This is a genomic window from Cellulosimicrobium sp. CUA-896, from assembly GCF_001942335.1.
Lineage (GTDB): Bacteria > Actinomycetota > Actinomycetes > Actinomycetales > Cellulomonadaceae > Cellulosimicrobium.
Genome location: NZ_MKKH01000079.1, coordinates 1 through 57671 on the forward strand (window position 1 = coordinate 1; position 57671 = coordinate 57671).

General features: G+C 73.4%; 38 protein-coding genes and 15 pseudogenes (1 of these 53 running past the window's edge). 44 read left to right on the forward strand and 9 right to left on the reverse strand.

Annotated features, from left to right (window positions below):
* The 32 genes and pseudogenes from rho to nrdF all read left to right on the forward strand — a co-directional run.
* Nucleotides 1–1811, forward strand: a pseudogene (gene rho / locus BJF88_RS17430) (transcription termination factor Rho); the annotation flags it as partial.
* Between the two features lie 181 nt (nt 1812–1992).
* Entirely contained in the window at nt 1993–2211 is a 219-nt protein-coding gene (gene rpmE, locus BJF88_RS17435; protein WP_075829727.1) for a 50S ribosomal protein L31, read from the forward strand.
* A 170-nt stretch (nt 2212–2381) separates the two neighbouring features.
* A pseudogene (gene prfA, locus BJF88_RS17440) lies at nt 2382–3472 on the forward strand (peptide chain release factor 1).
* A 160-nt stretch (nt 3473–3632) separates the two neighbouring features.
* Nucleotides 3633–4601, forward strand: a pseudogene (prmC, locus tag BJF88_RS17445) (peptide chain release factor N(5)-glutamine methyltransferase); the annotation flags it as partial.
* A complete protein-coding gene (locus BJF88_RS17450; protein WP_075829728.1) occupies nt 4598–5305 on the forward strand; it encodes an L-threonylcarbamoyladenylate synthase in 708 nt (235 codons plus the stop codon). The pseudogene prmC and the gene BJF88_RS17450, both read left to right, overlap by 4 nt.
* Nucleotides 5302–6570, forward strand: a complete 1269-nt coding sequence (locus BJF88_RS17455) for a glycosyltransferase family 4 protein (protein WP_075829729.1) — start codon at nt 5302–5304, stop codon at nt 6568–6570. The genes BJF88_RS17450 and BJF88_RS17455 overlap by 4 nt, the downstream gene beginning before the upstream one ends.
* Nucleotide 6571: 1 nt before the next feature.
* Entirely contained in the window at nt 6572–7051 is a 480-nt protein-coding gene (locus BJF88_RS17460) for a hypothetical protein (RefSeq protein ID WP_075829730.1), read from the forward strand.
* Between the two features lie 204 nt (nt 7052–7255).
* Nucleotides 7256–8050 (forward strand): F0F1 ATP synthase subunit A, encoded by a 795-nt coding sequence (atpB, locus tag BJF88_RS17465; RefSeq protein WP_255372152.1) that lies wholly within the window; start codon nt 7256–7258, stop codon nt 8048–8050.
* A 113-nt stretch (nt 8051–8163) separates the two neighbouring features.
* Entirely contained in the window at nt 8164–8397 is a 234-nt protein-coding gene (locus BJF88_RS17470) for an ATP synthase F0 subunit C (RefSeq protein ID WP_075829731.1), read from the forward strand.
* The gene (locus tag BJF88_RS17475; RefSeq protein ID WP_075829771.1) at nt 8397–8999 is read left to right on the forward strand and encodes a F0F1 ATP synthase subunit B; all 603 of its coding nucleotides are present in this window, start codon (nt 8397–8399) and stop codon (nt 8997–8999) included. Before BJF88_RS17470 ends, BJF88_RS17475 begins: the two co-directional genes overlap by 1 nt.
* Nucleotides 8999–9814, forward strand: a complete 816-nt coding sequence (locus tag BJF88_RS17480; RefSeq protein WP_075829732.1) for a F0F1 ATP synthase subunit delta — start codon at nt 8999–9001, stop codon at nt 9812–9814. The genes BJF88_RS17475 and BJF88_RS17480 overlap by 1 nt, the downstream gene beginning before the upstream one ends.
* A 107-nt stretch (nt 9815–9921) precedes the next feature.
* Entirely contained in the window at nt 9922–11553 is a 1632-nt protein-coding gene (atpA, locus tag BJF88_RS17485) for a F0F1 ATP synthase subunit alpha (RefSeq protein WP_075829733.1), read from the forward strand.
* Between the two features lie 2 nt (nt 11554–11555).
* Nucleotides 11556–12451, forward strand: a pseudogene (locus BJF88_RS17490) (F0F1 ATP synthase subunit gamma).
* A 100-nt stretch (nt 12452–12551) separates the two neighbouring features.
* Nucleotides 12552–14033 (forward strand): annotated as a pseudogene (atpD, locus tag BJF88_RS17495) (F0F1 ATP synthase subunit beta).
* A gap of 165 nt (nt 14034–14198) precedes the next feature.
* On the forward strand, nt 14199–14468 hold the full coding sequence (locus tag BJF88_RS17500; protein WP_075829734.1) for a F0F1 ATP synthase subunit epsilon: 270 nt from the start codon (nt 14199–14201) through the stop codon (nt 14466–14468).
* A gap of 13 nt (nt 14469–14481) precedes the next feature.
* Nucleotides 14482–14904 carry a DUF2550 domain-containing protein gene (locus BJF88_RS17505; RefSeq protein WP_075829735.1) on the forward strand — a complete coding sequence of 141 codons (423 nt, stop codon included), beginning with the start codon at nt 14482–14484 and terminating at the stop codon, nt 14902–14904.
* 63 nt (nt 14905–14967) lie between these two features.
* Nucleotides 14968–15663 (forward strand): endonuclease NucS, encoded by a 696-nt coding sequence (gene nucS / locus BJF88_RS17510; RefSeq protein WP_075829736.1) that lies wholly within the window; start codon nt 14968–14970, stop codon nt 15661–15663.
* A gap of 116 nt (nt 15664–15779) precedes the next feature.
* Nucleotides 15780–16463: a TetR/AcrR family transcriptional regulator gene (locus tag BJF88_RS17515; RefSeq protein ID WP_075829737.1), complete on the forward strand. Its 684-nt coding sequence runs from the start codon at nt 15780–15782 to the stop codon at nt 16461–16463.
* Nucleotides 16460–17044, forward strand: a pseudogene (locus tag BJF88_RS23975) (YndJ family transporter); the annotation flags it as partial. The gene BJF88_RS17515 and the pseudogene BJF88_RS23975, both read left to right, overlap by 4 nt.
* 31 nt (nt 17045–17075) lie before the next feature.
* Complete coding sequence (locus tag BJF88_RS23980; RefSeq protein ID WP_369824678.1) at nt 17076–17414, forward strand: YndJ family transporter; 339 nt, start codon at nt 17076–17078, stop codon at nt 17412–17414.
* Nucleotides 17411–17932, forward strand: coding sequence for a DUF1990 family protein (locus tag BJF88_RS23985; protein ID WP_075829772.1), 522 nt, complete (start codon nt 17411–17413; stop codon nt 17930–17932). The genes BJF88_RS23980 and BJF88_RS23985 overlap by 4 nt, the downstream gene beginning before the upstream one ends.
* A 60-nt stretch (nt 17933–17992) precedes the next feature.
* Nucleotides 17993–19300 (forward strand): N-acetylglucosamine-6-phosphate deacetylase, encoded by a 1308-nt coding sequence (locus BJF88_RS17530; RefSeq protein WP_075829738.1) that lies wholly within the window; start codon nt 17993–17995, stop codon nt 19298–19300.
* 227 nt (nt 19301–19527) lie between these two features.
* Nucleotides 19528–20580: a LacI family DNA-binding transcriptional regulator gene (locus tag BJF88_RS17535; protein WP_083649252.1), complete on the forward strand. Its 1053-nt coding sequence runs from the start codon at nt 19528–19530 to the stop codon at nt 20578–20580.
* Nucleotides 20581–20720: 140 nt separating this feature from the next.
* A complete protein-coding gene (locus BJF88_RS17540) occupies nt 20721–21953 on the forward strand; it encodes an ABC transporter substrate-binding protein (protein ID WP_255372153.1) in 1233 nt (410 codons plus the stop codon).
* 203 nt (nt 21954–22156) lie between these two features.
* Nucleotides 22157–23125, forward strand: coding sequence for a carbohydrate ABC transporter permease (locus BJF88_RS17545; protein ID WP_083649253.1), 969 nt, complete (start codon nt 22157–22159; stop codon nt 23123–23125).
* Nucleotides 23125–24038 (forward strand): annotated as a pseudogene (locus BJF88_RS17550) (carbohydrate ABC transporter permease). The gene BJF88_RS17545 and the pseudogene BJF88_RS17550 overlap by 1 nt, the downstream one beginning before the upstream one ends.
* Nucleotides 24039–24105: 67 nt before the next feature.
* Nucleotides 24106–26424: an alpha-xylosidase gene (yicI, locus tag BJF88_RS17555; protein ID WP_075829739.1), complete on the forward strand. Its 2319-nt coding sequence runs from the start codon at nt 24106–24108 to the stop codon at nt 26422–26424.
* 105 nt (nt 26425–26529) lie between these two features.
* Nucleotides 26530–28018, forward strand: a pseudogene (locus tag BJF88_RS17560) (GH1 family beta-glucosidase).
* Between the two features lie 817 nt (nt 28019–28835).
* Nucleotides 28836–29081, forward strand: coding sequence for a glutaredoxin-like protein NrdH (nrdH, locus tag BJF88_RS17565; RefSeq protein WP_075829740.1), 246 nt, complete (start codon nt 28836–28838; stop codon nt 29079–29081).
* A 115-nt stretch (nt 29082–29196) separates the two neighbouring features.
* Complete coding sequence (nrdI, locus tag BJF88_RS17570; protein WP_075829741.1) at nt 29197–29628, forward strand: class Ib ribonucleoside-diphosphate reductase assembly flavoprotein NrdI; 432 nt, start codon at nt 29197–29199, stop codon at nt 29626–29628.
* 47 nt (nt 29629–29675) lie between these two features.
* Nucleotides 29676–31802 (forward strand): class 1b ribonucleoside-diphosphate reductase subunit alpha, encoded by a 2127-nt coding sequence (nrdE, locus tag BJF88_RS17575; RefSeq protein WP_075829775.1) that lies wholly within the window; start codon nt 29676–29678, stop codon nt 31800–31802.
* Between the two features lie 256 nt (nt 31803–32058).
* A pseudogene (gene nrdF / locus BJF88_RS17580) lies at nt 32059–33038 on the forward strand (class 1b ribonucleoside-diphosphate reductase subunit beta).
* A 75-nt stretch (nt 33039–33113) separates the two neighbouring features.
* Here the strand turns inward: nrdF and BJF88_RS17585 are convergent.
* Nucleotides 33114–33686 (reverse strand): phosphoribosyltransferase, encoded by a 573-nt coding sequence (locus BJF88_RS17585; protein ID WP_083649254.1) that lies wholly within the window; start codon nt 33684–33686, stop codon nt 33114–33116.
* Nucleotides 33687–33826: 140 nt separating this feature from the next.
* A complete protein-coding gene (locus BJF88_RS17590) occupies nt 33827–34810 on the reverse strand; it encodes an FKBP-type peptidyl-prolyl cis-trans isomerase (protein ID WP_083649255.1) in 984 nt (327 codons plus the stop codon).
* A 186-nt stretch (nt 34811–34996) separates the two neighbouring features.
* Between BJF88_RS17590 and BJF88_RS17595 the strand changes: the two genes are divergently transcribed.
* The 4 genes and pseudogenes from BJF88_RS17595 to BJF88_RS23990 all read left to right on the forward strand — a co-directional run bounded on the left by BJF88_RS17595 (nt 34997) and on the right by BJF88_RS23990 (nt 37147).
* Complete coding sequence (locus tag BJF88_RS17595) at nt 34997–35302, forward strand: hypothetical protein (protein ID WP_075829742.1); 306 nt, start codon at nt 34997–34999, stop codon at nt 35300–35302.
* 64 nt (nt 35303–35366) lie between these two features.
* A pseudogene (locus tag BJF88_RS17600) lies at nt 35367–36247 on the forward strand (alpha/beta hydrolase).
* 205 nt (nt 36248–36452) lie between these two features.
* On the forward strand, nt 36453–37001 hold the full coding sequence (locus tag BJF88_RS17605) for an alpha/beta fold hydrolase (RefSeq protein ID WP_369824679.1): 549 nt from the start codon (nt 36453–36455) through the stop codon (nt 36999–37001).
* Nucleotides 36998–37147, forward strand: coding sequence for an alpha/beta hydrolase (locus BJF88_RS23990; protein ID WP_369824675.1), 150 nt, complete (start codon nt 36998–37000; stop codon nt 37145–37147). The genes BJF88_RS17605 and BJF88_RS23990 overlap by 4 nt, the downstream gene beginning before the upstream one ends.
* A gap of 39 nt (nt 37148–37186) precedes the next feature.
* On the opposite strand, the gene BJF88_RS17610 is transcribed toward BJF88_RS23990, so the two are convergent.
* Together BJF88_RS17610 and BJF88_RS17615 are read right to left on the reverse strand one after the other, a co-directional pair.
* Nucleotides 37187–37627: a hypothetical protein gene (locus tag BJF88_RS17610; RefSeq protein ID WP_075829743.1), complete on the reverse strand. Its 441-nt coding sequence runs from the start codon at nt 37625–37627 to the stop codon at nt 37187–37189.
* A 31-nt stretch (nt 37628–37658) separates the two neighbouring features.
* Nucleotides 37659–39107 carry a hypothetical protein gene (locus tag BJF88_RS17615; RefSeq protein WP_075829744.1) on the reverse strand — a complete coding sequence of 483 codons (1449 nt, stop codon included), beginning with the start codon at nt 39105–39107 and terminating at the stop codon, nt 37659–37661.
* 748 nt (nt 39108–39855) lie between these two features.
* Here BJF88_RS17615 and BJF88_RS17620 point away from each other — a divergent pair.
* From BJF88_RS17620 to BJF88_RS17645, 6 genes and pseudogenes are all read left to right on the forward strand, one after another.
* Nucleotides 39856–40068: a hypothetical protein gene (locus BJF88_RS17620; RefSeq protein ID WP_075829745.1), complete on the forward strand. Its 213-nt coding sequence runs from the start codon at nt 39856–39858 to the stop codon at nt 40066–40068.
* Between the two features lie 91 nt (nt 40069–40159).
* Complete coding sequence (locus tag BJF88_RS19350; RefSeq protein ID WP_075829746.1) at nt 40160–40567, forward strand: hypothetical protein; 408 nt, start codon at nt 40160–40162, stop codon at nt 40565–40567.
* On the forward strand, nt 40564–41592 hold the full coding sequence (locus BJF88_RS17630) for a hypothetical protein (protein ID WP_075829747.1): 1029 nt from the start codon (nt 40564–40566) through the stop codon (nt 41590–41592). Before BJF88_RS19350 ends, BJF88_RS17630 begins: the two co-directional genes overlap by 4 nt.
* 19 nt (nt 41593–41611) lie before the next feature.
* Nucleotides 41612–42563: pseudogene (locus BJF88_RS17635) on the forward strand (co-chaperone YbbN).
* A 146-nt stretch (nt 42564–42709) separates the two neighbouring features.
* Nucleotides 42710–43633 (forward strand): ABC transporter ATP-binding protein, encoded by a 924-nt coding sequence (locus tag BJF88_RS17640; protein ID WP_075829748.1) that lies wholly within the window; start codon nt 42710–42712, stop codon nt 43631–43633.
* A 367-nt stretch (nt 43634–44000) separates the two neighbouring features.
* Nucleotides 44001–44297, forward strand: a complete 297-nt coding sequence (locus tag BJF88_RS17645) for a hypothetical protein (protein ID WP_158068971.1) — start codon at nt 44001–44003, stop codon at nt 44295–44297.
* 37 nt (nt 44298–44334) lie between these two features.
* Here the strand turns inward: BJF88_RS17645 and glgB are convergent.
* From glgB to BJF88_RS17665, 4 genes and pseudogenes are all read right to left on the reverse strand, one after another.
* Nucleotides 44335–46559: pseudogene (gene glgB / locus BJF88_RS17650) on the reverse strand (1,4-alpha-glucan branching protein GlgB).
* 66 nt (nt 46560–46625) lie between these two features.
* A complete protein-coding gene (locus BJF88_RS19355; RefSeq protein ID WP_255372154.1) occupies nt 46626–48050 on the reverse strand; it encodes a hypothetical protein in 1425 nt (474 codons plus the stop codon).
* A 35-nt stretch (nt 48051–48085) separates the two neighbouring features.
* Nucleotides 48086–49874 (reverse strand): annotated as a pseudogene (gene treS / locus BJF88_RS17660) (maltose alpha-D-glucosyltransferase).
* Nucleotides 49871–51932, reverse strand: a pseudogene (locus BJF88_RS17665) (maltotransferase domain-containing protein). Before BJF88_RS17665 ends, treS begins: the two co-directional pseudogenes overlap by 4 nt.
* 160 nt (nt 51933–52092) lie before the next feature.
* Here BJF88_RS17665 and glgP point away from each other — a divergent pair.
* Both glgP and BJF88_RS17680 read left to right on the forward strand, forming a co-directional pair.
* Nucleotides 52093–54695 (forward strand): annotated as a pseudogene (gene glgP / locus BJF88_RS17670) (alpha-glucan family phosphorylase).
* Between the two features lie 444 nt (nt 54696–55139).
* Nucleotides 55140–55916 carry a hypothetical protein gene (locus tag BJF88_RS17680; RefSeq protein WP_075829751.1) on the forward strand — a complete coding sequence of 259 codons (777 nt, stop codon included), beginning with the start codon at nt 55140–55142 and terminating at the stop codon, nt 55914–55916.
* Between the two features lie 127 nt (nt 55917–56043).
* On the opposite strand, the gene BJF88_RS17685 is transcribed toward BJF88_RS17680, so the two are convergent.
* Nucleotides 56044–57671 carry the 3' portion of an FAD-binding dehydrogenase gene (locus BJF88_RS17685; RefSeq protein WP_075829752.1) on the reverse strand. Its footprint extends 127 nt past the window's final position, so the window shows 1628 of its 1755 coding nt (coding positions 128–1755); its start codon lies off the right edge, out of view — the gene reads right to left on this strand; it ends in the stop codon at nt 56044–56046.

The following is a 57671-nucleotide window of genomic DNA, read 5'->3' on the forward strand; positions in this document are numbered from 1 at the left end:
CGCGCAGCAGGCCTCCGGCGCGACCGACGCCCCCGGACGCGGCCGCAGCCGCCGCGCCGACCGGCCCGCGAGCGCCGCGGCCGAGACGACGACGGCCCCGGCGAGCGGCGACGAGCGCGGCGCGACGCCGCTGCTCGACCTCCCGGTCCGCGCCGCGACCAGCGGTGCCGAGCCCCGTGCCGACCGCTCCCGCGACGCACGCTCCGAGGCGGCCGCCGCGGTCGCGAGGCGCTCGGCGAGGGCGTGCGCCCGCGCGACGCGGGCGAGTCCCAGGACGACCGTGCCGCCCGCGCCGCCGCCGCCGTCGGCCTCGTCGCAGGCGAGCGGGGCTCGCGCCGTGCGGGCCGCGCCGCCGGAGCCGCCCGGCAGGTCGACGAGGACGAGACCGACACCTCGCGCACGGAGCGCACGGGCGAGCGCCCGGCGGACCGTCAGGACGAGCGGCAGGGCGAGCGCACGTCCGGCCAGCGTCAGCCCGAGCGCCAGTCCGACCGCCCGTCCGACCGGGACGAGGAGCGGGGCGGGCGCCGCCGTCGCGGGCGGGACCGCGGCCGCGACCGTGACCGCAAGCGCGGGCGGGGCCGCCAGGGCCCGGACGTCGCCGGCCTCGACGACGTCGAGCTGAGCGACGACGACGTGCTGCTGCCCGTCGCCGGCATCCTGGACATCCTCGACAACTACGCGTTCGTCCGCACGAGCGGGTACCTGCCGGGCGCGAACGACGTCTACGTCTCCCTCGGCCAGGTGAAGAAGTCGGGGCTGCGCCGCGGCGACGCGATCGTCGGCGCCGTGCGCCAGCCGCGCGAGGGCGAGGGGCAGGGCGGCAACGCGCGGCAGAAGTTCAACGCGCTCGTGCGCCTGGACTCGGTCAACGGCATGTCGCCCGAGGAGGCGCGCGAGCGGGCCGACTTCACCAAGCTGACCCCGCTGTACCCGCAGGAGCGCCTGCGCCTGGAGAACCCGGAGGCCACGCGCCTCACGCCGCGCGTGATCGACATCGTCGCGCCGATCGGCAAGGGCCAGCGCGGCCTCATCGTCGCGCCGCCCAAGGCCGGCAAGACGATCATCATGCAGCAGATCGCCAACGCGATCACGACCAACAACCCCGAGGTCCACCTCATGGTCGTGCTCGTCGACGAGCGGCCCGAAGAGGTCACCGACATGGAGCGGACGGTCAAGGGCGAGGTCATCGCCTCGACGTTCGACCGCCCGGCCTCCGACCACACGATCGTCGCCGAGCTCGCCATCGAGCGCGCGAAGCGCCTCGTGGAGCTCGGCCAGGACGTCGTCGTGCTGCTCGACTCGCTCACCCGGCTCTCGCGCGCGTACAACCTCGCGGCGCCGGCGTCGGGGCGCATCCTCTCGGGCGGTGTCGACGCGTCGGCGCTCTACCCGCCGAAGCGGTTCTTCGGCGCGGCGCGCAACATCGAGAACGGCGGCTCGCTGACGATCCTCGCCTCCGCCCTCGTCGAGACGGGGTCAAGATGGACGAGGTCATCTTCGAGGAGTTCAAGGGCACGGGGAACATGGAGCTCCGGCTGTCGCGCAACCTCGCCGACAAGCGCATCTTCCCGGCGGTGGACGTCAACGCGTCCGGGACGCGACGCGAGGAGATCCTCATGTCGCAGGACGAGCTGAAGATCATCTACAAGCTCCGCCGCGTCATGGGGGCGCTCGACCAGCAGCAGGCGATCGAGCTGCTGCTGGGCAAGCTCAAGGACACCCGCTCGAACGTCGAGTTCCTCCTGCAGGTCCAGAAGACGACGCCGCAGAGCTTCGCCGACGAGGAGAACGTGGGCCGCACGATCTGACGCCGTCGCGGACGCCGCCGCGCCCCGGGGTCTCCCACGCCGTCCGGCGCCGGGATGATTTCGGGGCGCGACCGCGTTCTGGCACAATGGCTCGTCGGCCCGCGTCGCGCGGGCCCGTCTGCGGTTCACAGGCCCGGGGTCTCCCGGCCTGACCCGGAGACATCGCACCCAAGGAGAATCCGTGAAGTCTGGAATCCACCCCGAGTACGTCGCCACCGAGGTCACCTGCACCTGTGGCAACACTTTCGTGACGCGCAGCACCGAGACGTCCGGCAAGATCAGCGCCGACGTGTGCAGCGCCTGCCACCCGTTCTACACGGGCAAGCAGAAGATCCTCGACACCGGTGGCCGCGTGGCCCGCTTCGAGGCCCGCTACGGCAAGAAGGCCTCCGGCAAGTAGCACCTCCGCAGCGCCGGCGGTCCGAGCCCGACAACCTCTCCAGGGGCAGTCGGCGAGCTCGGACCGCCGGCGCTGTCGCTGTACCCGGGGGCGCGCGTCGCGCGGGCCCCGGCGCCGCAGACACGCACCCGTCCCGCGCCGCGGGCCGTGCCCTTCCGGAGGAGCCTTCCGTGACCGACCCGTTCGACGCCGCCCGGCCTCTCCTCGCCGAGCACGCGGACATCGAGGCGCAGCTCGCCGACCCGTCGGTGCACGCCGACGCCGCCCGCGCGCGCACGCTCGGGCGCCGGTACGCCGAGCTCAACCAGGTCGTCGGCGCGTACCGCGCGTGGCGCGACGCCGCGGAGGACGCGGGCGCCGCGGAGGAGCTGGCCCGCGAGGACGACGCGTTCGCCGCCGAGCTCCCGGCGCTGCGCGAGGCCGCCGACGCCGCGTCCGAGCGCCTGCGCCGCGTCCTGGTGCCGCGCGACCCGGACGACGGGCGCGACGTCATCCTCGAGATCAAGGCGGGGGAGGGCGGCGAGGAGTCCGCCCTGTTCGCGGGCGACCTCCTGCGCATGTACCTGCGGTTCGCCGAGCGGCGGGGCTGGCGGACCGAGGTGCTGGAGGCGACCGAGTCCGACCTCGGGGGGTACAAGGACGTCCAGGTCGCCGTGAAGGCGAAGGGCACGCCCGCCGACCCCGCCGACGGCGTCTGGGCCAACCTCAAGTACGAGGGCGGCGTGCACCGCGTGCAGCGCGTCCCGGTGACCGAGTCGCAGGGCCGCATCCACACGTCGGCCGCCGGCGTGCTCGTCTTCCCCGAGGTCGAGGACCCGGGCGAGGTCGAGATCGACCCGAACGACCTGCGCGTCGACGTGTACCGCTCGTCCGGGCCGGGCGGGCAGTCGGTCAACACCACCGACTCGGCGGTGCGGATCACGCACGTGCCACGGGGATCGTCGTCTCGATGCAGAACGAGAAGTCGCAGCTGCAGAACCGCGAGCAGGCGATGCGCGTCCTGCGCGCCCGGCTGCTCGCCGCGCAGCAGGAGGCCGCGGCCGCCGAGGCGGCGGACCTGCGCCGCTCCCAGGTACGCACGGTCGACCGGTCCGAGCGGATCCGGACGTACAACTTCCCGGAGAACCGCATCGCCGACCACCGCACGGGCTACAAGGCCTACAACCTCGACCACGTGCTCGACGGCGACCTCGACCCCGTCGTGCGGTCCGCGGTCGAGGCGGACGAGGCGGCGCGGCTCGCCGCGGCGGGCGATGCCTGAGCATGCGGGCGGGCCGGGGCCCGATCGCCTCGCCGGTCCCGGCGGACGGGGGTCCGACGGCGGCGGCTCGCCTCGCTCACGCTCGCTGCGCTCGCTCCGCTACGGCGTGACGGCTTCGCCTCCGCCGTCGGACCCCCGTCCTTCTGCGTGGTCGCGCTGGGCGACGGCGACGCTCGCCGACGCGGGGGTGGCTTCCGCACGAGCAGATGCCGAGATCCTGCTCGCTCATGTGCTGGGCGTGGTGCGCGGCGAGGTCCGGCGGCTGGCGGTGCTGGACCGGCCGCTGCCCGACGACGCGGTGCGACGCTTCGCGGAGCTCGTCGCGCGGCGCGCGGAGCGGGTGCCGCTGCAGCACCTCACCGGGACGGCGCCGTTCCGGCACCTCGAGCTCGCCGTCGGGCCGGGCGTGTTCGTGCCGCGGCCGGAGACCGAGCAGGTCGCGCAGGTCGCGGTCGACGCGGCGCGCGCGGCCGTCGAGCGGGAGGGGCGGGCGGTCGTCGTCGACCTGTGCACCGGGTCGGGCGCGATCGCGCTCGCCGTCGCGACCGAGGTGCCGGGCGCCGCGGTGCACGCCGTGGAGCTCGACGCCGACGCGCACGGATGGGCCGCGCGCAACGTGAGCGCCGTGCGGGAGGCGACGGGCGCCGTCGTGCACCTCGTCCGGGGGGACGCGCGCCGGGCGCTGGCCGGCGGCCCGGGGGACGGCGGGCTCGACGGCGCGTGCGACGTCGTCGTCTCGAACCCTCCGTACGTGCCGCCGGACGCGGTCCCGCGCGACCCGGAGGTCGCCGAGCACGACCCGGCCGTCGCGCTCTACGGGCTCGGCAGCGACGGCCTCGAGGTCCCGCGCGGCGTCACCGCGGCGGCGGCGCGGCTGCTGCGGCGCGGCGGCGTGTACGTGATGGAGCACGCGGAGGTGCAGGCCGCGGACGCGCGCGCGATGGTCGAGGGCACCGGCGCCTTCACCGACGTGCGCACCGTCGCCGACCTCACCGGGCGCGACCGCATGGTCGTCGCGCGCCGCACGTCCGACGGCCCGCTCGGCTCTGTCGGCTCTGTCGGCCCGCTCGGCCCTGTCGGCCCTGTCGGCCCGGAGCGGTCCGACGGGCGTGGAAGGATGGGCCCGTGAGCTCCGTCCACCCCGTGACCGACCCGAACAGCTGGGGCGCCGGGATCGACGAGGCGGTGAACGCCGTGTCCCGCGGCGGCCTCGTGGTCCTGCCCACCGACACCGTCTACGGCATCGGCGCCGACGCGTTCGACCCCGACGCCGTCGCCGCCCTCCTCGCGGCGAAGGGCCGCGGGCGGCACATGCCGCCGCCGGTGCTCGTCCCGGACTCACGCACGCTCGACGGGCTCGCCACCGAGGTGCCCGACGACGCCCGCCGCCTCGTCGAGGCGCTGTGGCCCGGCGGGTTCACGATCATCCTGCGCGCCCAGCCGTCGCTGGCGTGGGACCTGGGCGAGACGCACGGCACGGTCGCGCTGCGCATGCCCGACCACGACGCCGCGCTCGCGCTCCTGCGCCGCACCGGTCCCCTCGCCGTGTCCTCCGCGAACGCGACCGGCCACCCGGCCGCGCTCGACGTCGAGGACGCCCGGGCCCAGCTCGGCGACGCCGTCTCCGTGTACCTCGACGGCGGGACGGCGCCGGGGGGAGTGGCCTCCACGATCGTCGACGCGACGTCCGCCACCCTGCGCGTGGTCCGCGCGGGCGCCGTCCCGCTCGAGCGGCTGCGCGAGATCGCCCCCGTGGACGGTCCGGACGACCGCGCGGACGCGCCCGAGGAGGAGGCGCCGGGGCCCGAGGAGCCGGGGGCGGGCGGCGGGTGAGGGTCTACCTGCTCGTCATGCTCGTCGCCGCCGCGGTGACGTTCCTGACGACGCCGTTCGCCCGGTGGCTCGCCACGCGCACGGGCGCGATCACCGCCGTGCGCGACCGCGACGTGCACACGATCCCGACCCCGCGCCTCGGCGGGGTCGCGATGCTGCTCGGCCTCACGGTCGCGATCGTGCTCGCGTCGCAGATGCCGTTCCTCGAGGGCGTGTTCGTCAGCGACGTCGACGGCGTGCCGATCGCGGACACGCGCGCGTGGGGCATCGTCGGCGCGGCCGCGATCGTGTGCGTGCTGGGGGTCGCGGACGACATCTGGGACCTCGACTGGATGACGAAGCTCGCCGGGCAGGTGCTCGCCGCCGGCCTCATGGCGTCGCAGGGCGTCGTGCTGTTCACGCTGCCCGTCGGCGGGTTCCAGGCGCTGCCGTCGTCGCGCGTGCAGCTCGCCGTGACGATCCTCGTCGTGGTGGTGGCGATGAACGCCGTCAACTTCGTCGACGGGCTGGACGGGCTCGCGGCGGGGCTCGTCGCCATCGGCGGGACCGCGTTCTTCCTCTACTCGTACGCCCTGACGCTGCGCACCACCCCGGACGACTACTCGAGCCTCGCGACGCTCGTCGTCGCCGCACTGGTGGGCGTGTGCGTCGGCTTCCTGCCGCACAACTTCAACCCGGCGCGCATCTTCATGGGCGACTCGGGCTCGATGGTGCTGGGGCTCGTCATCTCGGGCGCGGCGATCGTGGTGACGGGGAACATCGACCCGGGGGAGACGTCGGGCGCCGAGCGCCTCCCGGCGTTCATCCCGCTCCTGCTGCCCCTCGCGGTGATCCTCCTGCCGCTGCTCGACATGGGGATGGCCGTGGTGCGGCGCCTGCTCGCCGGGAAGTCGCCGTTCCACCCCGACCGCATGCACCTGCACCACCGCATGCTCGCCCTCGGGCACTCCCACCGCCGCGCGGTCCTCATCCTCTACGTGTGGACGGCGGTCTTCGCCTTCGGCGCCGTCGCGCTGGTGCGCTGGGACGCGCGGACGGTCGCGATCGGCCTCGGGATCGCCTCGGTCGTCGCGCTCGTGCTGACGCTCGGCCCGCTGCGCACGCGCGGCCGGTTCCTGGACGACCAGGACCCGCGGGCCGCGGAGCTCCCGGTGGCGACGGTGACGCCCGCGGCGCCGTCCGCCCCCACGACCGGTCCCGTGCCGGCGCCGGGGCGCGCCGCACGTCCGCACCCCTCCACCCCGACCTCCGCGAAGGAGTCCTGAGATGGCCTCGAACGTGCCCGAGCCCGCGCGACCCGACGACGGGCCGGCGGAGCAGACCGTCGGACCGCACGGCCGCGCGGTGCGCTCGGTGTTCCGGACCGCCCTGCGCGACGTGCTCGTGCTGCTCGGCGGGCTCCTCGTGCTCGGCGTCGCGGTGGGCGCGCTCGTCGCCGGCCTGCCGGGGGTCTGGGGCGCGCTGCTCGGCGTCGCGGTGGCGTTCGTCTTCTCCGCGACGACCGTGTGGGCGATGCTGCGGACCGTCGACGCCTCGCCCGCGACGACGGCCGCCGTCGTCATGGGCAGCTGGCTCGCGAAGATGGTCCTGCTGATCGTCGCGCTCGTGGTCCTGCGCGGCGCGGACTTCTACGACCGGTGGGTCTTCGCGGGCGTGCTGCTCGTCGGCGTGGTCGGGTCCGCGGTGATGGACTACCGCGCCGTCAACCGCGGCCGGATCCCGTACGTCGAGCCGGGCCCGCGCTGAGGCGCGGAGCGCCCCGGGACGGTTGCCCGGGGCGCATGAGCAGAATGTCACAAGCGGCCCGAGATCGGCGTGAGCACGCCGATCCATAGGTTAGGCTAGCCGCGAATCCATGACGCCAGGTCCGACGGCGTGCCCACGATCGCGTGAAGAGTGCCCGGGCCACACGACCATTGGGAGTCCACCCTGTCCACGCTTGCGACCCCCGTGCTCCTCGCTGCCTCCGAGGGCGAAGGTGGCTTCCACGCGCCGTCCATCGCCGACTTCTTTCCGCCGGCCATCCTCTTCGAGGGCACGCTCTTCCAGATCGACCGCATCTGGATCATCCGCGTCGTCGCGACCGTCGCCCTCCTGACGATCTTCGTCGTCGGCGCACGTCGCGCACGCCTGGTCCCCGGCCGGTTCCAGAACGCCCTCGAGATGCTCATCGACTTCGTGCGCGTGCAGATCGTCGAGGAGATCATGGGGAAGGAGAACGCGCGTCGCTTCGTCCCGATGATCGCGACCATCTTCTTCTCCGTCCTCGCGTTCAACCTCACGAGCGTCGTCCCGTTCCTCAACCTCGCGGGGTCGGCACGCATCGGGATCCCCCTCATCCTCGCGCTGTGGGTGCTCGTCACCTACTGGGCGGTGGGCATCCAGAAGCACGGCTTCGGCGGCTACCTGAAGAACAACCTCTTCCCGCCCGGGATCCCGTGGCCGATCTACCTCATCGTGACGCCCATCGAGCTGCTGCAGATCCTGGTGATCCGCCCCGCCTCGCTGGCGATCCGACTCGCGGCCAACATGATCGCCGGGCACATCATGCTCGTGCTGTGCTTCGCCGCGACCCAGTACTTCGTGTTCGAGGCCGTGCCGGCGATGAAGGCGTTCGGCGTGCTGACGTTCGCGGGCGGCTTCGCGATCACGCTGTTCGAGATCCTCGTGGCGTTCCTGCAGGCCTACATCTTCGCGCTGCTCGCCACGGTCTACGTCAACATGTCGCTCGAGGAGGAGCACTGACCTCCGGGTCGGGCACCGCGACCGAGCGCCGCACCACCAGTCTCACCATCAAGCGCACCACCCACGCGACGCCCGGCCGCCCGGCCGGCGCCCAACGGAAGGAACGAGCAATCGTGGACGTCACCACTCTCGCTGAGGTCTCCGGCAACATCGGGACCGTCGGGTACGGCCTCGCCGCGGTCGGCCCCGGCATCGGCCTCGGCATCCTCATCGGCAAGACCATCGAGGGCATCGCCCGTCAGCCCGAGGTCGCCGGCCAGCTCCGCGCCACCATGTTCATCGGTGTCGCGTTCGTCGAGGTGCTCGCGCTGCTCGGCCTGGTCGCCGGCTTCCTCTTCACCGCGTGATGTCCGCGCTGGCGCCCGCCGCGCTGGTCGTCGCGGCGGAGACGGAGGAGCCCGCGGGCATCGACCTGTTCCTGCCCGCCGGCTACGACATCCTGTGGTCGTCGGTCATCCTCGCCGTCATCGCGGTCGTCTTCTACCGCGCCGTCCTGCCCCGGTTCCAGGCGGTGCTCGACGAGCGCACCGCGAAGATCGAGGGCGGCCTCGCCAAGGCGGAGTCCGCCCAGGCGGAGGCCGCGGCGGCGCTGGCGGAGTACCACCAGCAGCTGCAGGAGGCCCGCACCGAGGCCGCGAAGATCCGCGAGGAGGCGCGCGCCGAGGGCTCCGCCATCGTCGCGGACCTGCGCGCGAAGGCGTCGGACGACGCCGCGCGCATCGTGGAGACGGCGCACCGCCAGATCGAGGCGGAGCGTCAGCAGGCGGCCGTGTCGCTGCGCAACGACGTCGGCGTGCTCGCGACCGAGCTCGCGTCGAAGATCGTCGGCGAGTCGCTCAGCGACTCCGCGCGGCAGAGCCGTGTGGTGGACCGCTTCCTCGACGAGCTCGAGGCCGCGGGTCCGGCTGCGGCGAGCGCCGCGGGCGGTCGGGCCGCCGAGGAGCGCTGATGCGGGGCACGAGCGGAGAGTCCCTGGCGCAGGCGCAGGAACGGTTCGAGCCGGTCCTGCGCTCCGCGGGAGCGGACGCCCTCACGCTGGGCGAGCAGCTCTTCGCGGTGACCGCGGCGCTCGACGAGTCGGCGCCGCTGCGGCGTTCGCTCGCCGACCCCGCGCGCTCGGGCGACGACAAGGCCGGTCTCGCGACCGCCGTCCTCGGGTCGGGCTTCGACGGTCGGGTCGTCGACCTCGTGGCCGGCCTCGTCCGGTCGCGCTGGTCGAACGACGACGACCTCGCGGACGCCGTCGAGCGCCTGGGCCTCGACGCGGTGCTCGCGTCGGCCGAGTCGCGCGGCGACCTCGAGAAGGTCGAGGACGAGCTCTTCCGCGTCTCGCGCTCGCTCGTCGGGCAGCGCGAGGCACGGCAGGTCCTGTCCGACGGCACGACCGACCCGGCACGCCGCGCGGAGTTCGTCCGCGCGCTGGTCGGCGGCAAGGTCGACCCCGTCACCGCGGTCCTCGCGGAGCACGCGACGCGTGCACTGCGCGGGCGCCGCTTCGTGGCGTCGCTCGGCTGGTTCGGCGAGGTCGCGGCGGAGCGCCGTCAGCGCCTCGTCGCCTCCGTGACGTCGGCCGTCGTGCTGGACCAGGCGCAGCTCGACCGTCTCGGCACCCTGCTGGAGCGCGCCTACGGGCGTGCCGTGCAGCTCAACGTCACGGTCGACCCGGCCGTGCTCGGTGGGCTGCGGGTCCAGGTCGGCGCCGACGTCGTGGACTCGACCGTGCTGTCCCGTCTCGCCGACGCCCGTCGACGCCTCGTGAGCTGACCCTCGCGGAGCGACGTCCCCCGACCGACCGCCGGCCACCGGCCGCACAACGACAACCGTTCGACCGCACCCGACCCACGAGGTGCGGCCACGACAGGAGAAGAGCAATGGCTGAGCTGACGATCCGGCCGGAGGAGATCCGGGCCGCTCTGGACAGCTTCGTGAAGTCCTACGAGCCCGAGGGCGCCGTGTCCGAGGAGGTGGGCCGGGTCACCCTGGCCGCCGACGGCATCGCCCAGGTCGAGGGTCTCCCGGGCGCGATGGCCAACGAGCTGCTGCGCTTCGAGGACGGGACCCTCGGTCTCGCCCTCAACCTCGACGTCCGCGAGATCGGTGTCGTCGTCCTCGGCGAGTTCACCGGCATCGAGGAGGGCCAGGAGGTGCGCCGCACCGGCGAGGTCCTCTCGGTCCCGGTCGGCGAGGGGTACCTCGGCCGCGTCGTCGACCCGCTGGGCAACCCCATCGACGGCCTCGGCGACATCGAGACCGAGGGCCGCCGCGCCCTCGAGCTCCAGGCGCCCGGCGTCATGGCCCGCAAGTCGGTCCACGAGCCGCTGCAGACCGGCCTCAAGGCGATCGACTCGATGATCCCGATCGGCCGCGGCCAGCGTCAGCTGATCATCGGTGACCGCCAGACGGGCAAGACGGCGATCGCGATCGACACGATCATCAACCAGAAGGCCAACTGGGAGTCCGGCGACCCGAGCAAGCAGGTCCGCTGCATCTACGTCGCCGTCGGCCAGAAGGGCTCCACGATCGCGTCCGTGCGCGGCGCGCTCGAGGAGGCCGGCGCCCTGGAGTACACGACGATCGTCGCGGCCCCGGCGTCCGACCCGGCGGGCTTCAAGTACCTCGCCCCGTACACCGGCTCGGCGATCGGCCAGCACTGGATGTACGCCGGCAAGCACGTGCTGGTGATCTTCGACGACCTGTCGAAGCAGGCCGAGGCCTACCGCGCCGTGTCGCTCCTGCTGCGCCGCCCGCCGGGCCGCGAGGCGTATCCCGGTGACGTCTTCTACCTGCACTCCCGTCTGCTCGAGCGTTGCGCGAAGCTGTCGGACGAGCTGGGCGCGGGCTCGATGACCGGTCTGCCGATCATCGAGACCAAGGCGAACGACGTCTCGGCGTACATCCCGACGAACGTCATCTCCATCACCGACGGCCAGATCTTCCTCCAGTCGGACCTCTTCAACGCCGACCAGCGTCCCGCCGTGGACGTCGGCATCTCGGTCTCCCGCGTGGGCGGCGACGCCCAGGTGAAGGCCATGAAGAAGGTCTCCGGCACGCTGAAGCTGGAGCTCGCGCAGTACCGCTCGCTCGAGGCGTTCGCGATGTTCGCGTCCGACCTCGACGCGGCGTCGCGCGGCCAGCTGCAGCGCGGCGCGGTGCTCATGGAGCTGCTCAAGCAGGGCCAGTACTCGCCGTTCCCGGTCGAGGAGCAGGTCGCGTCCATCTGGGCGGGCACCAAGGGCAAGATCGACGACGTCCCGGTCGAGGACGTGCGTCGCTTCGAGGCCGAGCTGCTCGAGCACCTGCGCCGCAACACCGACGTCCTGTCGACGCTCGCCGAGACCGGCAAGCTCGAGGAGGCGACCGAGGCGGAGCTCGCGTCGGCCGTGGACGCGTTCCGCAACGGCTTCCTCAAGGGCGACGGCTCGCCGCTCGTCGGCGGCGAGGACGAGCAGGGCGCGGACGTGGACGTCGAGCAGGAGCAGATCGTCCGCCAGAAGAGGGCCTGAGCATGGCTGGGTCCCAGCGCGTCTACAAGCAGCGGATCAAGTCGACGCAGTCGCTCAAGAAGATGTTCCGCGCGCAGGAGCTCATCGCGGCGTCCCGCATCGGCAAGGCGCGAGCGCGCACCGCGGCGGCCACGCCGTACGCCCGCGCGATCACGCGGGCGGTCTCGGCCGTGGCGACGCACTCGTCGACGCAGCACCCCCTGACGAGCGAGCGGACGGACACCAACAGGGTCGCGGTGCTCGTGGTCGCGTCCGACCGCGGCATGGCCGGCTCCTACTCGGCGTCGATCCTCCGCGAGGCCGAGCGCCTCGTGGAGCGGCTGACGGCGGAGGGCAAGGAGGTCGTCCTCTACGCGTCGGCGCCGCGCCATCTCGTTCTACACGTTCCGCGGGCGCGAGCTCGCGGGGACGGTGGTCCTACGGGTCGGACGCGCCGGACGCGGACGTGGCCGGGGAGATCGCGGACGCGCTCCTCGGGGCGTTCCTCGCCCCGGTGGCCGAGGGCGGCGTGAGCGAGCTGCACATCGTCCACACGCAGTTCGTCAACATGGTCACGCAGCGCCCGCGGGTGGTGCGCATGCTCCCGCTCGAGGTCGTCGAGGGCGTGGCGCCGGCCGGCAAGCACGACGTGCTGCCGCTCTACGAGTTCGAGCCGTCGCCGGAGGCCGTGCTGGACGAGCTGCTCCCGCGCTACGTGCGCAGCCGCATCTTCAGCTGCCTGCTCGAGGCCGCGGCGTCCGAGCTGGCGGCGCGTCAGCGGGCGATGCACACGGCCACGGACAACGCGGAGGACCTCATCCGCACCTACACCCGGCTCGCGAACCAGGCGCGCCAGGCGGACATCACCCAGGAGATCAGCGAGATCGTCTCGGGCGCCGACGCGCTGGCGGCCTCGTGACGCCCCGCCGGGTGGTCCGGGCCGCAGCGCCCGCCACCATCACCGACATCATGACCGACACCGCCGGGCAGCGATCCGGCACTGCGAAGCGAGGCAAGCAATGACCGCCACCACCGTGGAAGCAGCACACGGCGCGGCCCCGACCGAGCCGGGCATCGGCCGAGTCGCTCGCGTGATCGGCCCCGTCGTGGACATCGAGTTCCCGGCGGACGCATCCCCGACATCTACAACGCGCTCCAGGTCGACATCGACCTGTCGACGCAGGGCGAGGGCGAGAAGAGCTTCACGCTCATGCTCGAGGTCGCCCAGCACCTCGGCGACTCGCTCGTGCGCGCCATCGCCCTCAAGCCGACCGACGGCCTCGTCCGCGGCGCCCAGGTCACCGACACGGGCGCGCCCATCAGCGTCCCCGTCGGCGACGTGACCAAGGGTCGCGTGTTCAACGTGACGGGCGAGGTGCTCAACGCCGCGGAGGGGGAGCGCGTCGAGATCACCGAGCGCTGGCCCATCCACCGCAAGCCCCCGGCGTTCGACCAGCTCGAGTCGAAGACGCAGATGTTCGAGACGGGCATCAAGGTCATCGACCTGCTCACCCCGTACGTGCAGGGTGGCAAGATCGGCCTGTTCGGCGGTGCGGGCGTCGGCAAGACCGTCCTCATCCAGGAGATGATCCAGCGCGTCGCCCAGGACCACGGCGGTGTGTCGGTGTTCGCGGGCGTCGGTGAGCGCACGCGTGAGGGCAACGACCTCATCCACGAGATGGAGGACGCGGGGGTCTTCGACAAGACGGCGCTCGTGTTCGGCCAGATGGACGAGCCGCCGGGCACGCGTCTTCGCGTCGCGCTGTCCGCGCTGACGATGGCGGAGTACTTCCGCGACGTGAAGAAGCAGGACGTCCTGCTCTTCATCGACAACATCTTCCGCTTCACGCAGGCGGGCTCGGAGGTCTCGACCCTCCTCGGCCGCATGCGTCCGCGGTGGGCTACCAGCCGAACCTCGCGGAGAGATGGGTCTCCTCCAGGAGCGCATCACCTCGACGCGTGGCCACTCCATCACGTCGCTCCAGGCGATCTACGTCCCGGCCGACGACTACACCGACCCGGCGCCGGCGACGACGTTCGCGCACCTCGACGCGACGACGGAGCTCTCCCGCGAGATCGCCTCTCGCGGTCTGTACCCGGCGGTGGACCCGCTGGCGTCGACGTCGCGCATCCTCGACCCGCGGTACGTGGGCCAGGAGCACTACGACGTCGCCACCCGCGTGAAGTCGATCCTGCAGCGCAACAAGGAGCTGCAGGACATCATCGCGATCCTCGGTGTGGACGAGCTCTCGGAGGAGGACAAGACGGTCGTCGCGCGTGCGCGCCGCATCCAGCAGTTCCTCTCCCAGAACACCTACATGGCCGAGAAGTTCACCGGCGTCGTCGGCTCGACCGTCCCGCTCAGCGAGACGATCGAGGCGTTCAAGAAGATCGCCGACGGCGAGTTCGACCACATCGCCGAGCAGGCGTTCTACAACATCGGCGGCCTCGAGGACCTCGAGCGCAACTGGGCCCGCATCCAGGAGGAGTACGGCTCCTGACGCGTCGTCCGCGCGGGGCCGGGCCGTCCGGCACGGCCCCGCGCGTCGTCGTCCGCGGCCCGGTGACGGGCCGCCCCAGAACGTCCGCCGGACGAGGTCCCTGCGAGAGCAGAGGCCGTGGTCCGGCCCCTGATCCGGGCCAGCACCGGGAACGAAGGAGATGCAGTGGCTGAGCTGAACGTCGACCTGGTGGCGGCGGACCGCAAGATCTGGTCGGGTGCCGCCCTGCGGGTGAGCGCTCCCGCGGCGGACGGCGAGATCGGCATCCTCGCCGGGCACTCGCCGCTGCTGTCCGTGCTGCGGGAGGGCACGGTGCGCATCGCGCTCCCGGCGGGCTCGCCGGTCACCGTGCGCGTGTCCGGAGGGTTCCTCTCCGTGGACTCGAACCAGGTCACGATCGTCGCGGACTCCGTCGAGTCCGTCCCGTCCCGCTGATCCCGGGACCGCGATGACGCTCCCCGCCTGGATCGCGCTCGGCCTGCTCCTCGCAGCGCTGGTCGTGGCCGGGCTGGGCGCGCTGCGCCTGCGGGCGCTCTCGCGCCGCGTCGGCTCGTTCGAGTGCGGCCTGCGGACGGCGGGCGCGGAGAGCGCGTCGTGGACGCTCGGCATCGCCCACTACGGCGTCGGGCGCATCGACTGGTGGCGCTCGTGGTCGCTGTCCTGGCGTCCCGGGCGCACGTGGTCGCGCCACGACCTCGTGATCGTCGGGCGCGAGCCGTTCGGCGGGGCCGACGCCCGCCCCGACAGCTACCTCGTCCGGTGCCGCTACCGCGAGCAGGAGCTCGAGCTCACCATGGCGCGGGCCGCGTACGAGGGCCTCGCCTCGTGGCTCGAGGCGGCGCCGCCGGGTCGGCGGGACGTCGTCGTCTGACGCCGCTCCACCGGTCGCGCGCCCCGGAAGGCACCGCCCGGAAGACCCGACCCGGAAGGACCCATGCGTCTCGTCGTCGCCCGCTGCTCCGCCCGCTACACCGGCCGGCTGTCCGCGCACCTGCCGCTCGCGACCCGCGTGCTCCTCGTCAAGGCCGACGGGAGCGTCCTGCTCCACTCGGACGGCGGCTCGTACAAGCCGCTCAACTGGATGAGCCCGCCGTGCTCGCTCGCCGTGCGCGAGCCGTCGGAGGAGGCCGTTGGGCGCGGGGTGAGCGAGGTGTGGGCGGTCCAGCACGCCAAGAGCGACGACCGCCTCGAGATCGAGCTGCACGAGGTCCTGCACGACAGCTCGCACGACCTCGGTGTCGACCCGGGCCTCGTCAAGGACGGTGTGGAGGCGCACCTGCAGGAGATGCTCGCCGCGCAGATCGAGCTGCTCGGCACCGGGCACACGCTCGTGCGGCGGGAGTACCCGACGGCGATCGGCCCGGTGGACATCCTCGCCAAGGACGCGGCGGGGGCGACGGTCGCCGTCGAGATCAAGCGGCGCGGTGACATCGACGGCGTCGAGCAGCTCACGCGCTACCTCGAGCTGCTCAACCGCGACCCGTTGCTCGCGCCCGTCCGGGGCGTGTTCGCGGCCCAGGAGATCAAGCCGCAGGCGCGCGTGCTGGCGACCGACCGGGGCATCGGGTGCCTCGTGCTCGACTACGACGCGATGCGCGGCGTCGACGACGTGGAGTCGCGGCTCTTCTGAGCCACCCGCCCGCCGCCCGTCCCGCGGTCGGGGCGCTTCCCCTCTTCCCGGCCTGGCGAGCGGTCGCGTGTGCTAATTTTCGAACATGTTCAGAAACCCTCTCGCGGAACCGTGAGATGAGCGGCTCGACCCCCAAGTCCGAGCGCACCCGCGCGCGCGTGCGCGAGGTCGCGATCGGCCTGCTGCGCGACGTCGGCTACGAGCGCACCACCATGCGCGCGGTCGCGCAGGCCGCGGGCGTGAGCACCGGCACCGCGTACTACCACTTCGCGTCCAAGGACGAGCTCGTGCAGGAGCTGTACCTCGAGGTGCAGCGCGACCACGCGCGCCGCGCCGCGCCGGTCCTCGCCGCGGGCGGGACGCTGGGGGAGCGGCTGCGCGGCGTCTGGGGTGCGGCGGTCGACGCGTTCGGGCCGTTCCACGGGTTCGGCGGCGAGTTCGTGTCGGTCGCCGTCCGCCCGGGGTCGGCCGCGAGCCCGTTCTCCGCCGCGTCGGGCCCGGCGCGTGCGCTGTCGCGCTCGCTGTTCGACGAGGTGGTCGAGGGTGCGACGCCGGCCGTCCCGCCGCGGCTGCGTGCCGGGCTGCCGGAGCTGCTGTGGCTCGCCCAGCTCGGCATCACGCTGTTCTGGGTCCACGACACCTCGCCCGGGTTCGCGCGCACCCGTCGCCTCGTCGACCAGGGGTCCGCGCTCGTCGGCACCCTCGTGCGGCTCGCGCGGCTCCCCGTCGCGCGCGGGGTGGTCGACGACGCGCTGCGCCTGCTGCGGGCGGTGCACCCGGTGCCGGACGGACGCGCATGAGCGCCGCCGGATCGGTGCTGGTGACGGCGCTCGTCGCGCTGGGCATGGTCGTCGTCCTTCCGCTCGGTCTGCGGCTCCTCGACGACGTGGTCCCGGCACCGAGGTCGTTCGTGTGGCCCGCCGCGGGGCTCGCCGGCGCGGTCAGCCTCGTCGTGCCGCGCGGGTGGTTCGCCGTGGGGCTCGCGGCGTGCTTCGCCGCCGTGGCGGCCGTCCTCGTCGTGGCGGCGGTCCGGCTCGGCGTGCGGGCGCTCTCCCGGGGAGGGGCGACCGGCCCGGCGTCGTCGGCCCGTGCCGCGTCGACCGCGGCGACCGCCGTGGCGCTCGTCCTCCCCGCCGTCGGCGCGGCCGCGCTCGTCGCCGAGCGTGGCGGGTGGGGACTGCTCGGGTTCGGCGGCACGTACCTCGCGCTCACCGTGCCGCACATGCTGTACGCGGGGTTCGGCGCCGCGCTCGTCGCCGGCGCGGTGGCCGCGCTGGCGCGGCGGGCCGGCGGTCCGGACCCGCTCGCCGTCGCCGGCGCCTGGGGCGTCCCGGTGGGCACGGCGCTCGTGCTGGCGGGCTACTTCGTGGGCGACGCCGCCGAGCTCGTCGCGCGCTGGTGCTCGCCGGTGCCTGTGGGCGACGGCGTGGGCGACGACGCGGTCGCTCGTCCGGGGGAGGAGCACGCCGCCGGCCGCGCGCGTGCTGCTCGCGACGGGCGCGGTCGCCGTCGGCGCGTCGATGGTCCTCGCCGTGTGGTGGGCGGTGGGGGAGGCGACGGGTCTCCCGCACCCCGGGCTGGACGCGATGGCCGCGACGCACGGTGTCGCGAACGCCCTCGGCTTCGTGCTGTGCTCGCTCGTCGCGGTACGGCTGGTCCGGCGCGGGGCGAGGGACGACGGTGCGCCGGCGCTCGTGCCGCGCGCGCACGACGGCGGTGCCGTGCCGCCCGGAGCGGAGGAGGTCGCATGACGTTCACCTACCCCGAGGTCGGGGCGACGCGGTCGGGCACGCGCCCGGACGGGTACCGGCACCTGACCCTCCGGCGCCGGGTCTCGCGCCACGCCCACCCCGCCGAGGACCTGGCGTGGCTCGGCGAGCAGCTCCTCACGTGGCGCGTCCACGCCGCCGCACGGGTCCGTCTCGAGGCCGACGCGCCCGCCGCGGCGCCCGGCGTGCGCGTGACGACCCTCCTGGGCGCCGGACCGGTCGTGCTCCGCGAGGCGTGCGAGGTGGTGTGGGTCGAGCGCGGGGCGGACCGCGTCGCGTTCGGGTACGGCACGCTGCCGGGGCACGCGTTCGTGGGGGAGGAGATGTTCGCCGTCGAGCGGGACGCCGCCGGCGACCTGTGGTGGCGCATCGAGGTCTTCAGCCGGCCCGCGCCGTGGTGGCTCCGCCCGTTCGCCCGGGTCGTCCCGCTCGCCCAGCGGACGTTCGCGCACCGCCTGGGACGCGGGGCGGCGCGCCTCCTCGCCCGCCGGTCCGGCTGAGCGGGCACCGGGTGCGGCGAGTTTGTGCGCGAGGTATACGAAGTGCGCCAGAATGGCGTCATGGCCGACCGCGACCTGCGCCCCCCGCCCGCCCGTCGGACGCCTCGCCCCGACGTCCTCACCGGGCGCGTCGTGCTCCCGGCCGCGGTGCTCGACGACGGCGCGGTGGTGCTCGACGGTGAGCGCCTCGCCTGGGTGGGTGCGCGACGCGACCTCACCGCGGCCGGGTACCCGGATGCCGCGCCGGACGCCGGGCCCGGTGAAGGGCGCACCATCCTGCCCGGGCTGGTCGACCTGCACGACCACGGCGGCGGCGGGGCGAGCTTCCCGGACGCGACGAGCGCGCACGAGGCGCAGGTCGCGGCGCGCGAGCACCTGCGCCACGGCACGACGAGCCTGGTCGCCTCGCTCGTGACCGCCGCACCGGACGTCCTGCTCGCGCGCACCGCGACCCTCGCCGACCTCGCCGACGACGGCGAGCTCGCCGGCATCCACCTGGAGGGACCGTTCCTGTCGGCGGTGCGCTGTGGCGCGCAGAACCCCCACGACATGCGCGACGGCGACCCCGCCCTCGTGCGGGCTCTCGCCGCCGCCGCCCGCGGCCACCTGCGCACGATGACCGTCGCGCCCGAGGTGCCGGGCGTCGTCGGGCGCGGCGGCGTGATCGAGGCCCTCGCGGACGTCGGCGCCGTGCCCTCGATCGGGCACACCGACGCGACCACCGAGCAGACCGAGGCCGCGATCGAGGAGGCCCTGGCCGCGCTCGCGGCGGCGGGGCGGCCGGGTGCACGCCTGACCGCCACGCACCTGTTCAACGGGATGCGCCCGCTGCACCACCGCGAGCCCGGGCCCGTCGCGGCGTGCCTCGCGGCCGCGGCCCGTGGGCAGATGGTCGTCGAGCTCGTCGCGGACGGCGCGCACCTCGCGCCCGGCACGGTGCGCAGCGTCATGGAGCTGGTCGGACCCCGCGTCGCAGCAGCGGCCGGCCAGGTGGGCGGGGCGGACGCCGTCGCGCTGGTCACCGACGCCATGGCCGCCGCCGGCATGCCCGACGGCGCGTACGACCTCGGCCCGATGCACGTCACCGTCGCCGACGGCGTCGCGCGCCTGACCGACGGCGGCGCGATCGCCGGTGGGACGAGCCACCTGCTCGACGTCGTCCGCGCCACCGTGGCCGCCGGCGTCGCCCTCGTCGACGCCGTGCGCGCGGCCTCCTGGACCCCGGCCGAGGTCCTCGGACTCACTGACGTCGGCGGCCTCGTCGCGGGGCGCCGGGCCGACCTCGTCGTGACCGACGCCGACCTGCGCGTGCGCGAGGTCCGGCGGGCCGGGCGGCCCGTGCCCGCCGTCACGACGGCGCGCGGCTGACCCGCTCCTGACCCGCCGCCGACCGCCGCTGACCTGCGGCTGACCCGCCCAGCACCGCGCCCGCGCCGACCTCCGGGGTGCGGCGGGCTTGACGAACCCCATTTGTTCATCCAATACTCGTTTCAGCGAAGCGCTTCGACGATGCGTTTCGACGAAGCGCTTCGACGGCGCTTCCGCCCGACGGCGACGCCGGGCACGACCGAGGCCGACCACAGGGGAGTGGCGAGATGGCGACGATGCAGGACGTGGCGCGACGCGCCCAGGTCTCGCTGAGCACGGTCTCCTACGCACTGTCCGGCACGCGCCCGGTGTCCGACGCGACGCGCCGGCGCATCGAGGACGCGATGGCCGACCTCGGCTACCAGCCGAACGCGATGGCGCGCGGCCTCGCGTCGCGCCGGAGCAACGTGCTCGCGCTCATCTACCCCGCCATGGAGAAGGGGCTCGGCGGCACGGTCGCGGAGTTCGTCTCGAGCGCGGCCGACACGGCGCGGGAGAACGGGTACCACCTCGTCCTGTGGCCCTTCCGCACGACCCAGGCGTCGGAGGTCCGCGACCTCGTGCGCCAGGGCATGGCGGACGGCGTCCTGCTCATGGAGGTCGCCCTCGACGACGACCGCGTCGACGTCCTGCACGAGGCGGGCGTGCCCTACACGATGATCGGGCGCACCCGCGACGTCACGGACCGTCCGTCGGTCGACATCGACTTCGGCCGCACGACCGATGACGCCGTGGGGCACCTCGTCGACCTGGGTCACCGCCACATCGCGCTCGTCAACCACTCCCAGGCGACGGTCGAGGACGGGTACGCGCCGACGTTCCGCGCCGAGGAGGGGTTCGACGCGGCGATGCGCGCCCGCGGGCTCGAGCCCCTCAGCCTGCGCGTGGACGAGTCGCCCGAGGCGGGCCGCACGGCCGTCGGGCGGCTCCTCGACGCGGAGCCGCGGCTCACGGCCCTCGTCACCATGAACGAGATCGCGACCTTCGGCGTCGTCGCCGAGCTCCAGCAGCGGGGCATCGCGATCCCCGGCGACATGTCGATCCTGTCGATCGTCACGTCGCCCGGCGTCGGGGCGATGAGCAACCCGCCGCTGACCACGATGCACGCGCCCGGGGCCGAGCTCGGTCGCCTGGGCGTGCAGAAGCTGCTGTCCCTCGTGGACGGCTCCCGTCCGAGCACACCGAACGTGCTCATCCCCTGCGCCCTCGAGCCCGGAAGCAGCGTCGCACCCGCGACGCACGGCGACGGGCGTCCCGACGGCGGGCTCCCGGCCCGCTGACCACACCTGACCGGGCCCGGACCCGGTCGCTCGTCCGGCCGCGTGCGCCGGAGACTCGATGAGGAGGACACGCACATGCTGCGATCCCGGAAGACCCCGTTCGTCGCTGCCGTGGTAGCCCTCCCGCTCGCCCTCGCGGCGTGCGGCAGCGGCGGCAGCGGAGGTCCGACGACCAGACCCTGACCATCTGGCACTACGAGAACGACGACTCCGCCATGGGGCAGGCCTGGGCGAAGGCGATCGAGATCTTCGAGGAGGAGAACCCCGACGTCGAGGTCGTCGTCGAGAAGCAGACCTTCGAGCAGATCCAGAAGAACGCGAAGATCGTCCTGACCGGCGACGACGTCCCGGACCTCATGGAGTACAACAAGGGCAACGCCACCGCGGGCCAGCTCGCGGCGCAGGGCCTGATCACCCCGCTCACCGACGCCGCCGAGGAGCGCGGCTGGGCCGACAAGCTCAGCGGGTCGCTCCAGACCACCGCGACGTACGACGAGCAGGGCCTCATGGGGTCGGGCGACTGGTACGGGGTGCCCAACTACGGCGAGTTCGTGGGCGTCTACTACAACAAGGACATGTTCGCCGAGCAGGGGCTCGAGGTCCCGACGACGCTCGAGGAGTTCGAGGACGTCATGCAGGCGTTCACGGACGCGGGCATCACCCCGCTCGCCGAGGCCGGCGCCGAGTACCCGATGGGCCAGCTCTGGTACGAGCTCGTGCTCGCGAACGCGGACCGCGAGTTCGTCGACCGCTACCAGCTGTTCGACGGCGAGGTCGACTTCCACGGCCCCGAGATGACGGCCGCGACCGAGAAGCTCGACGAGTGGATCAAGGCCGGCTACGTCGCCGACGACTCCGCCGCGCTGACCGCGGAGGACATGGGCGTGTCGTTCATCAACGGCACCTACCCGATGATGGTCTCCGGCTCCTGGTGGTTCGGCCGCGTCGTCGAGGAGATGGACGCCGACTGGGGCCAGTTCAACTTCCCGGGCAACACGCTGCAGGTCGGCTCGTCCGGCAACCTCTGGGTCGTGCCCACGAACGCGGACTCGCCCGAGCTCGCCGAGGAGTTCATCGACATCACGCTGCGCCCCGAGGTGCAGAACGTGCTCGCCGAGAAGGGCGGCCTCCCCGTCGCCGGTGACGCGTCCGTCATCAGCGACGAGCGCACCAAGGAGCTCACCGAGAACTTCCAGGCGATCCTCGACGAGGACGGCCTCGCGTTCTACCCCGACTGGCCCGTGCCCGGCTACTACGACGTCGTCGTGAGCCAGCTCCAGTCGCTCATCAACCAGTCGAAGACCCCGTCCGAGGTCCTCGACGGGCTGCAGACGCCCTACGAGGAGGGCAAGGCGGACCTGCTCGACAGCTGACCGGGCCCGTCCCGGTGCCCGCGGGGCCGGCCGCCACCACCCGGTGGGTCGGCCCCGCGGCCCGCACGACAGCACGGCCCGCACGACAGCACGGCCCGCACGACAGCACGGCCCGCACGACAGCACGAGGCGCTCCGCCCCGGCGCGCCCCTCCCGACACGTCTCGCCCTCGACACCTCACGCCCTCGGCGAAGGAGACCGTCATGCCCACCCGAACCGACGCGGCCCCCGGCACGACCGGCCGCGCGACGGCGACCCCGCGCCGGCGGCGCCGTGCCGCCTGGGTGCCGTACCTGCCCTACCTGATCCCCGGCGCGGTGGCCTTCGTCGTCGTGATCGGCTACCCGTTCGCGATGAACGTGTACTACAGCCTGTTCAAGTGGCGTGGCGGCATGGCGCCCCTGCGCTGGAACGGCCTCGGCAACTACGCCGACCTCATGGACGACGCGGCGTTCTGGACGTCTTTCCAGAACTCGATCGCGATGATCGTCGCCATGGTGGTCGTGCCGACGCTCGTCGGGCTGATCCTCGCGGCCGTCCTCTTCGACGTCCTCGGGCGCAGGTTCGGGCCGCGCGTGTCCACGGTGCTGCGCGCGACGTACTACCTGCCGCAGATCCTGCCCGTCGCGGTGGCGGGCGTGCTGTGGAACTGGATCCTCAACTCCCAGACCGGGGCGCTGAACGTCATCCTGCGCGGCGTCGGCATCGAGGACCCGCCGAACTGGCTCGGCGACCCGTCCACCGCGCTGCCGAGCGTCATGCTCGTGCTCATCTGGGTGCAGATCGGGTACCCCGTCGTCATCTTCATGTCGGCGCTCCAGCGCGTCGACCCCGAGCTGTACGAGGCGGCCGAGCTCGACGGAGCGGGGTGGTGGCGCCGGTTCCGGGCCATCACGATCCCGCAGATCCGCCCCGAGACGTTCGTCGTCACGCTCACGTGCACCGTCGCGGCGCTCAAGGTGTTCGGCCCCATCTACGTGCTCACGCGCGGCGGCCCCGAGAGCTCGACGCTCGTGCCGAGCTACTACTCGTACCTCAACTTCTTCGACAAGTCGAAGGTCGGCTACGGCGCCGCGGTCGCCACCGTCCTCACCGTCGTCATCATCGTCGTCGCGGTCGTGATCCTGGGTCTGCAGAACCGGGCCGAGCGCCGAGAGCTGGAGGGTCGCTGATGACCACCACCACCGCCGTCCCCGCACCCACCCCGGACGCGACGGGCACGAGGAGGCCGCAGTCGTCCCGCCGCAAGGAGGACGCCCGCCACAAGCGCGGCGTGGGCCGCTGGATCGTCCTGGCACTCGCCGTCGTCGTCGCGCTCCTCATGCTCGCGCCGTTCGTCATCATGGTGCTCAACGCGTTCAAGTCGCCGTCCGAGTACTCCCAGGACGGTCCCCTGAGCATCCCGACGCAGCTCTACCTCGACGGCGTCCAGAACTTCTGGACCCGCACGAACTTCCCGCAGAAGCTGTGGAACTCGGTCTTCATCTCCGCGCTCGTCGCCGTCTTCGGGACGCTGCTGTCGCTCCTCAACGCCTACGCGATCGGCGTCGGGCGCATCAAGGGCCGCCTGTGGATCGTCACGCTGTTCCTCGTCGCGAACATGCTGCCGCAGGAGGCGCTGATCTACCCGCTGTTCGACATGGCGCAGCAGGTGGGGCTGTCGAACTCGCAGTGTCGGTGATCATCATCTTCACGGTCATCCAGTCGGCGTTCGGCACGTACCTGCTCGCGTCGGTGCTCGGCACGTTCCCGCCCGCGCTGCTGGAGGCGGCGGCGCTCGACGGCGCGAGCCGTTGGCGCATCCTGTGGCAGGTCGTCTACCCGATCGTCCGGCCGACGCTCGGCGTCCTCATGATCTTCTTCTTCATCTGGACGTGGAACGAGTTCTTCATCCCGCTGGTCATGCTCACGACCAACGACACCCAGACGATCCCGATCGCGCTCGCGTCGCTCCAGGGCGACCGGATGATGGACGCCCCGACGACGAACGCGGGCGCGCTCGTCTCGCTGATCCCGGCGGTGATCTTCTTCCTCATCTTCCAGCGCACCCTCACGCGCGGCGTGACGGCGGGCGCGGTCAAGTGACCGCCCGCCCGGCGGACCTCCGCGCCGCGCACCCCTGACCGGCACCACACGAAGGAAGCACCACCAGATGAAGTTCACCGACGGGTACTGGCAGGTCCGGCCCGGCATGCACCCGCTCTACGCGGTCGAGGTCGACGACGTCCGCGCGGACGAGGCGGCGGGCACCCTCACCGTGTACGCGCCGACGTCGCGCATCCGGGGCCGGGGCGACACGCTCAACCGCCCGATGCTCACGACGACGTACTCGTCGCCCGCGCCGGGCGTCATCCGGGTGCGCGTCGAGCACCACGCGGGCGCGGTGCGCCGCGGCCCGTCGTTCGCCGTGGCCGGCGAGGCGGGCTTCCGCCCCGAGGTCGAGGTGGACGACGACGTCGCGGTCCTGCGCTCGAAGGACCTCGCCGTGCGCGTGCACCGTGGCGGTCGCTGGCGCGTCGACTTCGAGTCCGGCGGCGAGGTGCTCACGTCGTCGCTGCCCAAGTCGGTCGCGGCCGTGACGTCCGACGACGGCGGCGCGTGGGTCCACGAGCAGCTGAGCCTCGACCCGGGCGAGCTGGTCTACGGCCTGGGGGAGCGGTTCGGCCCGCTCGCGAAGAACGGCCAGACCGTCGACGTGTGGAACGAGGACGGTGGCACGTCCAGCGAGCAGGCGTACAAGAACGTCCCGCTCTACGTGACCACCAAGGGCTACGGCGTGTTCGTCGACCACCCGGAACGCGTGTCGTTCGAGGTGGGCTCCGAGATGAACACGCGCGTGCAGTTCTCGGTCGAGGGCCAGTCCCTCGAGTACCTGGTCATCCAGGGCCCGACGCCGAAGGACGTCCTCACCCGGTACACGGCGCTCACCGGCCGGCCCGCGCGGGTCCCGGCGTGGTCCTTCGGGTTGTGGCTGTCGACGTCGTTCACGACGAGCTACGACGAGGAGACCGTCACCGGCTTCATCGACGGCATGGCCGAGCGCGACCTGCCGCTGTCGGTGTTCCACTTCGACTGCTTCTGGATGCGCGAGTACCAGTGGGTCGACTTCGAGTGGGACCCGCGCACGTTCCCCGACCCCGAGGGCATGCTGCGCCGCCTGCACGAGCGCGGCCTCAAGGTGTGCGTCTGGATCAACCCGTACGTCGCGCAGCGGTCCCCGCTGTTCGCGGAGGCGGCCGAGCGCGGCTACCTCCTGCGCCGCACCGACGGCAGCGTGTGGCAGTGGGACATGTGGCAGGCCGGCATGGGCCTCGTCGACTTCACCAACCCCGACGCGACCGCGTGGTACGTCGGCAAGCTCGAGGCGCTGCTCGACCAGGGCGTCGACTGCTTCAAGACCGACTTCGGCGAGCGCATCCCGGTGGACGACGTCGTGTGGCACGACGGATCGGACCCGCAGCGCATGCACAACTACTACGCGCAGCTGTACAACGAGGCCGTCTTCCGCCTGCTCGAGCGGCGGCGCGGCGAGGGGGACGCGGTGCTCTTCGCCCGCTCCGCGACCGCCGGCGGCCAGCAGCTGCCCGTCCACTGGGGCGGCGACTGCGACTCCACGTACGCGTCGATGGCCGAGTCGCTGCGCGGAGGCCTGTCGCTCGCGATGTCGGGCTTCGGGTACTGGAGCCACGACATCGGCGGCTTCGAGGGCACGCCCGACCCGGGCGTGTTCAAGCGCTGGCTCGCCTTCGGCCTGCTGTCGTCGCACTCGCGCCTGCACGGGTCCGGCTCGTACCGCGTCCCGTGGGCGTTCGACGAGGAGGCCGTCGACGTCACGCGCCGCTTCACGCACCTCAAGCTCTCGCTCATGCCGTACCTCGGGCGGGTCGCGGAGGAGGCGCACGCGCTGGGCCACCCCATGATGCGTCCGATGCTGCTCGAGTTCCCGGTCGACCGCAGCGCGCACACCGCCGACACGCAGTACCTGCTCGGCGACGCGCTCCTCGTCGCGCCGGTGTTCCGCGCCGACGGCCGCGTGGAGTACTACGTCCCCGAGGGCACGTGGACCCGCCTCGTCGACGGGGCGGCCGACGGGCCCGCCGGTGCGCTCCCGGCCACCGTGACCGGGCCGCGCTGGGTCACCGAGACCCACGGGTTCGACTCCCTGCCCGTGCTCGTGCGTCCCGGCACCGTCCTGCCCGTGGGCGCGCGCACCGACCGGCCCGACTACGACTGGGCCGACGGCGTCACCCTGTACGCGTACGAGCTCCCCGACGGCTACGACGGCACGGTCGTCGTGCCCGGTCCCGACGGCGCCGCCGGTGCGACGTTCCGCGTCTCTCGCTCCGGCTCGGTCGTCACCGCGACGTCCGACGACGCCCCGGGCCGCTGGGCGCTGCGCTGCGGCGCCGCCACGGACGAGGCGAACGGCGCGGGCCGCATCTCCGTCGACGTCCCGACCGACGGGCGCTGACCCCGTATCCTGGAGGCCGGCGGCGTGGGAGCGCTTCCACGCCGCCGCCCGCCCGCACTGCCAGAACTACCGTCGCCGCACCGCGACCGACCAGCGAGGTACCCCGTGACCACCGACACCACCACCCCGTCCGCGACGGGCGCCGAGACCGCCCCCGCTCGCTCGGGCGCGCGCACCTTCCCCACCGACTTCGTGTGGGGCTCCGCGACGGCCGCCTACCAGATCGAGGGAGGCGCGGCCGAGGGCGGCCGCACGCCGTCGATCTGGGACACGTACTCCCACACGCCCGGGCGCACGCTCAACGGCGACACCGGCGACGTCGCCGACGACCACTACCACCGCTGGGCCGAGGACGTGCAGCACATCGCCGACCTCGGGCTCGGCGCGTACCGCTTCTCCATCTCCTGGTCGCGCGTGCAGCCCGGCGGCACCGGCCCCTCAACCCCGAGGGCGTCGCGTTCTACTCCCGCCTCGTCGACGCGCTCCTGGAGAAGGGCGTCAAGCCCGTCGTCACCCTCTACCACTGGGACCTGCCCCAGGAGCTCGAGGACGCCGGCGGCTGGGCCAACCGCGACACCGCACTCGCCTTCGCCGAGTACGCCCGCCACATGGCGCGCGAGCTCGCGACCGCGTCGACACGTGGACCACGCTCAACGAGCCGTGGTGCACCGCGTACCTCGGCTACGGCTCCGGCGTGCACGCCCCCGGGCGTACCGAGCCCGAGGCGGCGCTCGCGGCCGTGCACCACCTCAACCTCGCCCACGGGCTCGCCGTCGCCGCGATCCGCGACGAGCTGGGGGAGGACACCAAGACCTCCATCACGCTCAACCTCCACGTCATCCGCCCCGACGACCCGGAGTCCGACGCCGACCGCGACGCCGTGCGCAAGATCGACGCGCTCGCCAACCGCGCGTTCCTCGGACCCGTGCTCGACGGCGCCTACCCGCAGGACCTCCTCGACGACACCGCGCACGTCAGCGACTGGTCGTTCGTCCGCGACGGCGACCTCGAGCTCGTCCGCCAGCCGCTGTCCGTCCTCGGCGTGAACTACTACTCGACCGTGCGCGTGCGGCACTACTCCGGCGAGGGGGAGCGGTCGGAGAACGACGGCCACGGCGCCTCCAGCCACAGCCCGTGGATCGGGGTCACCGACGTCGAGTTCGTCCAGCAGCCCGGGCCCTACACCGCGATGGGCTGGAACATCGAGCCCGCCGGCATGACCGAGCTGCTCGTCTCCGTCGCGCGGACTACCCCGACCCAGCCCCTCATGGTCACCGAGAACGGCGCCGCGTTCCACGACGAGGTCACCACCGACGCCGACGGGACGCCCCGCGTCCACGACGACCGTCGCGTCGCCTACCTCCACGACCACGTCGACGCCGTCGGCGCAGCGATCGACGCCGGGGCCGACGTGCGCGGGTACTTCGCGTGGTCGCTGCTCGACAACTTCGAGTGGGGGTACGGGTACGACCGGCGCTTCGGCATCATCCGCGTCGACTACGACACGCTCGAGCGCACGTGGAAGGACTCCGCGCACTGGTACCGCCGGCTCGCGACGTCGTCCGTGCTCCCGGGGGTCGACGAGACGCTCTGACCCGTCGCCGAGGCCCGTCCGTGAATTCCCCACGGGCGGGCCTTCGTGCGTCCGCGGGCGGGCCTGCGCGGTAGGGGGCTCGGGCGAGCCTGCGCGCGTGGACCTCCGCGGGCGGGGTCGCGGGTCTACCATCCGCCGCTCGTGCCTCGCGGCTCCCGCCAGACCCACCACGACCCGCGACCCGCCCGCTCCGGTCCGCCCGCTCCGGTCCGCCCGCTCCGGTCCGCCCGCTCCGGTCCGCGCGTCGGCTTCCGTCGACCGCACAGGGACGTGCGACCGAGCACTGTCGGCCGGCGGACGGCGTCCGTGGCGGTGACGTTTCTCGCACCGCGGCACCGGGGCGCGACACGCCGGAGGATCACGAGTCGGTGACGAGTTCCGACGTCGGTTTGCCCGGTTCGTGCGATTCCGTCGTGACACGCCGCGGCGCCGCGGAGGCCGTTTCTCTCCCTGCACAGGGTGTGGACGGGAGCCGTCCCCAGGCTGTGGACCGGCGCTCGCGGGGCGCGACACCAGGCCGATCCGCGGTCGTCGGACCGGTGGACGAGGGGGTGCGGAGCAGGCTGTCAGGGGTGCCTGGGAGCATAGAGATCACCGGCTACCACGGCTCGGCGGGTGAAGTTGCCGATGGGCCGCGACACGACATCTAGTGGGCTCGCACTCGATCGACCCCTAGGTATAGTGGTTGGCACACCGAGGGGGCGCAGAGCCTCCCGAGGCTGACACATACGTAGTTCCACCGGTGTTCTTCGAGGTCAGAGACACGTCTCCCTCCCCGAGGACCGGGCCCAGAGCGAGAGACGAGGAGTCCCCCACCATGAGCGTCACGGTCTACAGCAAGCCGGCTTGCGTTCAGTGCGACGCGACGTACCGCGCTCTCGACAAGAAGGGCGTCGAGTACACCGTCGTGGACATCAGCCAGGACGCCGAGGCGCTCGAGCTGGTGCGCGGGCTCGGCTACCTGCAGGCCCCCGTCGTGGTGGCGGGCGAGGACCACTGGTCGGGCTTCCGCCCCGACCAGATCAACGCCCTCGCGCAGAAGGTCGCCCCGGTCGTCGCCTGACCGGACGGACGACGGGCCGGCCGGCGACGGCCGGCCCGACACCGCCGGGGCGGGTGACCGCCCCGGCACCAGCGCACAGCAGGCGGCACGCAGAGCAGGACGGAGGTGCGTCCCCGTGGGGTCGCTCGTCTACTTCTCCAGCGTCAGCGAGAACACGCACCGCTTCGTCCAGCGGCTCGGCCTGCCGGGCCTCGGCATCGACGTGCAGCGCATCCCCCTGCGGCCCACCGACGGGTTCCTGCGGGTGGACGAGCCCTACGTGCTCATGGTCCCGACCTACGGGGGCGGCAACGAGGGCGGTGCCGTCCCGCGCCAGGTCGTGAAGTTCCTCAACGACGTGCACAACAGGTCGTTGATCCGCGGTGTCATCGCCGCGGGCAACACCAACTTCGGCGAGGCCTACTGCATCGCCGGCGACATCATCTCCGCGAAGTGCCAGGTGCCCTACCTGTACGCCTTCGAACTCCTGGGGACAGCCGAGGACGCCGCGCGCGTCCGCGACGGATTGGGACGATTTTGGCAACGACAGTCACAGATTCCGGCGTGATCGCGGAGGGCGGCGCCGTCGACGGTGCCGAGGCCTCGGCACCGCAGGTGGCGCTCGCGAGCACGCAGCTCGACTTCCACGCGCTCAACGCGATGCTCAACCTCTACGGCCCGAACGGCGAGATCCAGTTCGACAAGGACCGCGAGGCCGCGCGGCAGTACTTCCTGCAGCACGTCAACCAGAACACGGTCTTCTTCCACGACCTCGCCGAGAAGCTCGACTACCTCGTCGAGAACAAGTACTACGACCCGGCCGTGCTCGCGAAGTACGACCGCGCGTTCGTGACGTCGCTCTTCGAGTTCGCGTACTCCAAGAAGTTCCGCTTCGAGACGTTCCTCGGCGCGTTCAAGTACTACACGTCGTACACGCTCAAGACGTTCGACGGGAAGCGCTACCTCGAGCGTTTCGAGGACCGCGTGTGCATGGTCGCGCTCGGTCTCGCGGACGGGGACGAGCAGCAGGCCCTCGACATCGTCGAGGAGGTCATCTCGGGTCGCTTCCAGCCCGCGACGCCCACGTTCCTCAACGTCGGCAAGGCGCAGCGCGGCGAGCCCGTGTCCTGCTTCCTGCTGCGCATCGAGGACAACATGGAGTCCATCGCGCGCGGCATCAACTCCGCCCTGCAACTGTCCAAGCGCGGCGGCGGCGTCGCGCTGCTGCTGAGCAACATCCGCGAGCACGGCGCCCCGATCAAGCACATCGAGAACCAGTCGTCGGGCGTCATCCCCGTGATGAAGCTCCTCGAGGACTCCTTCTCCTACGCGAACCAGCTCGGTGCGCGCCAGGGCGCCGGTGCCGTGTACCTGCACGCGCACCACCCCGACATCCTGCGGTTCCTCGACACCAAGCGCGAGAACGCGGACGAGAAGATCCGGATCAAGACGCTGTCGCTCGGCGTCGTGATCCCCGACATCACGTTCGAGCTCGCGAAGAAGAACGAGGACATGTACCTCTTCTCGCCGTACGACGTCGAGCGCGTCTACGGCCAGCCGTTCGCCGACATCTCCGTCACCGAGAAGTACGCCGAGATGGTCGACGACTCGCGCATCCGCAAGACGAAGATCAAGGCGCGCGACTTCTTCCAGACCATCGCCGAGCTGCAGTTCGAGTCCGGCTACCCGTACATCATGTTCGAGGACACGGTGAACAAGGCGAACCCCGTCAAGGGCCGCATCACCCACTCGAACCTGTGCTCCGAGATCCTCCAGGTCTCCACGCCGTCGACGTTCAACGAGGACCTCTCGTACGACCACGTCGGCCGCGACATCTCCTGCAACCTCGGCTCGCTCAACATCGCCAAGACGATGGACTCGCCCGACTTCGCCAAGTCCATCGACACCGCGATCCGGGCCCTCACGGCCGTGTCGGACCAGACGAGCATCGAGTCGGTGCCGTCCGTCAAGCGCGCCAACGAGATGGGCCACGCGATCGGCCTCGGCCAGATGAACCTCCACGGCTACCTCGCGCGCGAGCGGATCCACTACGGCTCCACCGAGGGCGTGGACTTCACGAACATCTACTTCTACACGGTCGCCTACCACGCCATCGCGGCGTCCAACCGGCTCGCGATCGAGCGCGGGCGCGCGTTCGGCGGCTTCGAGGACTCGAAGTACGCGAGCGGCGAGTACTTCGACAAGTACACCGACCAGGTGTGGCAGCCCGAGACCGAGCGCGTGCGCCAGCTCTTCGCCGACGCCGGCGTGCACATCCCGACGCAGGACGACTGGAAGGCCCTCAAGGCCTCCGTCATGGAGCACGGGATCTACAACCAGAACCTCCAGGCCGTCCCGCCGACCGGCTCGATCTCGTACATCAACAACTCGACGTCGTCGATCCACCCGGTGCCGTCGAAGATCGAGATCCGCAAGGAAGGCAAGATCGGTCGCGTCTACTACCCGGCGCCGTACCTGACGAACGACAACCTCGAGTACTACGAGGACGCGTACGAGATCGGGTACGAGAAGATCATCGACACCTACGCCGCCGCGACGCAGCACGTCGACCAGGGCCTGAGCCTCACGCTGTTCTTCAAGGACACGGTCACGACGCGCGACGTCAACCGCGCCCAGATCTACGCGTGGCGCAAGGGCATCAAGACGCTCTACTACATCCGCCTCCGCCAGCTGGCCCTCGAAGGGACCGAGGTGGAGGGTTGCGTCAGCTGCATGCTCTAGTCGCCTGAGGCAACCGTTTGCGGTTGCCGTCGCGGGCCTCGGCGCCGCGACGTCCGGAGCGAGGGGCGCCGGTCTACCATCCGGCCGCTCGTGCCTCGCGGCCTCCCGCCAGGCCCGCCACGACCGGCGCCCCTCGCTCCTCCCGCCGCTCACCGTGCGGCTCACCTTCACTGTCGGCAGCAGTGCCCGACGGCGTAGGGTCCGGTCAGTCGAAACGTCCCGGTCGGTCCGGGGTCAGCAGGAGAGAAGAAGGCAGATGTCGCCCACCGGGAAGCTCAAGCTCATCGATCGCGTGAGCGCGATCAACTGGAACCGTCTCGAGGACGACAAGGACCTCGAGGTCTGGGACCGGCTCGTCGGCAACTTCTGGCTGCCCGAGAAGGTGCCGGTGTCGAACGACATCCAGTCGTGGCACACGCTCACCGAGTCCGAGCAGCAGCTCACGATGCGCGTGTTCACGGGCCTGACGCTGCTCGACACGATCCAGGGCACCGTGGGCGCCGTCTCGCTCATCCCGGACGCGCTGACGCCGCACGAGGAGGCGGTGTACACGAACATCGCGTTCATGGAGTCGGTGCACGCGAAGAGCTACTCGTCGATCTTCTCGACGCTGTGCTCCACGCGCGAGATCGACGACGCTTCCGCTGGTCGGAGGAGAACCCGAACCTCCAGCGCAAGGCCGAGATCGTCATGGACTACTACAAGGGCGACGAGCCGCTCAAGCGCAAGGTCGCGAGCACCCTGCTCGAGTCGTTCCTGTTCTACTCCGGCTTCTACCTGCCGATGTACTGGTCGAGCCGCGCCAAGCTGACGAACACGGCCGACCTCATCCGCCTCATCATCCGCGACGAGGCCGTGCACGGGTACTACATCGGCTACAAGTTCCAGAAGGGCCTCGAGAAGCTCGCGCCCGCGCAGCGCGACGAGCTCAAGGCGTACACGTTCGAGCTGCTCTTCGAGCTGTACGACAACGAGGTGCAGTACACCGAGGACCTCTACGACGGCGTCGGGCTCACCGAGGACGTCAAGAAGTTCCTGCGGTACAACGCCAACAAGGCGCTCATGAACCTCGGGTACGAGGCGCTGTTCCCCAAGGACGAGACCGATGTCAACCCGGCGATCCTGTCCGCGCTGTCCCCGAACGCCGACGAGAACCACGACTTCTTCTCCGGCTCCGGCTCCTCGTACGTCATCGGCAAGGCCGTGAACACCGAGGACGACGACTGGGACTTCTGACCCGGCCCACCACCACGCACGACGCCGCCGCCCCGCGAAGGGCGGCGGCCGTCGTCGTCCGTCGGCAGACCTCCGTCATCCGACCGGAGGCGTCGTCACTGCCTCGACCGGCGGGTCGGCCGACCATGGGAACGTGATCCACAGGTCGGTGTCGCGCCACGAGTAGTCCGGCTGGATGATCGTGCGCGGCTTCGTGTACAGCACGGCCGACCGGGCCTCCGCGCCGTGCTCGTTCAGCATCTCCATCACCAGGGCGAGCGTGCGGCCCGAGTCCGCGACGTCGTCGACCACGAGGACGTGCGCGCCCGGCAGGTCGGACGTGTCCATGAGCGGCGGCAGCACCTTCGGGTCGGCGAGCGTCTGGCCGATGTCGGTGTAGAACTCCACGTTGAGCGTGCCCACGCCCTTCGTGCCGAGCGCGTACGCGACCGCGCCGCCCGGCAGCAGGCCGCCGCGCGCCACGGCGACGACGACGTCGGGCCGGAACCCGCTCGCCACCACCTGCTCCGCGAGCTCGCGCGCCGCCACCCCGAACGCGTCCCACGTGAGCACCTCGCGCTCCGGTGCGACCGCGGCCGGACCGGCGCCGTCGGGCGCGGGAGACGCCGGGCGCGTGCCCGGGGAGGCGTTCGTCGAGGACTCGGTCATCCCACGAGCCTACGTACCACCACCCTGTCACCGGGCGCGTCGCACCACCACGGGCCGGACGAGGACGAGGGCCGCCCCCCCGGGAACGGGGAGCGGCCCTCGTGCGTGGCGGCCTGCGGGTGGCTGCCGTCAGACCCTCGTCAGTACGCGGCGAGGATGTCGACGACGAACACGAGCGTCTCGTTCTGCAGCTCGTGGCCCTCGCTCGCGCCGTAGCCCAGCTCCGGCGGGATGACCAGCAGCACCTGGGAGCCGACGGTCTGGCCCGTCAGGCCCTGCGACCAGCCGGCGACGACGCCGTTGAGCGGGAACGTGGCGGGCTCGCCGCGGTCCCACGACGAGTCGAACTGCTCGCCGTCCAGCTTCCAGCCGGTGTAGTGCGCGATGACCGTCTGGTCGGCCGTGACCTCGGGGCCGGAGCCCTTGATCAGCGGCTGGACGACGAGCTCCGACGGTGCCTCGTAGCCCTCGGGGATCTCGATGCTCGGCTTCCCGGAGTCGTCGAGCGTCACGACGGGCAGGCCCTCGGCGGGCGTGACGGCCTCGCCCTCGGCGCGGTCGGGCACGTCCGCCGGGTCCGGCGTGACGGGCGCGTCCTGCACGCCCGTGACCTCGGCGACGGTCAGGTAGGTGACCGTCTCGCCCGTCGCCTGGTCGGGGGAGGGGCTCGCGAAGAGGAAGCGCGTCCCCACGTTCGTCCCCTCGAGCACGTCCAGCAGCTGCGGGTACAGCGTGTCGTCGAGCACGAGCTGCTCCGGGGTGTCGGCCTCCCAGGTGGAGCCGAGCTTGCTGCCGTCGGCGCCGGAGTAGGCCGCGGTGTGCATCGTGATCTGCTTGCCCGTCTCGATGGGGTCGCCGTCGCCCTCGCCGAGCGAGATCGCCACCGGGCCGCTCACCTCGAACGGCGTCTCGAACTCGAGCGTGGGCTCGGAGCCCGGGTCGCCCGTGACCGTCACGGACTCCAGGGCGGCGACGTCCTCGGGAGCGGAGGCCGCCGCGTCGCTCGCGGAAGGGCTCGGCGAGTTCTCGTCCTCCGACCCGCCGTCGCCCGACGCGCAGCCGGCGAGCAGGAGGGAGGCGCCGAGGGTGAGCGCGGCGACGCCGCGCAGGGTGCGGTGCTTCACGAGGGGGTCCTTCGGTCGAGGGGACGGCGCTCGCGCCGTCGAGGTCTGTGCCGCAGCCGGTCGAGCCGCGACGACGGTCTCGGCCACGGTGCAGCACCGGCCCGGACACTCTAGCCGTCCGCTCTGGACGCCCGCTGGGAGCGGTCCGAGTTCGGGCGGCGCCCTGTCCCGGGCCATGATGGAGGGGTGCCGTCCCGCAGACCCTCCCGCAAGCGGCCGTGGGCCGCCGAGCCCGCCCCGCTCGACCTCGACCGCGCCCTCGGCGGTGCGCGCCGCGAGTCCGGGTCCGACGGCGAGTGGTCGGTCCGGACCGTACGCGGCGGCGAGAAGACATACCTGTGCCCGGGGTGCCGGCAGGAGATCCCGCCCGGCACCGGGCACGTCGTCGCGTGGCAGGAGGACTCGTTCTTCGGCACGGAGACGGCGCTGGAGCACCGTCGCCACTGGCACACGTCGTGCTGGCAGGCGCGCGAGCGTCGTCGTCCCCGCTGAGCGGTCCCGCGCGGCGACGGCGCCGCAGGGGCGCTGCGCGCGGGAGGAACTAGGCTCGACGACGATGAGCACCGCACCCGACGCCGCGCCGTCCGACCCCGCCTCGTCCGAGCCCGTGCCCGCCCCCGCCGAGGGCAGCACACCGATCCGGTCGCTGACGGTCCTGCCCGCGCGCCGCCAGGACGTCGAGCTGCACACCGCGGACGGGCTGACCCTCGTCGGCGAGCTCGCGCTCCCCGAGGACCGCGAACCCGTCGCGACCCTCGTCACCTTCCACCCGCTGCCGACGCACGGCGGGTACATGGACTCCCACGTGTACCGGAAGGCGGCGTGGCGCCTGCCGGCGCTCGCAGACCTTGCGGTGCTGCGCTTCAACACCCGCGGCACGTCGTCGCCGCGGGGCTCGAGCGAGGGCGCCTTCGACGGCGGCGAGGCCGAGCGGTTCGACGTCGCGGCCGCGATCGAGTTCGCCGAGTTCCACGACCTGCCGCACCCGTGGCTCGTCGGCTGGTCCTTCGGCACCGAGCTGGCGCTCAAGCACGGCGCCGACCCGGCCGTGGAGGGCGCGATCCTCCTGTCGCCGCCGCTGCACCGTGCGACGGACGACGACCTCGACCGGTGGGACGCGTTCGGCAAGCCCCTCGTCGTGCTCGTGCCCGAGCTCGACGACTACCTGCGCCCGGACGAGGCGCGGCGCCGCTTCGCGCGCGTGCGCCAGGCCGAGGTGATCGGCGTCGAGGGTGCCAAGCACCTGTGGTGGGGGAGGCGTCGGTGCGCCGCGTGCTCGACGAGATCGTGGGGCACGTGCGCCCCGGGCATCCTCTGCCGCTGCCCACGACGTGGACCGGGAGCGACCCGGGGTCCGTGCGCGACGCGGATCAGGACACCGAGACGAGCGACCAGGCCAGCTACGACGCGAGCCGCGAGGACGGCGTCGCCGACTGACCGGCCGGCCGCCCGCCGGGCCACCCGTGACCGTCCGCGTGCGGCGTCGCGCGGCGCGTGCGGGCATGGCAGCGTGGGACGCGCGACCGAGGACCCGAGCACGAGAGGAGACCACGTGACGACGCCCGAGCTCGAGACGTACACGCTGCAGGAGAGGAGCGGCACCCCGCTCGTCCTGCTGCACGCCTTCCCGGTCGACCACCGGATGTGGGACGACGTCGTCGAGGCGCTGCCCGACGACCAGCGCGTGCTCGCCGTCGACCTCCCGGGGATGGGGAAGAGCCCGGACGGCCCGCAGCCCCCGACGATCGAGGCCGCGGCCGACGCGACCGTCGCCGCGCTGCGGCGGTTGGACGTCGCGAGCGCCGTGGTCGCAGGGCTGTCGATGGGCGGGTACGTCGCGCTCGCGATCGCCGAGCGCGACCCGGACCTGGTACGGGCCCTGGCGCTCGTCGACACGAAGTCGACCGCCGACACCGAGGAGGCGCGGGCGAACCGGCTGCGCATCGCCGACGAGGCGGAGTCCGCGCAGTCGGTCGACGCGGTGCTCGGGATGCCGGCCGCCTGCTGGGGGAGACGAGCCGCGCCGTCCGCCCCGAGCTCTCGACGCGCCTCGAGCAGTGGATCCGCGAGCAGCGCCCCGAGGGCGTCGCCTGGTCGCAGCGGGCGATGGCGGCGCGCCCGGACCGCACGCACGTGCTGGAGGCGTTCGCCGGGCCGGTGGCCGTCGTCGTCGGCGAGGAGGACGGCGTGACGCCGCCCGAGGAGGCCGAGCGGATGGCGCGCGCGGCCAGGAGGTCGCAGCTCGTGCGCGTCCAGGCGGCGGGTCACCTCAGCGCCGTCGAGGACGCTGCCGCCGTCGCCGACACGCTCGCCGACCTCGTCGCCCGCGCCTCCTGAGCCGCGCCGGTCAGGGCCGGCCGGTCAGGGGCCGGTCGGTCAGGGCCGGTCGAGCACGCCGGCCAGCGCGTCCGCGAGGTCGACGGACTCGCCGTCGCGGCCGCCCTTGCCGAGCACCAGGGGCGGGTCGGACGGCGTGAGCCGGGCGCCCCGCAGCCGCGCCACCAGGCTCGCCGGGACACCGAGGACGTAGAACTCGCCGTCCGTCCCGACGGCGACGCTGCGGTTGCGGCGCAGGTACCAGCCCTCGACGTCGGTGCGGTAGGTCGCGCCGCCCGTGAACGCTCGCGCGCGCAACGGCTCGGGCGCCACGCCGCGCTCCCGTGCCGCCGCGACGAAGTCGGCGACGAGCGCGCGCGCCGCCGTGCTCTCGGCGGCGCGGCGACGGTCCAGCTCGCGCTGCTGGTGCTCGGCCGCCTCCGTCCGCTGCCGACGCCACGCCTCGGCGTCGGCAGCGGGGCGAGGGCTCGTGTCGCTCATCCGGCGGTCGTCCTGTGGTCCGTCGCCCGGATCACGCCGAGGCGGGTGTACCCGTGTCGCGTCGGTCGGTGCTCGTGCCCTTGCTCTTGCCCGAGTCCGTGCCCGTCGTCGCGTCCTCCTGCGGCGCCTCCACCGTGCCCACCTTCTGGACCGCGTCCTCCGGGACGACGGGGAACTCGGCCGTGAGGAGCTGCGCCGCGCGGGCCTGCTGCGCGGGCGTCGCCGAGGGGACCGGTGCGGGACGCGGTGCCACCTTCGCGCTCTCCTGGTCGCCGAGGAGACCGCGGAGCTCGTCGAGGTACGTGTTGATGGAGTCGTGCTGGCGCGTGAGGTCCTCGAGCTGGCGCTGCGCGACGGCGCGCTGCTGCTCCGCCTCGGCCTTCGCGTCCCCGACCGTCTGCTCCGCGAACTCGCGGGCCTCGGCGACGATGCGGTCGGCGTTGCGCCGCGCGGTCGACATGAGGTCCTTGACGTACGCGTCGGACTCGGCGCGCACCTTCTCGGCGTTCTCGAGCGCGAGAGCGACGCGCTTCTCGGCCTCCGTCGCGTGCTCCTCGGCCGTCGCGACGAGCTTCTCCGTCTCGGCCTTCGCGGTCGCGTGGCGCTCGGCGTTCTCGCGCTCGGCCTCCTCGCGGCGGCGCACGACGTCGAGCTCGGCGTCGGCGAGCGCGGTGCGCGCCTGGTCGCGCAGCTCCTCCATCTCGGAGGTGACGGCGTTGGCCGCCTCGGTGGCCTTGCGCTGCGCCTCGTCGACCTGGCGCTGCGCCTCCCGGCGCGCGTTCTCCAGCAGCTCGGCGGACTCGCGCTCTGCCGTCTCGCGCTGCGCGGCGGTCTCGGCGGCGACGCGGGCGCGCAGCTCGGCGGCCTCGCGCTCCGTCGTGACGCGCAGCTCCGTCGTCTCGCGCTCGACCGACGCCCGCAGGGTCCCCAGCTCGCGCTCGAGCGACGCACGGCGCTCGCTCTCCTCGGTCGCGATGGCGCTCTGGATGCGGGCGGCCTCGCGCTCGGCGGAGCCCACGAGCTCCTCGGCGCGCCGCTGCGCGCCCACGAGCGTGCTCTCCGCCTCCGACGTGCTCGTGGACCGGATCTCCTCGGCCTCGAGCCGCGCGCTGTTCAGCAGCTCCGCGACCTCGTTCTCGGCGCGCGAGCGCACCTGCCCCGCCGACAGCTTGGCGCGCGCCATGATGTCGGCCGCCTGGCTGTTCGCCTGCGACAGGATGTCCGCCGACTGCTCCTCGGCGGAGCGCATGAGCTGCTCGATGCGGGACCCGAGACCCGCGTAGGAGGGGCGGTCCGCCTCGCGCAGCTGGCGCTGGGCGTCCCCGAGGTCCGTCGTGAGCTGCATGACGCGCGCGTCGGACGACTCGAGCCGCGTGCGGGCGTCGTCGAGCGCCTTCTCCAGCTTCGCGAGCTGAGCCTCGACCTGGACACGGTCGTAGCCGCGCATGGTGATGGGGAAGAGCGTGCGCTCGTCGGACACGTCGATGACCTCCGGTGTGGTTCGTCCTGAGCAACCACCGCGGGGCGACCGAGCTCCCCCAGCGTGGTCGGAGGGCGACGGTCCGCGCCGAGGCCCCCTGCGTCCGACCCAGGATACGGCCCGGCGTGCGCCCTGAATACCCGGATCGGCTCACCCGGCGCGTCCGGGTGGGGCGGGGTCGGGGGCGCCGCGGGGCCGCGACGTGAACACTTGGTGAGGATCCCCGACGACGGCCCCGTACTCGATCCCGAGGACGATCCGCACCTATCCTGGAACGTCGATCGACGAAGGGAAGCTCGGTGCTGCAACGAATCATCGCCGCGGTCCTGGTCGTGGCGGGGCTCGTCGCCGTCGGCCTGGGCATCGCGTCCGCCACGGTGTGGCGGGACAGCGACACGGTCACCGCGACCACCGCGTTCACGGGCGACGGGACGATGCTCGTCACCGAGCCCGGCGTGCTCGACCTCGTGGACGAGGACGTCACCATCCGGGCGACCGCTCCCGGCGAGCAGGAGGTGACCCTGGCGATCGGCCGCGAGGTCGACGTCACGGGATGGGTCGGCGCGGAGCCCCACGGCGCGGTGACCGGGCTCGCCGACTGGGACCGGCTCGCCACCGAGCAGGTCACCGCCGAGGAGGCCGCCACGTCCGACGGCGAGACCGAGGCGCCGGCCGAGGGGAGACGCCCGCCGAGGATGCCGAGACCCCTGCGGACGACGCCGAGGCGCCGGCCGAGGAGGCGCCCGTCGTGGGCGTCGACCCGGCCGGCTCCGACATGTGGGTCGCCGAGGCCTCCGACGCCGGGTCCGTGTCGCTGCGCTGGTCCGACCAGCCCGGCCGCTGGCAGCTGCTGGCCGCCGGGGTCGGCGAGGAGGCCGTGCGCCGACGCTCGAGCTCTCGTGGCCGCGCGAGGTCGACACGCCGTACCTGTGGCCCGGCGTCATCGGCGGCGTCGTCCTGATCCTGCTCGGCCTGGGCATCGGCGTGGCCGCGCTGCGGCCGGGGCGTCGGCAGACGTCCGGCCGCCGGGGGGCCACGGGGCGACACCGGTCGTGGCGCCCGCCGACCCCGCCGACCCCGTCGGTGAGGAGCGTCCGTCGTCCGGCACGTCGACCGGCGACGACGAGCCGCCGACCGACAGCGCCGAGGTGCGTACCCTCACGCGCCGCCAGCTGCGCGAGCGCGAGGAGGCCGAGCGCCTGGCCCAGCAGGCGCAGTCCCGGCCGCAGAAGCCGCGGCGCGCGTGGCTGACGGGCCAGATCCCGGTCGTGCCGCGCGACAAGCGGCCGAGGACCGCGGCGCAGCCCGTCGTCGAGCCGCAGCCCGAGCACCCCACCGAGCAGGACAGCGCCACGACGAGGGCCGACGCCTGGCGGCGCGCGTGGGGCTTCAGCGCCGGCCCGTCGCAGCCGGCCCCTCCTGCCGACGACACGGACGAGACGAAGGACACGACCCGATGAGCACGACCCACCGCACCGCCCCGCGCGCGCGCCGGGCTCGCCTCGGCGCGGTCGCGTCGGTCGCGGGCGTCGTCCTGCTGGCCGGCTGCGCGTCGCCGCTGCCCACGCCCGAGCCCGACGAGAGCCCCGCCACCCCGCCGCCGGTCCTCGACGAGGGCCAGGAGTCCGAGGTGCTCGCCGCGGTGGGCGCCGCCCTCGAGGAGGCCGGGGCGGCCAACGACCCCGCGCTGCTCGAGGACCGGCTGACGGGCCCCGCGCTGGACATCCGCACGAGCCAGCTCGCCGTCGCGCAGGCGCGCGGCGACGGCGACCTCGTGACCGAGCTGCCGACCGACGTGCAGCAGGTCGTCCTCCCGACGACGCAGACGTGGCCGCGCACCTCCTACGCGGTGAGCGTGCAGCCGGAGAGCCTGCAGTCCCTACGGCTGACCGTCTACGAGCAGGCCGGTCCGCGCGACCAGTACGAGCTGTGGGGGTGGGTGCGGCTGTTCCCGAGCACGACCCTCCCGAGCTTCGCCGCGCCCACGCTCGGCAGCGAGGCCGTCGCGCCCGACGACGACTCGCTGCTCGTCCCGCCCACGGACGCTCTCGCGCAGTACGCGGACGTCCTCAACGTGGGCTCGTCGTCGAGCTTCGCGGGCACGTTCCCGGACGACCCGTTCCGTGCGCTCCTCGCGGAGCGCGCGAAGCTGTGGAACGACGCCCTCGCGCCGGCGGCCGGGTCGTACTCCCTGACGTTCACGCCGGACCCGGACGAGCCGGTGCGCGCCGTGCGGACCGCCGACGGCGGCGCGCTCGTCGTGGGCGCCATGACCTCGGCGGAGTCGATGACGGCGGAGGAGGGCGCCGTCGTCCCGCCGTCGACGGAGACCGAGAAGGCGCTGTTCGGCGACACCGAGGCCACGAACGTGCTCAAGGTCGGCTACGTCGACGTCGTCGCCATGTACGTGCCGCCCGCGGGCTCGGAGGAGCAGGTCCGCGTGCTCGGCACCGAGCACGTCGCGACGTCGATCGCCACCTCCTGACCCTCCGTAGGATGCACCCATGAGCGAACCCACCCAGCCGACGTTCGACGTGCGAGGCGCGGTCGACCTCTCCGCGCTGAACCGGCCGCAGGCGCCCCCGCCGGGACAGGACGGCGGCGCGCCCGCGGCCGGCGGGTACGTCGTCGACGTCACCGAGGAGACGTTCCCGCAGCTCGTCCAGGACTCCGCGCAGTACCCGGTCGTCGTGCTCCTGTGGATCCCGACCGACCAGGCGAACGCCCAGTTCGGCACCGAGCTCGCGCCCTCGCCGACGAGTACGCCGGCCGGTTCCTGCTGGCCCGCGTCGACGCGCAGGCGTTCCCGCAAGTCGCCGCCGCGTTCCAGGTGCAGGGCGTGCCGACGGTCGTCGCGGTGCTGCAGGGCCAGCCCGTGCCGCTGTTCCAGGGCGCGGCGCCGGCCGAGCAGGTGCGCTCCGTCCTCGACCAGGTGCTCGAGGCGGCCGAGGCCAACGGCGTGACCGGCCGCGCCCCGGCGCAGGGCGGCGACGGCACGCCCGCCGAGGACGTCGCGGCACCGGCACCGGAGCCCGAGCCGGAGCTTCCCCCGCTGCACCAGGAGGCCTACGACGCCATCGAGCGCGACGACCTCGAGTCCGCCGCCGCGGCCTACACGACGGCGATCAAGCAGGACCCGAAGGACGCGCTCGCCGTCGCCGGCCTCGCCCAGGTCCGGTTGCTCCAGCGCACCCGGGACGCGGACCTGGCGGCCGCCCGCGCCGCGGCCGCGGACGCCCCGGCCGACGTCGACGCGCAGCTCGCGGTCGCCGACCTCGACCTCCTCGGCGGCAAGGTCGACGACGCCTCGGGCGTCTCCTCGACCTCCTGCCGTCCGCGGACGCCGACGGCAAGGAGAAGCTGCGCGTGCGCCTCCTCGACTACTTCGAGGTCGTCGGACCGACCGACCCCCGCGTCGGCAAGGCCCGCCAGCGCCTCGCGATCAGCCTGTACTGACCCCGGCAGCCTGGCACCCGCGCCCCGTCCGCTCCGGCGGGCGGCGCGGTCGTCCACGAGGGCACCACGGTCCACGGTTGCCGAGCTCCCCGCCGTGGAGTTGGCTGGTCCTGTCACAGGGTCGTGGCGCCCCGGGGGAGACGACGATGAGTGCTGCCGATGCCGTGATCGACGTCCACGGCCTGACGAAGTCGTACGGGAGGTTCCCGGCGCTCACCGGCCTGGACCTGGTGGTCGAGCGCGGGCAGGTGCACGGGTTCCTGGGCCCGAACGGTGCGGGCAAGTCGACCACGATCCGGGTGCTGCTCGGCCTGCTGCGAGCCGACGGCGGGACGGTGCGCCTCCTGGGCGAGGACCCGTGGTCGGACGTCGTGGCGCTGCACCGCCGGCTCGCGTACGTGCCGGGCGACGTGTCGCTGTGGCCGGGAATGACCGGCGGCGAGGCGATCGACCTGCTCGGGTCGATGCGGGGCGGGCTGGACGAGGAGCGGCGCGCGGAGCTGGTCGAGCGGTTCGAGCTGGACCCGACCAAGCGGGGCCGGCAGTACTCCAAGGGCAACCGGCAGAAGGTCGCGATCGTCGCGGCCCTGGCCTCGGACGCGGAGCTGCTGATCCTGGACGAGCCCACCAGCGGGCTGGACCCGCTGATGGAGGCCGTGTTCCAGGACGTGATCGGCGAGGCGAAGCAGCGGGGGGCGACCGTGCTGCTGTCCAGCCACGTCATGGCCGAGGTCGAGACCCTGGCCGACCGGCTCAGCATCATCCGGGACGGCAGGGTCGTGCGGACCGGCACCCTGACCGACCTGCGCGGCGACGCCCGCACCACGGTGCACGCCGTCCTCGAGCGGGTCCCGGACGGACGGACCCTGGCCGCGCTGCACGAGGTCCGCCTCGACGGCCGCACGCTGTCCGCGACGATCGAGTCCGACCGGATCGGGCAGGCCATGACCGTGCTGACCGGGTACGGGCTCGTGTCGCTCACGGTCGAGCCGCCCTCGTTGGAGAGCCTGTTCCTGCGCCTGTACGACGACGCCCCGTCGACGTCCGGCCCCGCCGAGGTGAGCCGATGACCTCGACCACCTCCGCCGTCCGCCGCCGTCCCACGCGCGGTGCGGGCGACAGCCTCACCGGCACCGCGCTGCTGCTGCGCACCACCCTCGAGCACGACGGCCGGAGGTTCGCCCCGTGGATCGTCGCCGTGACCGTGCTCTCCGCGTCCTCCGTGCTCGTCTACCCGTGGGTGTTCCCCACCCAGGAGGCCCGCCAAGGACTGGCTGCCGCCGTCGGGTCCAACCCCGCCCTCGGGCTGATCTTCGGCCCCGCCTACGACCTCACCACCGCCGACGGGTTCAACGTCCTCGTCGCCGGCCTGCTCGTCGCGTGCCTCGCCGCCGGCGCCGACGTCGCGTCCGGTTCGGCGACGCCCTGCTGCAGGCCGTGGCCACCGTCCCGGCCGTCTGGACCGTGGCCGCCGTGTCGGTCGCCGCGGTCGGCGCGCGCCCCGCGGTCAGCCTCGTGGCGTGGGTGGGGGTCCTCGCCTCGTTCGCCCTCACCCTGCTCGGCCCCACCTTCGGGCTCGACGACTGGGTCCTCGGGATCAGCCCGTTCTGGCACGTCCCCGACGTCGCGGCGCCCGACGTCGACCTCACCGGGCTCGGCTGGGTCAGCCTGTTCACCCTCGGGTTCGTCCTCCTCGGGCTCGCCGGGTTCCGCCGCCGCGACCTCGCGCGCTGACCAGCGACCCGTCAGCCGGGGCGAGCCACGAGGACGCTCACGCCGGCACGAGGTAGAGCGCGCCGAGCGGCGGCACGCGCAGCTCGACGGAGTGCGCGCGCCCCTTCCACGGCACGGCCTCGGCCTGCACCTCGCCGAGGTTCCCGACGCCGGACCCGCCGTACACCTCCGCGTCGGTGTTGAGCACCTCGCGCCACGCGCCGTCGGAGGGCAGGGCGAGCCGGAAGCCTCGTGCGGCGTCCCGGCGAAGTTCACGACGACGGCGACCTGGCTCCCGTCGCGGCCGCGACGCAGGAAGGCGAGCAGGTTGTGGTCGGCGTCGTCGGCGTCGAGCCACTCGAACCCGGCCGGGTCGTGGTCGAGCTCCCACAGCGCGGGCGTGGCGCGGTAGAGCGCGTTGAGGTCGCGCACGGTGCGCTGGATGCCGGCGCGGCCGGGGTCGGCGGCGAGGCCGTCCCAGTCGAGCGAACGGCCCTCGTTCCACTCGGTGTGCTGCCCGATCTCGCTGCCCATGAACAGCAGCTGCTTGCCCGGGTGCGACCACTGGTACGCGAGGAACGAGCGGACCCCGGCGCGCTTCTGCCAGTCGTCGCCGGGCATCTTGCCGTACAGCGAGCCCTTGCCGTGCACGACCTCGTCGTGGCTGATCGGCAGGACGAACTGCTCGGAGTACGCGTAGACCATCGAGAACGTGATCTCGTGGTGGTGGTAGCGCCGGTTAATGGGCTCCTCGGCCACGTAGCGCAGGGAGTCGTTCATCCAGCCCATGTTCCACTTGAGCCCGAACCCGAGACCGCCGGACGACGTGGGCCGCGTGACGCCGGGCCAGGCGGTGGACTCCTCGGCGATCATCATGACGCCGGGCGTGCGCCGGTAGGCGGTGGCGTTGGCCTCCTGGAGGAACGAGATGGCCTCGAGGTTCTCGCGCCCGCCGTGCACGTTGGGGTGCCACTGCCCGGGCCCGCGCGAGTAGTCGAGGTAGAGCATCGAGGCGACGGCGTCGACGCGCAGGGCGTCGACGTGGAACTCCTCGAACCAGTAGGTCGCGTTGGCGACGAGGAAGTTGCGCACCTCGTTGCGCCCGAAGTCGAACACGTACGTGCCCCAGTCGGGCTGCTCGCCGCGCAGCGGGTCGGCGTGCTCGTACAGCGGCGTGCCGTCGAAGCGCGCGAGCGCCCACTCGTCGCGGGGGAAGTGGGCGGGTACCCAGTCGACGATGACGCCGACTCCGGCGGCGTGCAGGGCGTCGACGAGGTGGCGCAGCTCGTCGGGGTGTCCGAAGCGCGACGTGGGGGCGTAGTAGCCGGTGACCTGGTAGCCCCAGGACCCGCCGAAGGGGTGCTCGGCGACGGGGAGGAGCTCGACGTGGGTGAACCCCTGCTCCACGACGTACGCGGTGAGCTCGTCCGCGAGCTCGCGGTAGCCGAGGCCCTGGCGCCACGACCCCAGGTGGACCTCGTAGACGCTCAGCGGACCGTCGTGCGGGTCGCTCGACGCGCGCGCGGCCAGCCAGGCGTCGTCGGACCACGCGTGGTCGGACTCCACGACGACGCTCGCCGTCGCGGGCGGGACCTCGGCGCCCTTGGCGAGCGGGTCGGCCTTCTGCCGCCACGACCCGTCGGGGCCGAGGATCTCGTACTTGTAGCGCTCGCCGCCGCGCACGCCGGGGACGAACAGCTCCCAGACGCCGCTCGACCCGAGCGAGCGCATGGGGTGCGTGGCACCCCACCCGTTGAAGTCGCCGATGACGCGCACCGCGCGCGCGTTCGGCGCCCACACGGCGAAGGCCGTGCCCGTGGTGTCGCCGAGCACGCTGGGGTACGTGCGGACGTTGGCGCCGAGGACGCGCCACAGCTCCTCGTGGCGGCCCTCACGGACGAGGTGCTGGTCGACCTCGCCGAGCGTGGGCAGGAAGCGGTAGGGGTCGTCGGCCGTCGTCACGTGCTCGCCGTACCGGGCGCGCACGCGGTAGTCGGGCGCGTGGCGCGCGCCGTCGGCGTCCACGGGGACGGGGACGACGGCCGCCCACACGCCGTCGACCTCGTGGACGGCGGCGTGCTCGCCGTCGGTCGTGACGACGACGACCTCGTCGGCGAGCGGCCGCAGCACCCGGACGACGGCGCGCGCGTCGTCGACGTCGGGGACGAGGTGCGGGCCGAGGACGGCGTGCGGGTCGAAGGTGCGTCCGGCCGAGGCGGCAGCCAGGGCCTCCGGCTGCACGACGACGGGAAGAGGCGTGGGGGTGGAGTCCGGCCCGGTCATGGGGCAACCTTTCCACGTCTGCCCGTCGTCCACATGGCGAGCCCGGCCGAGGTGGGCGCGGGGCCGTCATCCGGCCCCGGCGAGGAGCCGGTCGACGGCGGCGAGCGGGATCGGCTCCCAGTCGGGCCGGTTGCGCGACTCGTAGACGACCTCGTAGAGCGCCTTGTCGAGCGTGAGGGCGCGCACGAGGGCCTGCGTCGTCGCGGCGTCGACTCCGGCGGTGTCGGCGCGCTCGTACGCCTCGAGGAACGCCGTGCGGGCCTGCACCGCCCAGCCCGGGTCCGGCGCGCTGCCGACCGCCGCGGCGTAGTCGAAGGAGCGGACGACGCCCGCGACGTCGCGCAGCGCGAGGTCGGGACGCGTGCGCTCGGCCACGGGACGCAGCGGCTCGCCCTCGAAGTCCAGAACCTTCCAGCCGAACCGGCGCGCGTGCAGCACCTGCCGAGGTGCAGGTCGCCGTGCACGGTCTGCAGCCGCGGCAGGGCGTCGGGGACGTGCGCGACCCCGGCCAGCCGCTCGGCCGTCCGGTCCCAGAACGCCGCGATCTCGTCGGCGCGCCGGGCGAGCGCGTGCGACGACGCGACCGCCTCGTCGGACCGGCGGCGCAGGTCGTCGACGAGCCACCGGGCGTCCACGGGCTGCCCGACGCCGAACGCCTCCCGCAGCGCGGCGTGCAGGTCGGCGAGCACGCGTCCGAGGTCGGCCGCGAGCTCGGCGAAGGAGGCCCCCTGGCCGGCGTACGAGCACGCGAGGTCGAACCCGTCGCGAGCGCCCTGGACGAACTCGCCGAGGATCGCGAGGTGGGCGGACCGGGTGGGCGGGGCGGGGCCGGGGTCGTCGGCGGCGTCCCACGTGACCTCGAGCCACGCGAGCGGACGGGGCACGCCGGTCCAGCTGCCGGGCGAGGGCGTGCGGGATCGTCACGTCGGGGTTGGGGCCGACGGCGATGGCGCGCAGGACCTTGAGCATCGTCCCGCCCGCGGTCGCGGGCAGCAGGACCGAGCTGTTCGACTGCTCGACGGACAGCGCGCGCCCGTCCGTGAGGTCGACGCGCGGGCCGGCGGGGTCGCCGTCGTCCGTCGGGTCCGGCAGGTCCCACGTCGCGGCGGCGAGGAGCGCGGCCCAGCAGGCCGGGTGCGCGGCGCCGTCGTGCACGGCCCACGTGGCACCGTCCTCGACGAGCTCACCGATCGGGGCCGGCCCGGGCGTCGTCGCGCGGGCCGTGCCGGCGGGGACGAGCACGAGCGGGACCTGGACGACGAGGTCGACGCCCTCGCCCACGAGACGCACGAGGTGCAGGTCGACCCGCGTCCCCGCCGGGACGTCACCGGTCCCGGGCGGCGGGGGCGACGGGACGTCGAGCGCGAAGGACATCCACGGCTCGTGCCGCACGGCGACGCCCTTGACCGGGTACCAGCGCCGCGCGGGCAGCCAGGCGTCGAGGAGCGCGAGCAGGTCGGGGGAGGGGGTGCTCGTGCGCCGTGCCGTCACCTGTCGCTCCCGTCCCGTCGTCCGCCCCGGTGCCGTCAGTCGTCCTCCGTCGGGGGCGCGACCACCAGCCAGTAGAAGTCGCGCGAGCCCCATGTCATCACGACCTCGCCGTCCTCGCTCACGCGCGGGAAGTGCGCCCCGCCGAAGACGTCGAGCAGGTCGGCGCCGACGTGGTCGGGGAGACGGATCGTCGCGGACCGCGCGGTGGCCGACAGGTTGGCGGCGCACAGCAGCGTCTCGGTGGGCGTGCGGCGCAGGAACGCGATGATCGACTCGTTGTCGCACTCGAGCGCGACGAAGTCGCCCGTGCCGAAGCCGGGGTGGCGGCGGCGCACCTTGAGCATGCCGTGCACCCAGTGCAGCAGCGAGGTCGACTGCTCGAGCTGGCCCTCGACGTTGACGTACCCGTAGTGGTGCACGAGCGACTGGATGAGCGGCAGGTAGAGCTTGCCCGGGTCCGCGGTGGAGAACCCCGCGTTGCGGTCCGGCGTCCACTGCATCGGGGTGCGGACGGCGTCGCGGTCGGGCAGCCAGATGTTGTCCCCCATGCCGATCTCGTCGCCGTAGTACAGGCACGGGCTGCCCGGCAGGGACAGCAGGAGCGCGTGCGCGAGCTCGACCTCCTTGCGCGAGTTGTCGAGCAGCGTCGCGAGCCGTCGGCGGATGCCGACGTTGGCGCGCATGCGCGGGTCCTGCGCGTACCAGCCGTACATCGACGCGCGCTCCTCGGTGGAGACCATCTCGAGCGTGAGCTCGTCGTGGTTGCGCAGGAACGTGCTCCACTGGCCGCCGCGCGGGATCTCGGGCGTGTCCGCCAGGATCTCGAGCAGCTGGTTCGCGCGCTGGTCGCGGATCGCGTAGTAGATGCGCGGCATGACGGGGAAGTGGAAGCACATGTGGCACTCCGGCTCCTCCTCCGTGCCGAAGTAGTCCACGACCTCGCGCGGCCACTGGTTCGCCTCGGCGAGCAGGATGCGGCCGGGGAACTCGGTGTCCACCATCGTGCGCACGCGCCGCAGGAAGTCGTGCGTGCGCGGCAGGTTCTCGCAGTTCGTGCCCTCCTCCTCGAACAGGTAGGGCACGGCGTCGAGCCGGAAGCCGTCCACGCCCATCTGGAGCCAGAACCGCGCGACGTCGAGCATGGCGTCCGCGACGCGCGGGTTCTCGAAGTTGAGGTCCGGCTGGTGGGAGAAGAACCGGTGCCAGAAGAACTGGCGCCGCACGGGGTCGAAGGTCCAGTTCGACGTCTCGGTGTCGACGAAGATGATGCGCGCGTCCGGGTAGCGCGAGTCGTCGTCGCTCCACACGTAGAAGTCGCCGTACGGCCCTCCGGGTCGGCGCGGGACGCCTGGAACCAGGGGTGCTGGTCGCTCGTGTGGTTCATGACGAGGTCGATGACGACGCGGATCCCGCGCGCGTGCGCCTCGCTGACGAGCTCGGCGAAGTCGGACGTCGACCCGTACTGCGGGGCGATCGCGGTGTAGTCCGAGACGTCGTAGCCGCCGTCGCGCAGCGGCGAGGGGTAGAACGGCGGCAGCCACAGCGCGTCGATCCCGAGCCACTGGAGGTAGTCCAGGCGGTCGATGAGCCGCGCAGGTCGCCCGTCCCCGTGCCGTCGGAGTCCGAGAACGCCCGGACGATGACCTCGTAGAACACCGCCGTGCGGTACCACTCCGGGTCGTCGGACAGGCCGGGGCGCGCGTCGACGGGCGGGACCGGCTGGCGGCGCGGGGGCAGCGCCGCGATCGGCACGGGTGCCGTCACGGGCGGCACGGGGGCGGGGCCGGCGGACACGCCGCGCGGTGCGGTCGGCGGCGTCGTCATGCGGGCCTCACGTGCACGACGTGCGCCACCTGGCGCCACGGCTCGAGACGCACGTACACGTCCTGACCCCAGCCGTAGCTCTCGCCCGACAGCTCGTCGTGCGCGACGAACGACGGCGACCACGGGTCGTGGCCCGGCGGGGGCTCGGGCAGGCCGAGCGCGGCGAGGTCGAGGTGCACGGTGGACTCCTGCGGCGATTGGGGGTCGAGGTTGACGACGACGACGACGGTGTCCGCCTCCCCCGTGGGGGAGTGCTCGGCGGGCAGGTGCCGGGAGAACGCGAGGACCTGGTCGTTCGTCGTGGGGTGGACCGTGAGGTCGCGCAGCTGGCGGAGCGCGGGGTGGTCGCGGCGGACCTCGTTGAGGCGCGTGAGCAGCGTCGCGATGCCGATGTCGTCGGCGGCCGCCCAGTCGCGCGGCTTGTACTCGTACTTCTCGTTGTCGATCTGCTCCTCGACGCCCGGCCGGGGCACGTTCTCGACGAGCTCGTACCCGGAGTACACGCCCCACGTCGGCGAGCCGAGGGCGGCGAGCACCGCGCGCACCGCGAACCCGGCGACGCCGCCGTGCTGGAGGTAGGGCGGGAGGATGTCGTGCGTGGTCGGCCAGAACGACGGGCGCATGTAGCTCCCCGCCGGTCCCGAGACCTCCTCGAGGTACTCCGCGAGCTCCTCGCGCGTGTTGCGCCACGTGAAGTACGTGTACGACTGGTGGAACCCGATGCGCGCGAGCGTGTGCATCATCGCGGGCTTGGTGAATGCCTCCGACAGGAAGATCACCTCGGGGTTCGTGCGGCGGACCTCCGCGAGCAGCCACTCCCAGAAGTCGAGCGGCTTGGTGTGCGGGTTGTCGACGCGGAACGCGGTGACGCCCCGCTCGATCCACACGCGCACCACGCGCAGCACCTCGGCGTAGATGCCCGCGGGGTCGTTGTCGAAGTTCAGCGGGTAGATGTCCTGGTACTTCTTGGGCGGGTTCTCCGCATAGGCGATGGAGCCGTCGACGCGCGTCGTGAACCACTCCGGGTGCTCGCGGACCCAGGGGTGGTCGGGCGAGCACTGCAGCGCCAGGTCGATCGCCACCTCGAGCCCGTTGCGCCGGGCCTCCTTGACGAACGCCCGGAAGGTGCGCTCGCTGCCGAGCTCCGGGTGGATCGCGTCGTGGCCGCCGTCCGCCGACCCGATCGCGTACGGGCTGCCCGGGTCGCCCGGCACGGCGGTGAGGGAGTTGTTGCGGCCCTTGCGGTGCGTGGCGCCGATCGGGTGCACCGGCGTGAGGTAGACGACGTCGAAGCCCATCGCCGCGATCGCCGGCAGCCGGCGGGCCGCGGCGGTGAACGTGCCCGAGCGCCACCGCCCGTCCTTGAGCCGGCGCGCCCCCTCGGAGCGCGGGAACATCTCGTACCACGCGCCGCGAGCGCGAGCGGGCGGTCCACGCGCAGCGGGTACGTGGCCGACGCGGTGACGTGGTCGCGCAGGGGTGCGCGCCCGAGGGCCTCGCGCACCTCGAGCGACGTCGCCGCGGCGAGACGCGCGGCCGCGGGCCGCGTGGCGTCCGCGAGCGCCGCCTCCGCGTCGGCGAGCGCGCGGGCGTCGGCGGGTTCGCGCGCGACGTCGTCGGCCAGGACGCGCTCGAACAGCCGCACCCCCTCGGCCAGCATGAGGTCGACGTCGACGCCCGCCTCGATCTTCACCGTCGCGTCGTGCGCCCACGTGCCGTACGGGTCGCTCCAGCCTCGACGCGCAGCGACCAGTCACCCGTGGCGTCGGGGTGGAGGGTCGCGCGGAACCGGTCGAGGCCGGGTGCGACGTCGACCATCCGCGCCGTGCGCTCGGACCCGTCGGGCGCGACGAGGACGGCGGTCGCGGCGACGGCGTCGTGGCCCTCGCGGAACACGGTGGCCTCCACGGGCACCATCTCGCCGACGACGGCCTTCGCCGGCCAGCGGCCGCCCTCGACGACGGGCGACACCTCGAGGACGGGGATGCGGCCGATGGGGGCGGCAGGGGTGGGCGACGGGGGACGGAGGGGGGCGCTGGCCGGTGGGGTCGACGTCACACGGACAACGTATCGAGCCTGCGGGGGGCAGGCACCTGGGGAGAGGTCGTCGGGCCTGCCGGACCGGCGACGCGGGCGCGTGGCGGACGTCCGCGTGCGCGCGACGCCACGACGGCGACGCGGGGTGTGCGGTCCCGTCCGGCTGCGTACGCTCGTCCCCGTGAGAGCGATCCGACGGTTCACCGTCCGCACCCTGCTGCCCGCCCCGCTGCGCGACCTCGACGAGCTGGCGCACAACCTGCGCTGGTCGTGGCACGCGCCGACGCGCGACCTGTTCGTGGGCATCGACCCGGAGCTGTGGGAGCAGGTGCACGGCGACCCGGTCGCGCTCCTCGGCGCGCTCGGGCCGGACCGGCTCGCCGCGCTGGCGGGCGACGCCGCGTTCGTCGAGCGCGTGCGCGCCGCGGCGGACGACCTGCGCCACTACCTGCAGGACGACCTGTGGTACCAGCAGCGCGCCGCGGCGGGCGACGGCTCGCTGCCGACGGCGATCGCGTACTTCTCCCCGGAGTTCGGGATCACCTCCGTGCTGCCGCAGTACTCCGGCGGCCTGGGGATCCTCGCGGGCGACCACCTCAAGAGCGCGAGCGACCTCGGCGTGCCGATCGTCGCGTCGGCCTCCTGTACGGCGCGGGCTACTTCCGCCAGTCCCTCACGCGCGACGGCTGGCAGGTCGAGACCTACCCGCTCCTCGACCCGGACGGTCTCCCGCTGACGCTGCTGCGCGAGGACGACGGCACGCCCGCGCGCGTCTCGCTCGGCCTGCCCGGCGGGCGCGCGCTGCACGCGCACGTGTGGGTCGCGGCGGTCGGCCGCGTGCCGCTGCTGCTGCTCGACTCGAACGTGCCCGGCAACGACGAGGCCGCGCGCAAGGTCACGGACCGCCTCTACGGCGGTGGCGGCGAGCACCGGCTGCAGCAGGAGCTGCTCCTCGGCGTGGGCGGCGTGCGCGCGCTGCGCCTGTGGTCGCGGCTCACCGGCGCACCGGAGCCGGAGGTCTACCACACGAACGAGGGGCACGCGGGCTTCCTCGGCGTGGAGCGCATCCGCGAGCTCGTGGACGGCGGGCTGACCTTCGACGAGGCGCTCGAGGCGGTTCGGGCCGCGACCGTGTTCACGACGCACACGCCCGTCCCGGCCGGGATCGACCGGTTCGCGCGCGAGCTCGTGGCCCAGTACTTCGGCGGAGACATGACGGTCGAGGGGCTGCCGGTCGACCGCGTCCTCGACCTCGGCGCCGAGGACTACGACGGCGGCGACCCCACCGTGTTCAACATGGCGGTCATGGGGCTGCGGCTCGGCGGCCGCGCCAACGGCGTCTCGCTGCTGCACGGCCAGGTGTCGCGCGGCATGTTCGAGGGCCTGTGGCCGGGCTTCGACGCCCGCGAGGTGCCGATCACGTCCGTCACGAACGGCGTCCACTCGCCGACGTGGGTCGACCCGGCGCTCGCGGCCGTCCAGGCCGAGCGGCTCGGGCTCGACGAGCTGACCGCCGACACCGCGTCGTCGGGCTGGCTGCGCACGTCCGGCTCCGGCGACGGGCCCGCCGTGGCCGACGACGAGCTGTGGGCCCTGCGCCGAGAGATGCGCGGCCGGCTCGTCGAGGAGGCGCGGCGCCGCCTGCGCCGGTCCTGGCGCGAGCGCGGGGCGAGCCCCGCCGAGCTCGGCTGGATCGACGACGTGCTCTCGCCCGACGTGCTGACCATCGGGTTCGCGCGCCGCGTGCCCACGTACAAGCGGCTCACGCTCATGCTGCGCGACCCCGCGCGGCTCAAGGCGCTGCTGCTGCACCCGGAGCGTCCCGTCCAGCTGGTCGTCGCGGGCAAGTCGCACCCGGCGGACGACCAGGGCAAGCGGCTCATCCAGCAGCTCGTGCGGTTCACCGACGACCCCGAGGTGCGCCACCGCATTGTCTTCCTGCCGAACTACGACATCGGCATGGCGCAGTCGCTCTACCCGGGCTGCGACGTGTGGCTCAACAACCCCCTGCGCCCGCTCGAGGCGTCCGGGACGTCCGGCATGAAGTCGGCGCTCAACGGCGGGCTGAACCTTTCGATCCTCGACGGGTGGTGGGACGAGTGGTTCGACGGCGAGAACGGCTGGGCGATCCCGACCGCCGACGGCGTCGACGACCCGGACCGGCGCGACGACCTCGAGGCCGCCGCCCTCTACGACCTCGTCGAGCACCAGGTCGCGCCGCGCTTCTACCACCGCACCGACGACGGCGTCCCCGGCCGGTGGCTCGAGATGGTCCGCCACACGCTCGCGACGCTCGGGCCCAAGGTGCAGGCGACGCGCATGGTGGCCGAGTACGTCACGCGGCTCTACGCTCCCGCGGCCGCCGCCGGGCGTGCGCTCGCCGCCGACGCGCTCGCCCCCGCGCGCGAGCTCGCGCACTGGAAGCGGTCGGTGCGCGACGGCTGGTCGCGCGTGCGCGTCGACCACGTCGACTCCAGCGGCGTCAGCGAGGTGCCGCAGGTCGGCGACCGGCTCACCGTGCGCGCGTACGTCTCGCTCGGCGACCTCCGTCCGGACGACGTCGAGGTGCAGGTCGTGCACGGGCGCGTCACCGAGGCCGACGTCATCGAGGAGTTCACGGCGCAGCCGATCGCCCTCGCCGAGACGTACGAGGCCGGGCGGCACGCGTTCGCCGGCGAGGTCGTGCTCGAGGCGTCGGGCCCGTTCGGCTACACCGTGCGCGTCGTGCCGAAGCACGACGGGCTCCCGAGCGCGGCGGAGCTCGGCCTGGTGGCCAACGCCTGACGTCCTCCGGCACCCACCTGCCGCGAGGTAGAACCCGCGGTCGCGAGATAGAACATCACGGCTTCTATCTCGCGACCGCGGGTTCTACCTCACGACGCCGCGGTTGTCCTGGATCGGGGTCGGTGGCTCTCGGCCGCGTCGCGACTGTCCACAGGCTCTTGCGGGATCGTGGCCGAGGCACCGGTGCTCCGCCAGGCTGGGCCGTGTGAGCACCGACGAACGAACCGTCCGGACGAGTGACCAGCGATCCCGTCGCTCGCGTGAGCGCACCGACCGCACGTCGGACCTGTCGTGGCTGCCGTCGGTGACCCGGTCCTCCCCGGAGCGACGCGCGGAGATCGCCGCCGCCGTGCGCAGCGGCGCGTTGGTCCGGGCCCGGCAGGGGGTCTACGTACGCCCACCGGACCAGTTCTCCTCCCCGGCCGGCGCCGCCGCGAAGCCGTGGTGACGAACGCCGTCGCGCTCGCGGCACGGCTCACCACGGAGTACTGGTTCAGCCACTCGACCGCTGCCGTCCTGCACGGGCTCTGGACGTGGCGGCTCGCCGACGAGGTGCACGTCACCCAGCTCGGCAACCCGTCCGTGCGCCGCCGGACCGATCACGGGGTCAGGCGGCACTGGACGGCGCTGGTGGACGAGGACCGCGACGTGGTCGGCGGTCTGCCGGTCACGTCGCTCGAGCGGACGATCGTCGACTGCGCCCGCTCCCTGCCGCCCGTGGCCGGGCTCGTCGTCGCGGACTCCGGTCTGCGTGCCGGTGCGGACCGCGACCGGATCGCCGTCGTCCTCGAGGCCGCGGCGGGTGGCCGCGGTGTCCGACGGGCGCGTCAGGTTCTCACCGAGGCCGACGGTCGCTCGGAGTCCCCGGGGGAGAGCGTGGTGCGATGGGTCGTCGTCGACGCGGGCCTGCCCCGCCCGGAACCGAACGTCACCGTGCCGACCTGGCGGGGCGCGTACCGGCTCGACCTCGCATGGACGGCCCACCGCGTCGCGGTCGAGTTCGACGGCGCGATCAAGTACTCGGGCGGGGAGTACGGCGACCCGCAGCGCCGGCTCCTCGCCGAGAAGGCCCGTCACGACGCGCTGGTGGAGGCCGGATGGCTCGTCCTGCGCGTGACGTGGGACGACCTCACCGATCCCGACGTCGTCGCGCGCCGGGTCCGGTCAGCGCTCGCGCGGCGGTCCCGCGACGCGGAACTCGTCCGGACGTCCACGAGGTAGAAGCATGGGTCGCGAGATAGGGCTCCGCGGGTTCTACGTCGCGACCGGTAGTTCTACGTCGCGACCTGGGGTTCTACGTCGCGACCCGGGAGTGAGTGCGCCCCCGGCGAGCGGCTGGGCGAGGAGCTCAGGCGAGCTCGGCCGCCAGCGCGCGGCCGGCGACGCGGCCGGAGAAGAGGCACCCGCCGAGGAACGTGCCCTCGAGCGCGCGGTGGCCGTGCACGCCGCCGCCGCCGAACCCGGCCGCCTCGCCGGCGGCCCACAGGCCGGGCAGGACGGCGCCGTCGGCGCGCAGCACGCGCCCGGACGTGTCGGTCCACAGGCCGCCGAGCGTCTTGCGCGTGAGGACGGACAGCCGGACGGCGAGCAGAGGCCCGTCCTTCGGCGTCGTGAGCGGGCGCGGCGGGGACACGCGGATGAGGCGGTCGACGCGGTAGCGGCGCGCCATGGCGGTGGCGACCACCTGCGGGTCCTTGCCGAGGCCGGTGCGGACCTGCTCGTCGCGTCGGTGGACGAGGCTCGCGAGGGCGTCGGGGTCGACGTGGCCGCGCGAACCGGGGGTGGCGTCGACGAGAGCGTTCATGCGGCCGGCGAGCTCCTCCGGGGTGTCGGCCCAGACGAACTCGGGGGACTGCTCGGCGAACCGCGCGACCGGTCCGACGGCGCCCGGCAGCACGCGTTGGGCCAGCAGGCGCACGTCCTTGCCCGTGAGGTCGGGGTTCTGCTCCGAGCCGGACAGGGCGAACTCCGTCTCCATGATCGCCTTGTTGAGCACGAACCAGGAGTGGTCGTCGCCGCGCTCGGTGAGGTGCCGCAGGGCCCCGAGGGCGTCGAAACCGGGGAACAGGGGGGCGGGGAGCCGGTTGCCGTCGGCGTCGAGCCACAGCGAGCTGGGCCCGGGCAGGATGCGGATGCCGTGGTTCGTCCACACGGGGGAGTGGTTCGCGATGCCCTCGGGGTAGTGCCACATGCGGTCCTCGTGGACGAGCGCGGCGCCGGAGTCGGCCGCGGCAGCGAGCGCCAGGCCGTCGGTCGAGTCCGGCACGCCGGACAGCATGCGCCCCGGGAGCCGCCCGGCGGACGCGGGCCACCGCGACGCGACGAGCGCGTGGTTCGCGCCGATCCCGCCGGACGTCACGACGACGGCGCCCGCCGCGATCTCGACCTCGCCGACGACGTCGCGCGAGGACGGCGCGCCGCGCTCGGCGTCCGACGGCGCGAGCACCTGCGCGCGCACGCCCGTCACCGCCCCGTCGGTCACGACGAGCGACGTGACGCGGTGCCGGAACCGGAGGTCGAGCAGCCCCGCGGCGCGGGCGTCGAGCGCGGCGCGCACGAACGGCTCGAGGACGGCGGGGCCGGTGCCCCACGTGACGTGGAAACGCGGCACGGAGTTGCCGTGCGCGCCCACCTGCCCGTCGGACCCGGGCTGCCCGTTCGTGCCGGCCTGCACCGGGTAGCCGCCGCGCTCGGCCCACTGCACGAGCGGGAACCACCGCACGCCGCGGGCGTGCAGCCAGGGGCGCATCTCGCCGGCGGCGAAGTCGACGAACGCGCGCGCCCACGCGTAGCCGTGCCGGTCGGGGCCCTCGCCGCGGTCGGCGCCGGGCGCGAACTGGGCGGAGCCGAGCCAGTCGTCGAACGCCAGCTCGGCGGAGTCGTGCACGCCCATGCGCCGCTGCTCGGGCGAGCCGACGAGGAACAGCCCGCCGAACGACCACCACGCCTGGCCGCCGAGGCTCGCCGCGGGCTCCT

What these genes read in the sequence shown, in the direction of transcription:
- BJF88_RS17460 (WP_075829730.1), top strand. Translation starts at nt 6,572, where the DNA reads ATGGCCTCGAACGTGCCCGAGCCCGCGCGACCCGACGACGGGCCGGCG.
- BJF88_RS23985 (WP_075829772.1), top strand. Translation starts at nt 17,411, where the DNA reads ATGACGTTCACCTACCCCGAGGTCGGGGCGACGCGGTCGGGCACGCGC.
- BJF88_RS17545 (WP_083649253.1), top strand. Translation starts at nt 22,157, where the DNA reads ATGCCCACCCGAACCGACGCGGCCCCCGGCACGACCGGCCGCGCGACG.
- BJF88_RS17640 (WP_075829748.1), top strand. Translation starts at nt 42,710, where the DNA reads ATGAGTGCTGCCGATGCCGTGATCGACGTCCACGGCCTGACGAAGTCG.
- BJF88_RS17535 (WP_083649252.1), top strand. Translation starts at nt 19,528, where the DNA reads ATGGCGACGATGCAGGACGTGGCGCGACGCGCCCAGGTCTCGCTGAGC.
- BJF88_RS17610 (WP_075829743.1), bottom strand. Translation starts at nt 37,627, where the DNA reads ATGAGCGACACGAGCCCTCGCCCCGCTGCCGACGCCGAGGCGTGGCGT.
- nrdH (WP_075829740.1), top strand. Translation starts at nt 28,836, where the DNA reads ATGAGCGTCACGGTCTACAGCAAGCCGGCTTGCGTTCAGTGCGACGCG.
- nucS (WP_075829736.1), top strand. Translation starts at nt 14,968, where the DNA reads ATGCGTCTCGTCGTCGCCCGCTGCTCCGCCCGCTACACCGGCCGGCTG.
- BJF88_RS17605 (WP_369824679.1), top strand. Translation starts at nt 36,453, where the DNA reads ATGTGGGACGACGTCGTCGAGGCGCTGCCCGACGACCAGCGCGTGCTC.
- BJF88_RS17515 (WP_075829737.1), top strand. Translation starts at nt 15,780, where the DNA reads ATGAGCGGCTCGACCCCCAAGTCCGAGCGCACCCGCGCGCGCGTGCGC.
- BJF88_RS17505 (WP_075829735.1), top strand. Translation starts at nt 14,482, where the DNA reads ATGACGCTCCCCGCCTGGATCGCGCTCGGCCTGCTCCTCGCAGCGCTG.
- atpA (WP_075829733.1), top strand. Translation starts at nt 9,922, where the DNA reads ATGGCTGAGCTGACGATCCGGCCGGAGGAGATCCGGGCCGCTCTGGAC.
- BJF88_RS17630 (WP_075829747.1), top strand. Translation starts at nt 40,564, where the DNA reads ATGAGCACGACCCACCGCACCGCCCCGCGCGCGCGCCGGGCTCGCCTC.
- yicI (WP_075829739.1), top strand. Translation starts at nt 24,106, where the DNA reads ATGAAGTTCACCGACGGGTACTGGCAGGTCCGGCCCGGCATGCACCCG.
- BJF88_RS17585 (WP_083649254.1), bottom strand. Translation starts at nt 33,686, where the DNA reads ATGACCGAGTCCTCGACGAACGCCTCCCCGGGCACGCGCCCGGCGTCT.
- BJF88_RS17530 (WP_075829738.1), top strand. Translation starts at nt 17,993, where the DNA reads ATGGCCGACCGCGACCTGCGCCCCCCGCCCGCCCGTCGGACGCCTCGC.
- BJF88_RS17475 (WP_075829771.1), top strand. Translation starts at nt 8,397, where the DNA reads ATGTCCGCGCTGGCGCCCGCCGCGCTGGTCGTCGCGGCGGAGACGGAG.
- BJF88_RS17480 (WP_075829732.1), top strand. Translation starts at nt 8,999, where the DNA reads ATGCGGGGCACGAGCGGAGAGTCCCTGGCGCAGGCGCAGGAACGGTTC.